Origin of the sequence: Catenulispora subtropica (assembly GCF_039531675.1) — a bacterium.
Classification (GTDB): Bacteria; Actinomycetota; Actinomycetes; order Streptomycetales; family Catenulisporaceae; genus Catenulispora; species Catenulispora subtropica.
In genome coordinates, this window is record NZ_BAAAQM010000064.1 from 1 (window position 1) to 57,671 (window position 57,671).

36 protein-coding genes and 4 pseudogenes (1 of these 40 running past the window's edge) are annotated in these 57,671 nt (G+C 71.5%); 19 read left to right on the forward strand and 21 right to left on the reverse strand.

Features of this window, described 5'->3' with window-relative positions; genetic code table 11:
• Window positions 1-356 precede the first annotated feature (356 nt).
• Window positions 357-902 (reverse strand): PadR family transcriptional regulator, encoded by a 546-nt coding sequence (locus ABD466_RS37345; RefSeq protein WP_344661998.1) that lies wholly within the window; start codon window positions 900-902, stop codon window positions 357-359.
• A 163-nt stretch (window positions 903-1,065) separates the two neighbouring features.
• Between ABD466_RS37345 and ABD466_RS37350 the strand changes: the two genes are divergently transcribed.
• Entirely contained in the window at window positions 1,066-2,478 is a 1,413-nt protein-coding gene (locus ABD466_RS37350; protein WP_344661999.1) for a carotenoid oxygenase family protein, read from the forward strand.
• Between the two features lie 51 nt (window positions 2,479-2,529).
• Here the strand turns inward: ABD466_RS37350 and ABD466_RS37355 are convergent, their stop codons facing one another.
• The gene (locus tag ABD466_RS37355) at window positions 2,530-4,551 is read right to left on the reverse strand and encodes a S9 family peptidase (protein ID WP_344662000.1); all 2,022 of its coding nucleotides are present in this window, start codon (window positions 4,549-4,551) and stop codon (window positions 2,530-2,532) included.
• A 171-nt stretch (window positions 4,552-4,722) separates the two neighbouring features.
• Window positions 4,723-5,616: a LysR family transcriptional regulator gene (locus tag ABD466_RS37360; protein WP_344662001.1), complete on the reverse strand. Its 894-nt coding sequence runs from the start codon at window positions 5,614-5,616 to the stop codon at window positions 4,723-4,725.
• Between the two features lie 170 nt (window positions 5,617-5,786).
• Between ABD466_RS37360 and ABD466_RS37365 the strand changes: the two genes are divergently transcribed.
• The 3 genes and pseudogenes from ABD466_RS37365 (at window position 5,787) to nadC (ending at window position 7,193) form a co-directional block, all read left to right on the forward strand.
• Window positions 5,787-6,092, forward strand: a complete 306-nt coding sequence (locus ABD466_RS37365) for a putative quinol monooxygenase (protein WP_344662002.1) — start codon at window positions 5,787-5,789, stop codon at window positions 6,090-6,092.
• Window positions 6,089-6,202, forward strand: a pseudogene (locus tag ABD466_RS37370) (FAD-dependent oxidoreductase); the annotation flags it as partial. The gene ABD466_RS37365 and the pseudogene ABD466_RS37370, both read left to right, overlap by 4 nt.
• A gap of 97 nt (window positions 6,203-6,299) precedes the next feature.
• Window positions 6,300-7,193 carry a carboxylating nicotinate-nucleotide diphosphorylase gene (gene nadC, locus ABD466_RS37375; RefSeq protein ID WP_344662003.1) on the forward strand — a complete coding sequence of 298 codons (894 nt, stop codon included), beginning with the start codon at window positions 6,300-6,302 and terminating at the stop codon, window positions 7,191-7,193.
• 77 nt (window positions 7,194-7,270) lie between these two features.
• On the opposite strand, the gene ABD466_RS37380 is transcribed toward nadC, so the two are convergent.
• A complete protein-coding gene (locus tag ABD466_RS37380; protein ID WP_344662004.1) occupies window positions 7,271-8,401 on the reverse strand; it encodes a cobalamin B12-binding domain-containing protein in 1,131 nt (376 codons plus the stop codon).
• Window positions 8,398-10,131, reverse strand: coding sequence for a PP2C family protein-serine/threonine phosphatase (locus tag ABD466_RS37385; protein WP_344662005.1), 1,734 nt, complete (start codon window positions 10,129-10,131; stop codon window positions 8,398-8,400). The genes ABD466_RS37380 and ABD466_RS37385 overlap by 4 nt, the downstream gene beginning before the upstream one ends.
• A gap of 246 nt (window positions 10,132-10,377) precedes the next feature.
• Here ABD466_RS37385 and ABD466_RS37390 point away from each other — a divergent pair, with 246 nt between their 5' ends.
• Entirely contained in the window at window positions 10,378-10,830 is a 453-nt protein-coding gene (locus ABD466_RS37390; RefSeq protein ID WP_344662006.1) for an avidin/streptavidin family protein, read from the forward strand.
• 108 nt (window positions 10,831-10,938) lie between these two features.
• Here the strand turns inward: ABD466_RS37390 and ABD466_RS37395 are convergent, their stop codons facing one another.
• Window positions 10,939-13,680, reverse strand: coding sequence for a cation-translocating P-type ATPase (locus ABD466_RS37395; RefSeq protein ID WP_344662007.1), 2,742 nt, complete (start codon window positions 13,678-13,680; stop codon window positions 10,939-10,941).
• A 314-nt stretch (window positions 13,681-13,994) separates the two neighbouring features.
• Entirely contained in the window at window positions 13,995-15,218 is a 1,224-nt protein-coding gene (locus ABD466_RS37400) for a PP2C family protein-serine/threonine phosphatase (RefSeq protein ID WP_344662008.1), read from the reverse strand.
• Window positions 15,219-15,440: 222 nt separating this feature from the next.
• On the opposite strand from ABD466_RS37400, the gene ABD466_RS37405 reads away from it, so the two are divergent.
• Window positions 15,441-15,710 carry a hypothetical protein gene (locus ABD466_RS37405; protein WP_344662009.1) on the forward strand — a complete coding sequence of 90 codons (270 nt, stop codon included), beginning with the start codon at window positions 15,441-15,443 and terminating at the stop codon, window positions 15,708-15,710.
• A gap of 38 nt (window positions 15,711-15,748) precedes the next feature.
• Here ABD466_RS37405 and ABD466_RS37410 read toward each other — a convergent pair.
• The 4 genes and pseudogenes from ABD466_RS37410 to ABD466_RS37425 form a co-directional block, all read right to left on the reverse strand.
• Window positions 15,749-15,940: pseudogene (locus ABD466_RS37410) on the reverse strand (ABC transporter permease subunit); the annotation flags it as partial.
• Window positions 15,937-16,680 carry an ABC transporter ATP-binding protein gene (locus tag ABD466_RS37415; protein ID WP_344662010.1) on the reverse strand — a complete coding sequence of 248 codons (744 nt, stop codon included), beginning with the start codon at window positions 16,678-16,680 and terminating at the stop codon, window positions 15,937-15,939. The gene ABD466_RS37415 and the pseudogene ABD466_RS37410, both read right to left, overlap by 4 nt.
• Window positions 16,677-17,466: pseudogene (locus ABD466_RS37420) on the reverse strand (ABC transporter ATP-binding protein). Before ABD466_RS37420 ends, ABD466_RS37415 begins: the two are co-directional and overlap by 4 nt.
• 11 nt (window positions 17,467-17,477) lie before the next feature.
• Window positions 17,478-17,804 (reverse strand): ABC transporter substrate-binding protein, encoded by a 327-nt coding sequence (locus ABD466_RS37425; protein WP_344662011.1) that lies wholly within the window; start codon window positions 17,802-17,804, stop codon window positions 17,478-17,480.
• Here ABD466_RS37425 and ABD466_RS37430 point away from each other — a divergent pair.
• The 8 genes from ABD466_RS37430 to ABD466_RS37465 all read left to right on the forward strand — a co-directional run bounded on the left by ABD466_RS37430 (window position 17,772) and on the right by ABD466_RS37465 (window position 27,652).
• A complete protein-coding gene (locus tag ABD466_RS37430) occupies window positions 17,772-18,002 on the forward strand; it encodes a TetR-type transcription factor C-terminal domain-containing protein (RefSeq protein WP_344662012.1) in 231 nt (76 codons plus the stop codon). The two genes, ABD466_RS37425 and ABD466_RS37430, sit on opposite strands and share 33 nt — an antisense overlap.
• Window positions 17,999-18,883: an alpha/beta fold hydrolase gene (locus ABD466_RS37435; RefSeq protein WP_344662013.1), complete on the forward strand. Its 885-nt coding sequence runs from the start codon at window positions 17,999-18,001 to the stop codon at window positions 18,881-18,883. Before ABD466_RS37430 ends, ABD466_RS37435 begins: the two co-directional genes overlap by 4 nt.
• 624 nt (window positions 18,884-19,507) lie before the next feature.
• The gene (locus ABD466_RS37440; RefSeq protein WP_344662014.1) at window positions 19,508-19,816 is read left to right on the forward strand and encodes a DUF6507 family protein; all 309 of its coding nucleotides are present in this window, start codon (window positions 19,508-19,510) and stop codon (window positions 19,814-19,816) included.
• The gene (locus tag ABD466_RS37445) at window positions 19,813-20,442 is read left to right on the forward strand and encodes a hypothetical protein (RefSeq protein ID WP_344662015.1); all 630 of its coding nucleotides are present in this window, start codon (window positions 19,813-19,815) and stop codon (window positions 20,440-20,442) included. Before ABD466_RS37440 ends, ABD466_RS37445 begins: the two co-directional genes overlap by 4 nt.
• 157 nt (window positions 20,443-20,599) lie before the next feature.
• A complete protein-coding gene (locus tag ABD466_RS37450; RefSeq protein ID WP_344662016.1) occupies window positions 20,600-23,596 on the forward strand; it encodes an ADP-ribosyltransferase domain-containing protein in 2,997 nt (998 codons plus the stop codon).
• Window positions 23,597-23,599: 3 nt separating this feature from the next.
• Window positions 23,600-24,787 carry an ADP-ribosylglycohydrolase family protein gene (locus tag ABD466_RS37455; RefSeq protein ID WP_344662017.1) on the forward strand — a complete coding sequence of 396 codons (1,188 nt, stop codon included), beginning with the start codon at window positions 23,600-23,602 and terminating at the stop codon, window positions 24,785-24,787.
• A gap of 148 nt (window positions 24,788-24,935) precedes the next feature.
• On the forward strand, window positions 24,936-26,492 hold the full coding sequence (locus tag ABD466_RS37460) for a M48 family metallopeptidase (RefSeq protein ID WP_344662018.1): 1,557 nt from the start codon (window positions 24,936-24,938) through the stop codon (window positions 26,490-26,492).
• Window positions 26,493-26,533: 41 nt separating this feature from the next.
• Window positions 26,534-27,652 (forward strand): hypothetical protein, encoded by a 1,119-nt coding sequence (locus ABD466_RS37465; RefSeq protein WP_344662019.1) that lies wholly within the window; start codon window positions 26,534-26,536, stop codon window positions 27,650-27,652.
• A 102-nt stretch (window positions 27,653-27,754) separates the two neighbouring features.
• Here the strand turns inward: ABD466_RS37465 and ABD466_RS37470 are convergent, their stop codons facing one another.
• Window positions 27,755-29,512, reverse strand: coding sequence for a cation:proton antiporter (locus ABD466_RS37470; RefSeq protein ID WP_344662020.1), 1,758 nt, complete (start codon window positions 29,510-29,512; stop codon window positions 27,755-27,757).
• An 801-nt stretch (window positions 29,513-30,313) separates the two neighbouring features.
• Between ABD466_RS37470 and ABD466_RS37475 the strand changes: the two genes are divergently transcribed.
• The gene (locus ABD466_RS37475) at window positions 30,314-30,823 is read left to right on the forward strand and encodes a DUF1269 domain-containing protein (protein ID WP_344662021.1); all 510 of its coding nucleotides are present in this window, start codon (window positions 30,314-30,316) and stop codon (window positions 30,821-30,823) included.
• A 78-nt stretch (window positions 30,824-30,901) separates the two neighbouring features.
• Here the strand turns inward: ABD466_RS37475 and ABD466_RS37480 are convergent, their stop codons facing one another.
• Window positions 30,902-31,027 (reverse strand): hypothetical protein, encoded by a 126-nt coding sequence (locus tag ABD466_RS37480; protein WP_344662022.1) that lies wholly within the window; start codon window positions 31,025-31,027, stop codon window positions 30,902-30,904.
• Between the two features lie 308 nt (window positions 31,028-31,335).
• On the opposite strand from ABD466_RS37480, the gene ABD466_RS37485 reads away from it, so the two are divergent.
• Window positions 31,336-32,064, forward strand: a complete 729-nt coding sequence (locus ABD466_RS37485; protein ID WP_425558840.1) for a DinB family protein — start codon at window positions 31,336-31,338, stop codon at window positions 32,062-32,064.
• On the opposite strand, the pseudogene ABD466_RS44575 reads toward ABD466_RS37485, so the two are convergent.
• Window positions 32,010-32,213: pseudogene (locus ABD466_RS44575) on the reverse strand (hypothetical protein); the annotation flags it as partial. The gene ABD466_RS37485 and the pseudogene ABD466_RS44575 overlap by 55 nt on opposite strands.
• A 461-nt stretch (window positions 32,214-32,674) precedes the next feature.
• Here ABD466_RS44575 and ABD466_RS37490 point away from each other — a divergent pair.
• The 3 genes from ABD466_RS37490 to ABD466_RS37500 all read left to right on the forward strand — a co-directional run bounded on the left by ABD466_RS37490 (window position 32,675) and on the right by ABD466_RS37500 (window position 34,508).
• Window positions 32,675-33,826, forward strand: coding sequence for an FUSC family protein (locus ABD466_RS37490; RefSeq protein ID WP_344662023.1), 1,152 nt, complete (start codon window positions 32,675-32,677; stop codon window positions 33,824-33,826).
• Between the two features lie 200 nt (window positions 33,827-34,026).
• Complete coding sequence (locus ABD466_RS37495) at window positions 34,027-34,227, forward strand: hypothetical protein (RefSeq protein ID WP_344662024.1); 201 nt, start codon at window positions 34,027-34,029, stop codon at window positions 34,225-34,227.
• 65 nt (window positions 34,228-34,292) lie between these two features.
• Complete coding sequence (locus tag ABD466_RS37500; RefSeq protein ID WP_344662025.1) at window positions 34,293-34,508, forward strand: hypothetical protein; 216 nt, start codon at window positions 34,293-34,295, stop codon at window positions 34,506-34,508.
• Here the strand turns inward: ABD466_RS37500 and ABD466_RS37505 are convergent.
• The 7 genes from ABD466_RS37505 to ABD466_RS37535 form a co-directional block, all read right to left on the reverse strand.
• Entirely contained in the window at window positions 34,505-35,716 is a 1,212-nt protein-coding gene (locus ABD466_RS37505; RefSeq protein WP_344662026.1) for a cytochrome P450, read from the reverse strand. The genes ABD466_RS37500 and ABD466_RS37505 overlap by 4 nt on opposite strands.
• Before the next feature lie 146 nt (window positions 35,717-35,862).
• The gene (locus tag ABD466_RS37510; RefSeq protein WP_344662027.1) at window positions 35,863-37,767 is read right to left on the reverse strand and encodes a RiPP maturation radical SAM C-methyltransferase; all 1,905 of its coding nucleotides are present in this window, start codon (window positions 37,765-37,767) and stop codon (window positions 35,863-35,865) included.
• Window positions 37,768-37,846: 79 nt separating this feature from the next.
• Complete coding sequence (locus tag ABD466_RS37515; protein WP_344662028.1) at window positions 37,847-39,157, reverse strand: MFS transporter; 1,311 nt, start codon at window positions 39,155-39,157, stop codon at window positions 37,847-37,849.
• A 43-nt stretch (window positions 39,158-39,200) separates the two neighbouring features.
• Complete coding sequence (locus ABD466_RS37520) at window positions 39,201-40,211, reverse strand: TauD/TfdA family dioxygenase (RefSeq protein WP_344662033.1); 1,011 nt, start codon at window positions 40,209-40,211, stop codon at window positions 39,201-39,203.
• A 2-nt stretch (window positions 40,212-40,213) separates the two neighbouring features.
• Window positions 40,214-48,520: a non-ribosomal peptide synthetase gene (locus ABD466_RS37525; RefSeq protein WP_344662029.1), complete on the reverse strand. Its 8,307-nt coding sequence runs from the start codon at window positions 48,518-48,520 to the stop codon at window positions 40,214-40,216.
• Window positions 48,517-57,033: an amino acid adenylation domain-containing protein gene (locus ABD466_RS37530; RefSeq protein WP_344662030.1), complete on the reverse strand. Its 8,517-nt coding sequence runs from the start codon at window positions 57,031-57,033 to the stop codon at window positions 48,517-48,519. The genes ABD466_RS37525 and ABD466_RS37530 overlap by 4 nt, the downstream gene beginning before the upstream one ends.
• Window positions 57,030-57,671: part of an amino acid adenylation domain-containing protein coding region (locus ABD466_RS37535; protein ID WP_344662031.1), annotated on the reverse strand (this coding region is incomplete at its 5' end). Its footprint extends 3,046 nt past the window's final position; the window shows 642 of its 3,688 annotated nt. The genes ABD466_RS37530 and ABD466_RS37535, both read right to left, overlap by 4 nt.

Sequence of the window (57,671 nt, forward strand, 5' to 3'; positions counted from 1 at the left end):
GCGGGCCAGTTGCGGGTTCACGCGGACACCACCTTCATCGCGGCGTTCACGGGGTCTGCGGCCTGCCGGCCGGCCGGGACGATAGCAGCAGCAAATCGTGGCTGCCCGCGGTTCGGATCGTTCACCGGGCGTTCTCCACGGCGTGATGTTCCAGCGATCGGCGCGGTGATCGCCCACCGGGCCAGGCGGCGTGATGGGGTCGACTTGTACGTTCCTGCGGCGACGCGGTTCGGCCGCTCAAGATCGTTGAGTGCGTGATCGTGACAGAACGCTGAGGAGCGCGGTGCCGCGCTTCGTGCCGGTTCCGGCGATGTCATTCACGTTCGACCTGCCCGATGCGACGCGAGATCGCCCGCCTATTCCCCTTCCGCGTCGAGCGCGTCCAGCGTCACGGCCACCTCGTCCATCCACGCCAGTACGCCCTGCTCGTAGTGGATTCCGAAGCGGACGGTGCTGCGGAGCAGCTTGTCGGCGATGTCGTCGGCGATGGCCAGATACTGCTTCAGGCGGCGCTCGTGCAGGACGCGGTGCTCGGCCACGTAGCCGCGTAATGTGTCGCGGTCGATGAAGGTGCCGAAGGCCAAGGTCAGGAGCAGGGGGAAGCGGATCTGCTCGGCGCCGGGGGGTTCGGCGAGCCAGGTGGCGAAGGCGGCGCGGCCGGCGTCGGTGAGCTCGTAGGGGCGGCGGGAGCGCGGTCCCACGGGGCCGGCGGTGACCAGGTCGCGGGAGGCCAGGGTGGCCAGCTCGCGGTAGACCTGGCTGCGGGTCAGGCTCCAGAAGTCGCCGATCAGGTCCTCGGCGATGCCGACCAGTTCGTAGCCGCTGGCGGGGCCGCGGTGCAGGAACCCCAGGAGGGAGGCCGCCGTGCTGTTCAGCTTGTCCGCGGGTGGGGTGCGGTCCATGGCGGGTCTCCTCGTCGGGTGCCTTGACAGTGCATTGCGGATCGTATTTGAATGACGAGCGTCATAGTCCACTGTGTCATGTCAATGTGACCTGTCAATGTGACCGGTGGTTGTGGTCGGTGACCGTGGACTGTCGTCGTGACCTCACGAACAGGGGAAGCTCATGACCGCCGATTACGCCCCGGGCTTCACCAGCCTGGCCGCCGAGGTCGAGGACGTCGCCCTACCGGTGGACGGCGAGCTGCCGGCCTGGCTGTCCGGGACGCTGTTCCGGAACGGGCCGGCGCGCTTCGAGGCCGGGAAGGTCCCGTTCCGGCACTGGTTCGACGGGCAGGCGATGCTGCACCGGTTCGCCGTCGGCGACGGTGCCGTCTCGTACACCAACCGCTTCATCGACTCGGCGACCAAGCGCGCCACCGACGCCGGCCGGATCGGGTACCGCGAGTTCGCCTCGGATCCCTGCCAGCGCTACTTCTCGCGGCTGTTCACCCGGTTCCGTCCCGCTCCCCGGTTCGTGCCGAACGCGAACGTCAACATCGTGCCGATGGCCGAGGGCCTGACCGCCCTCACCGAGGTGCCGCTGGCCGCGTCGTTCGACGCGAAGACGCTCGCCACCGTCGGGGTCGCCGCCTACACCGACAGCCTGGACGGCCGGGTCACCACCGCGCACCCGCATCAGAGCCCGCGTACCGGCGACCTGGTGAACTACCTGCTGTCCTTCGGTCAAAACAGCTTCTACCAGGTCTATCGGCAGCCCGTGACGAGTATGGCGCGGGACCTGGTCGCACGGATCCCGGTGGCGCGGCCCGGCTACATGCACAGCTTCGCCATCACGGAGAACTTCGTCGTGCTCGCGGAGTTCCCGCTGACCGTGAATCCTCTCAAGCTGCTGCTGTCCGGCAAGCCGTTCATCGACAACTATCGCTGGGACCCGCAGGGCGAAACGCGATTCCTCGTCGTCGACATGCGGAACGGCTCACTGCGCGGGGACTTCCGTACCGCGCCGTTCTTCGCCTTCCACCACATCAACGCTTTCGAGCAAGGGGACGTACTCGTCCTCGACATCTGCGCCTACGAGGACGCCTCCGTCATCGACGCGCTGCGTCTCGACGCCCTTCGCGATGAGGTGGCGGGGAAGTTCGCCTTCCCGACGCGATACGAGATCGATCTGGACGCCGGAACCGTGAGTTCGCGCCGCCTGGCCGGCGTTCCGCTGGAGCTTCCGCGCATCCACTACGGGCAGCACAACGGGCACCCCTACCGATACGCCTACGGGATCACCGGAGACAGCGAAGGCCCGGTGGTGGCGCGGGGCCTGGCCAAGGTGGACGTGGAGACCGGCGGGAGCCGGGAGTGGTCCCAGCCGCGGAACTACCCCGGGGAGCCGGTGTTCGTGCCCGAGCCCGGCGCGGACGCCGAGGACCAAGGCGTGGTGCTGTCCGTGGTCCTCGACGCCGACGCCGGTACCTCGAAACTCGTGGTTCTGGACGCGCAGTCGTTCCAGGAACTGGCTTCGGCGAAGGTTCCGCACACGATCCCTTTCGGGTTCCATGGGTTGTTCCACAGCGCACGCTGAGAGCGCGTGCTGGCTGGCGAGCCGGCGGCGGGCACGAACCCCCGGTCCCCGCTACTGCCGGGTCACGAACGGCCGCCCGGTCTCGGGATCCCGGCCGGTCTTCAGCGCGATGACGGGAACTTCGCCCGGCACGAACCCGAACACCTGCCCGTAGAACGACAGCTCCGCCTCCAGCGCTGTGATCTGGTTCTCCGCCTTTCTGAAACCGTGCTGTTCCCCGGCGAAGAGCAGGAAGGCATAAGGGATGTCCTTGTCCGCGAGCGCCGCCGCGAACTTCTCGGACTGCGACGGAGGGACGACCGGGTCGTCCTCGCCCTGGAGCAGCAGGACCGGGCAGCTCAGGTCGTCGACGCGGTTCACCGGTGCGCGATCGTCGTAGGTCTGGCGGGCTTCGGGCAGTGGGCCGATCAGAGAGTCGAGGTAGCGGGACTCGAAGTCGTGGGTGCTGGTGGCGAGCAGGCTCAGGTCCGAGACGCCGAACAGGGATGTGCCGCACGTGAACACGTCGGTGCCGACGAGGGCGGCCAGGGTCGTCCAGCCGCCTGCGCTGCCGCCGCTGATCGCGAGCCGGGATCGGTCGGCGCGGCCGGTGGCGGCCAGCCCGGTGACGGCGGCGACGGAGTCCTCGACGTCCACCACGCCCCACTGGCCGCGTAGGCGGTTGCGGTATTCGCGGCCGTAGCCGGTCGATCCTCCATAGTTGACGTCCAGAACGCCGATGCCGCGGCTGGTCAAGTACGCGATGTCGAGGCTGAACGTCATCGTGGCGTGCGCTGTCGGGCCGCCGTGGACGTGGACGACGTAAGGGGGCAGTTCGCCCTCGGGTGCGGCGAAGTCCCGGTTGTTCGGCGGGTAGACGAGCGCGTGGACCTCGCGGCCGTCGGGGCCGTTGAACACCGCGGGCTCCGGGTTCGGCAGGTAGCCGGCATCCGGGAGCGAGGCGGGGTCCACGGACTCGGCGACGACGTCCAGGGCGCCGGTGGCCGTGTCGAGCCGGAGGACCCGCGTCGGGGTGGTCGGGCCGGCCGCCGTGCTGGCGACGACGACGCCGTCGGTCGCCAGGGAGAACCAGGCGGTGTAGGGGAGATCGAGGTCTGTCAGCTCTCCGGTGGCCGAGTCGAGGACGCCGAGGCTTTGGCTCCCGACGCCGTGCGCCGTGACGACGCGGCCGTCGCGCAGCACGACGTAGTCGTTCCAGCCCAGGACCCACGGCGGCGTGCCGAACTCCTCGGCGCGCGGGCAAAGCGGCTGCGGTGCGCCCGCCGAGTCTTCGGTGCCGACGCGGTAGAGGTTCCACCAGCCGGACCGGTCCGAGACGGCATAGAGCGTCGTTTCGTCCACCCACTCCGGCTGCATCACCGACTCCTCAGCGCCGCCGAGCAGTGTCGTCGGCTTGCCGAGCACTCCGTCCTCGTCGATCTCCGCGACCCGCAGGAGCGTGCCGTCCCACGGCATGTTCGGGTGGTCCCATCCGATCCAGGCCAGACGGCTGCCGTCCGGAGAGATCCGGGGTGAGGCGAGGAAGCGGGTGTCGGTGCCGAGGACTCGGATCGCGCTTTCGTCAGAGTCGGCGCCCGTGCCGGAGAGCGGTACGGCGACGAACGCGCGACGGACCTCGTGGTCTTCGGTGTGGGACTCCCGCACGCACCAGATCTCTCGGCCGTCGTGCGACAAGGTCAGTTCGGCATAGCGCAGCGCCGCGGGCTGCGAAGGCTCGGGCGTCAACGCGAGGGGCTCGGAAGCGCCGGGGGAGAGCCGGTACAGCCTTTGGTCGGCGAAGTTCGCGAAGATCAGTGCGTGGCCGTCGCCCTCGGGGATCGCGATCCACGGCCGGCCGCCGTACTCGTGGACTCGGGTGCGCGCGTACCAGGGCGCGGGGAGCAGCTCCGTGGCCCCGCTCCCGTCGGCGGGCGAGCGCATCACGGTGATCCGGCCGCCCTCGTCGGGCCGGCTCTGGCTCCACCAGATCTCGTCGCCCACCACCGCGGCTCTGGCCACGAGCTTCGCGCCGCGGGCGATGTCGGCGGCGCTGATCGGAGAACACCAGGTGCCAAAGGGCGAGATCGTTGTCATGCCACAACAGTAGGCGGCGGCGATAGCCGCCGCCGGAGTTGCTACCTGAACGCGAAAGCCGCGCCATGGCGAACGAGTCGTTCTCGCCCATCACGACATCAGGACTCTGATATCTACCGCTTGAAAAGATTTACTCCGGGCTCGACGCCGGCGAGCAACCAGCCCCGCTTCTCAAGAAGCGAACACTGCGGACGACCGGCTTCCTAGGCGGGCGAGCAGCCCCGCCAACGGGCTGTCGCCGAGCGTGGCGAGGATGAAGCGTTCGCGCGGCGGGTCGGACGCGAGCGGCCGCCATGCCATCCCCGCATCCGCTGTGATGCCGTTCCGGGCTCGCAGGGTGACCAGGTTCTGGCTGGTGCGCAGGTGGTGGCGGTACAGGGCTTGACTGTGCGCGTCGACGACATGCAGTCGTGGCGACCAGCCGTGGCCGGTGAGATGGGCCAGGACATAGTCGGCGAAGCGCGGGTTGCGCCTGGCGGGGAACCACAGGAGTTCTTGGTCTGCGAGGTCGGCCCAGGTCAGGGCTCTGCGGTCGGCCAGCGGGTGGTCGGAGCGGAGCAGTACGCCCAGCGGCTCGTCGGCCAGGGTCAGCGTGGCCAGGCCTTCGACGGCGTGGAAGACCCGCATCACCCCGAAGGCCAGCGTGCCGGTCCGCAGCAGGTCGAGCTGCTCCTGGGAGTCGGCACCGGCGAACTCGACGTCCAGGGATCCGTCGTCGCCGAAGATCCGCTCGACCCGCGCCAGCAAGTGCTCCGGGGCGGAACCGCAGATCCCCACCTGGACCAGGCGGCGCGCGTCGCGCGCCTGGACCAGCGACGACTCGATCTCGGCCAGGGCACGGCTGGCGCTCGCGTACAGGATCCGGCCGCCCTCGGTCAGCTCCATCCCCTTGGGCCTGCGGTGGAACAGCGGGGCCCCGACCCGCCGTTCCAGGGTGCTGATCTGTTGACTCAGGCTGGGCTGCGTGATCCGCAGCACCCGTGCGGCCTCCGTCATCGTGCCCTCCTCGGCGACGGTGACGAAGTAGCGGAGATGGCGAAGTTCGACGTCCCGGTGGTCGTTCATGGCCGCTCCTTGCTGTGGCGATAGGTCCGAGCCTATGGCCTGGCCTCGCGGAGCTATTGGCGCGGCCGGGATCTCGTGGGCTTTCCTGGGTCTGAGCCGCCGATCAGGCGCTGCCGGACGGAGCACTTCGTCGCGCCGGCGACCTCTCATCCCTGGCTGAGGAGCCCACCATGTATCAGTTCGCCGTCAGCTTCGCCGTCCCCGCCGAGCGCCGCGAGGACTTCATCGCCGAGGCCCTGCGGAACGCCCGGGGCTCACTGGCCGACGAGCCGGGCTGCCTGCGGTTCGACGTCCTCGCCGACCCCGACGACGCGCTGCTGTTCCACCTCAACGAGGCGTACGAGGACAAGGCGGCCGTGGAGATCCACAAAGCCGGCGAGAACTTCCAGCGGTTCATCAAGGCCGTCTCGGAGTACGCCGACGGTCCGACGCGGCGCTTCACCGGGACGACCGTGGAAGAACCGGCCGCGTCATGAGCGCTCACCACGCCATCGTCGTCCTCGGCGCCGGGCCCGGTGGCCACACCGCGGCCATCCGTGCGGCGCAGCCGGGCCTGCCCACTGCGATCGTCGAAGCCGAGTACTGGGCGTCCCGTTTGATGGGGCCGAAGGGCACCGTCCACGGCCTCGTCGGGCAACGCGGTGCCAGCCGATGACCAACCTCTGAGAGCTGAGGAACCAGTCATGAAGATCGCCGAATTCCCCGCGTCGGCGGCGCGGGTCAGTGTGGCCGCCGCCTTGACGGAGGACATGGCCGCCGCCGACATCACCACCTTGTGGAGCGTCCCCGCCGACCTGATCGCCACCGCCGAGATCAGCACCCGCCAGCCCGGTGTCGCCGCCGGACTGCCCGTGATCCCCGAAGTGTTCGCCCAGACCGACCCGGAGGTCCAGGTCGAGGCCCTGGTCGCGGACGGCGCGCGGGTGCGGGCCGGGGACGTTCTGGTGCGGCTGACCGGATCGGCGCGCAGCCTGGTCACGGCCGAGCGCACAGTGTTGAACTTCCTCCAGCGCCTGTGCGGCATCGCCACCGTCACCGACCGCTTCGTCCAAGCCGTGGCCGGAACCCCGGCACGGATCCTGGACACCCGCAAGACCGCCCCGGGGCTGCGGGCGCTGGACAAGTACGCCGTCACCGCGGGCGGCGGCAGCAACCACCGGCTCGGCCTGGCCGCGATGGTCCTGCTGAAGGAGAACCACATCACGGCGGCGGGTGGGGTGACCGCGGCGATCGAGGCGGTCCGCAAGGGGATGGCCGAGGCCGGGACGAGCGTGCCGATCGACGTCGAAGTGCAGAACGTCGCGCAGGCCCGGGAAGCCCTCGAAGCGGGAGTCGGCTGGCTCCTGCTCGACAACATGGAACCGGCCGACATCGAAGAAGTGCTACGGATGAGAGCAGGCCGTCCCGGCGGCTCTGAGATCCTCCTGGAGGCCTCCGGCAACGTCACCTTGGACCGCGTCCGCGTCATCGCCGACACCGGCGTCGACCTCATCTCGATCGGCGCCCTGACGCACAGCGCGCCCGCGCTCGACCTGACGATGCTGATCACGATGGACGCGGCGCCGCGTCCGACGTGACGATCATCGACGCCTGCCGGCCCGACAGCCGGTGTACCGCCGACGGTGGGAACGACGCCCCGGCCGGAACCCGCACCTCAGGGGACGGCGCCTGACCCCCGGTCTTCATCGGCGATCTCGGGGACCGTGTCCGGCCGCTCGAGCCGTTCACGGCCCACCGTGACATGCCCCATGGTGCGGGGAAGGTCGTGGAGCGGCTGGGTCAGTGCTTGTACCGCCAGGAGCAGGGAGGCCGGCGGTATGCCGCGCGCGGTCATCATGTCCACGGTGAAGTCCAGGAACGCGGTGAACACCCTCGCGTCGTCGACGAAGACGGCGGCCGAGAGGTTGTCCATCAGAAAGCCGAGGTTCTCGACGACGAGATCGTGCGACTCCTCCGTGAGCTCGCCCAGGGGTGAGATGCGGCTCGTCACCTGCCGCACCATGGCGTCCAGCGCGGCACCCCGGCGGCCGGACAGTTCCGCGTACTCGCCGTCGGCCAGGTGGTCGAGGGTCGGATGACCGGTCAGCGGCGGCGGCCATCGGCGCAGCAGAATGTCGGCGGCTGCTCTGGCCGTGGGCGCGTACATGCTCGCGCCCAAGGAACGAGCCCAGACGCCTTCCGGGCCGAAGCCGCTGCCGCCGGCCAGCACCGGGACCCCGACCAGCCTGCACGCTTCGACGGCCCGGTACGCGCGAGGCAACCGGGCCGCGAGCATGCAGGACATCGCCATCAGGTCGGAGTCGTGCTGGTGCAGGTAGGAAACCAGATGCGCGGTGGGCACGGAGGAACCGAGGAAGTGCACTCTGAAGCCGCGCAGCCGCAGCACCTCCGACACCACCCGGGCTGGCAAACTGTGCCACTCACCGTCCGGGCAGGCCAACACCACGCTGCCGCGGCCGTCCCGCACAGCCCTGGTGGCGACGGCCAGCGCGGAGACCGCCCGGTCGCTGACGTAGGTCGCGGCGTGCTCCTGAGCCACGTTCCATTCGTTCGCCGCCCAGCGCGCGCCGACGGCCGCCTGGGCGGGAGCGATCAGGTCGAGCAGCAGGTCCTCGGCGCTGACGCCCCGGTCGAGCAGATCGAGGACCAGCGTGGTCGCCGCGGCCTCGTCGGCCTGGGCCAGACACTGGTCGAACGCGGTGCGGGCGTCGTCAGTGACGTCAGTGACGTCGGTGCCGCCGACAGGCTCGGCGGGCTCGGCTGACTCGGCGGGCTCGGCGGTCACCGCGGGCGTCCATCGACGGGCTCCGCGCGCTCGCTGCGCAGGGCCGGAGTGGCGGCCGGCTGGGCCGGCGGCGCCTGGATGACCAGCACGGCCAGGTCGTCGTGGGGGCGTCCGGCCAGCCACTGTCCGAGCAGCAGGTCGACGCGCTCGGCGACCGCTCCGGCCGGCATTCCGGCGCAGGTCGCCAGGTCCCGGATCAGCCGGTGCTCGCCGTACATCTCCTGCTCGGTCGGCCCGCCGCGGGCCTCGGTGATGCCGTCGCTGTACAGCAGCATCAGCTCGCCGGGCGCCAGGTGCACGGTGGCCTGCTCGAACTCGGCCTCGGGCAGCGCGCCGACCAGCGTCCCGCCGATGTCCACGTCCTCCACTCGTCCGTTCGTGCGAAGCACCAAGGGCGGGAGGTGCCCGCCGCCGGCCACCAGGACGTCGAGTCCGCCGTTCTCGGCGGGCCGGGCGGAACCGAAGACCATCGTGGCGAAGGTGGCCGTGCTGTCCTCGAGGAGTAGCTCGTTGAGCCGGTGCAGCACCGGGACCGGCTGGCTCTCCACCGCGGCGAGGGTCCGGAGGCTGCGCCGCACGCGCCCGCCGATCACCGCGGCCTCCACGCCACTGCCGCACACGTCTCCGAAGACGAAATCGGCGCCGCCGCCCACGGCGCTGGGCCTGACATGGTAGAAGTCCCCGCTAAGCTGCAGCCCCTCGTGAGCCGGCCGGTACGCCGCCGCCAGGTGGACGCCGGGGATCCGGGGCAGGGCGTCCGGCACCAACTCCTCGTGCATCGCCGACGCGGCGTCCGCCTGCTCGGTGTACAGAGCCGCCGCGGCCAGAGCCATGCCGGCCCGGGCGGCGAACTCCTCGGCAAGATCGGTGTCGGCTGCGTCGAACGCCGGCCGCCCCGATCCCCGGGCCAGTACCAGCACGCCGGACGGTGCGCCGACGCCGGGGAGTGTCACCACCAGCGCCTCGCCGTCGTCGTCCCGCCACGGCGCCAGGGCGTCGGCCAGCCCGGTCAGGTCCCGCCGCCCGCACCGCTCCGGCCGGGTGAGCAGGCCGCGCAGCGCCCTGGCCACCAGCGGCGCCTCCTCCGCCTCGGCCACCGTGAAGCGGCCGGACGCCTGATCGGGTCCGGCACGATGCCAGGCCGACCACGTGCCGTCGATCGGCAAGAACACCGCAGCGGTGTCGGCCAGGGCCGGCACGGCCGTCTTCACCACGGCCCGTACGGTCCGGCCCGGGTGGAGCGAGGCGCACAGGGTCCGGCCGGCCTCGGCCAGGAATTCCGAGCGGGTGCCCTGCGCCGCCTGCGACAGCAGGCGCTCGCGGTCACCGCTCTCGTCCCGGACCAGCCAGGCGTGGCCGCCGACCCCCCACAGGCTGTCGCGCTCGACCCTCCGCCCGGATAGCTCTCGCCCCTCGACCTCGGCCTCGAAAAGCTTGTCGCCCCGCGCCGCTGCCCGGCCCAAGGGCCCGGTCGGCGCCTCGCCGAGCCGCAACCCGGGCAGGAGCCTCCAGGCTGGGGCGTTGCACCAGCGCAGCTTCCCCGCCTGGTCGCAGACCACCACGGCCTGGTCCACGAGATCGAGCAGTCCGGCGAGCTCGGCGGCGTCCGGCCGCACTCCAGGGGCGTCGGAGGCGGCGGGCTCTCCGGCCTCACCGGGCCGTCGGACGGGCTGTGGCCCGTGCTTCGCCACCGACACCTGACTGCCCTCCTGATGAGCAGATCGGCTCACGACAAGATCTCCTTTCGCCCTCACCGTCCCACACGGCGTTCTCAACCAATAGAGCCTTTCGGCCCAAAGCCGGTGGGGTCGGCTGTTCCTCTCCGACCTGGTGCGCCGGCGTGGACGCGTCCGAGCAATGCTGCGGGGCCGATCGTCTGAATGGGCTCGTCCAGGCGGGCTGTCGCCGTGTGGCGTCGGGACGATGACAGCGCACGCAGCCGTATCAGACGCGCAGCCCGACCCTGGAGGTTCGAGATGTCCATCAATGGCGAGTGGTTCAACGAATTCGGATCGGTCATGTCCATCACGCTTCCGTCCGGCGAGCCCGGGGCGCTTCACGGCTTCTACAACTCGCAGGTCGGTGAGGCGATCGGTGCCTATCCGCTGGTGGGGTACATCGGTGAACCCGAAGAGGCGGGCTTCGGCATTCCGCTCGGCTGGGCGGTCTCGTGGCGGGGCGAGCGCCGGAACGCCTTCTCGGTGACCTGCTGGAGCGGGCAGTATCTGCAGGACGTGGAGCAGATCCTCGCGACTTGGCTGCTGACGCGTTCGATGGAGGTCGGCAACGCCTGGGAAGCCACGGTGATCGGACACGACGTGTTCCGACGGGAGAAGCCCACTGCTGAAGACGTTGCACGCTCATTGCGATCCAACCGGCCGCTGTCGCATCCGGCGAGCAGGTCCGTGGCCGGGCCGGAACTCCTCTGACCGGCTCACAGATTGCGGCACGGCCTGAGGCACGCAGCAGGGCCCCGCCCGCCGCTGAGCGCTCTCGGTATGGCCCAGGAAGGCTTCCAGGCCCGCAGGTAAGGGCCGCTAGTCAGCCCTTGCCGCTCGGCGGCGTATCAGCAGGCGGCGTAGTTCGTCGGCTCCCCACACGATGAAGGGGAACGGCGCGGCGAACGCGAGCATCGCCGGGGTGAGTGCGGCGGTGTCCAGCAGATCCTGGAACGGCGGGGCGTAGATCAAGAGCGCCGCCAGGGCCAGCTCGAAGACGATGCCCCACAGCAGCAGCGGGTTGCTCCAGAAACCCACCGAGCGCAGTGAGGCGCGCTCGGTGCGGGCCGCGAACGCCGTGCCGATCTGTCCGGCGATCATGCCGAAGAAGGTCATCGTCGTGGCCTGCCGGTAGGCGTGGTGCAGGGGCTGGCCGGGGCCGGTGGGGTCGCCGGGGTGCCAGCCGGCGCCGTACAGCACGTAGAAGAAGCCTGCCATCTCCAGCGCCGCACAGATGACGCCGAGAAACAGCCAGGCCCGTATCAGCATCCCCGGTTGGATGACGCCCTGGGAGCGTGGGCGGGGCGGGCGGCGCATCGTCCCGGGCTCGGCGGGTTCGCGCCCCAGCGCCAGCGCCGGCAGCGTCTCGGTGCCGACGTCGAAAGCCAGCAGCTGCAGCACCGTCAGCGGCAGGGGGATGGCGCCGCCGCCCAGGGCGAACACGAGGAACGGGACGATCTCGGGGGTGGTGTGGGCGAAGATGTACACCATGAACTTGCGGATGTTGTCGTAGACCTGGCGCCCGGCCTCGACCGCCGCGACGATGGTGGCGAAGTTGTCGTCGGTGAGCACCATCGTGGCGGCCTCGCGGGCCACGTCGGTCCCGGAGCGGCCCATGGCCACGCCGATGTCGGCGCGGCGCAGCGCCGGGGCGTCGTTGACCCCGTCGCCGGTCATGGCCACCACGTGGCCCTCGGCGCGCAGAGCGTCGGCGATCCGCAGTTTGGCCTCCGGCGAGCTGCGGGCGAAGATCAACTCCCGGTTCCCCCGCAGGAACGCGTCCAGGTTCTGCTCCGGCATCCGCTCCAGTTCCGCGCCGGTGATCACGATCGGATGCCCGCCGCCGATACCGACCTGCCCGGCGATGGCGGTGGCGGTCAGCGCGTGGTCGCCGGAGACGACGTTGATCCGGATACCCGCGCCGTGGCAGTCGGCGACCGCGCCGGCCACTTCGGGGCGAGGCGGGTCCAGCATGGCCACCAAACCGAGCAGCACGAGGTCGCGTTCGGCCGCCTCCCGGTGATCCGGCAGCGGCGCCCCGGCGTCCAGGGGCCGTTCGGCGACGGCGAGGACGCGCAGGCCCTGCCGGGCGAACGCGTCGACGTGCTGCTCGACGGCCCGGCGGCGCTCGGGCGTGAGCGGCACGGTCCGGCCGTCGGCCTCGGCGATCGCGGTGCAGTGCCGCAGCAGCGCCTCGGGGGCTCCCTTCGCGTCGACCCAGACGCCGCCGTCGCGGTCGTCCAGAGTGGACATCAGCTTCAGCACCGGGTCGAACCGGAAGCGGCGACGGTGGTGACGGTCACGCTCCGTCGGGTCCACGCTGCTTCCCAGACGGGCCGCGGCTTGAAGCAGTGCCACCTCGGTGGGGTCGCCGATGGTGTCGTCGGCGGTGCCGAGCTGCGCGCTGTTGCAGAACGCGATCACCGTGGCCAGTCTGCGCAGGGCGATGTCGGCGGGACCGGAGGCGCGTCCGGGGTCGTCCAGGCGGTGGATGCCGCCGGCGGTCCAGACGGTGGTCACCTGCATCCGGTTCTCGGTCAGGGTGCCGGTCTTGTCCGTGCAGATCACATCGGTCGACCCGAGCGTCTCCACCGCGCTCAGCCGCTTGACCACCGCGCCGCGGCGCACCAGGGAGCGCACCCCGAGAGCCAGGGCCAGGGTGATCACCGGCAGCAGGCCTTCGGGCACGTTGCCGACCAGCAGCCCGACGGCGAACACGACCGAGTTCTTGACCGAGAGCCCCGCGCCGAAGGTCGCTATCGGGATGAACGCGATGCCGCAGATCAACGCGATCAGGGCGATCAGCCACGCCACCCGGCGGACCTGGTCCTCCAGCGGGCTCTGCTCGCGCTCGACCCGCTCGGACAGTGCCGCGATCCGTCCCAGTTCGGTGTGCATCCCGGTGGCGAACACCACCGCCCGCGCTTCCCCCTCGGTGCATGTCGTGCCGCTGAACACCAGGTCGCGTGCCTGGATCCGCGGGATGTGGGCACCGTCGGTCAGTTCCGCGGAGCGGTAGACCGGCATCGACTCCCCGGTCAGTGTCGAGGTGTCGACGTCGATGCCGCCGGCCATCAGCCGGGCGTCCGCCGAGATCCGGTCGCCCTCCTCGATCACCAGGACGTCGCCGGGAACCAGCGAAGCCGCCGGGACCACCTGCATCCGGCCGTCACGCTGGGCCTTGGCCTCGGCCGGCAAGTACGCGGCCAGCGCCTCCACCGCGCGCTCGGCCTGCATCTCCTGGGCGAACGCGAAGACGGCGTTGAGGACGATCACCACCACGATCGCCAGAGCCACCGCGGCGATGCCGGCCACCCAGGCCAGTGCCGCGGCCGCCCACAACAGCAGGGCCAACGGGTGCGTGAACTGCCGGGCCAACTCCCCAGGCCAGCGCGTGCCACCCCGGCGCTTCAACTCGTTCGGACCGTAATGGACCAAGCGCCGCGCCGCTTCCCGCGAGCTGAGCCCGTCACGGCTGCCGCGCAGATCCCGCAACAGCAAGTCCACCCGCTCCGTGGGATCGGGTGTCAGCCGGTCCCTTTCCGTCTCAGGCTCGCTCAAGACAGCCCCTCAGGTGCCCTTCGGACGCGACAAGGCGCGGCCGAAGCAGTCGGCCGTGCGATCGACAGGCCTAAAGTCTCGCCGCGCCGTCTTCGCCCGGCAACCGGACGTCGCGGCGGTCGGGACCGGCATCACCCCGCCGATCAGGCTCGGGTCCGGGGCCTGCTCGAAGCAACCTGACGGTTGTGCGAGTTCACCAGTGCCAGGCCCATTCGTGGCCCCAGGCCGGACCGAACCGAGCTCTCTGGCGATCCGCGCGGCGTCCAGCACTCCGGCCGGCCAGACGGGCCCGCGGCCGGCTCCGGCCGAGGTACTCAATCAACGACCGCGAGGTGGTCGGCGGCGCCTCCGCGCCACTCGATCATGAACAGGGTGGCGTCGTCGCTGGTACGGCCGCCTCGTTCGTGCTTCAGCGTGTGGGAGAGCCGGCGCAGATCTGCTCGCATCCCCTCTGACGGCTCCTGTCCCAGGCGGTTGACGCACTGGATGAGGCGTTCCTCACCGAACGGTTCCTCGCCGGCGAGGTGTTCCTCGATGATGCCGTCGGTGTAGCACAGCACGCGGTCGCCCTGCTGGAGCAGGTGTTCTCGGATCCGGGGCGCTTCGCCGCCGAAGCCGACAGGCAGTGTCGTCGCGCTCTCCAATTGGCGCGCGACCAGGCCGTCGCGGATCAGCAGCGGCGCGGGGTGTCCGGCGTTGACCAGCTGCAACTCACCGGTGGCGACGTTCAGGTGCATGAGCTGCGCGGTGACGAAATGGTCCGGCCCGAACTGCCGGGCGACGGCCTCATCCATGAACGCGTACTTCTCGGCCAGGCTGACGAAGACCCGCCGGGCATGGCGGTAGGCGCCGATGGCGACGGTCGCCATGGTGGCGGCGTCCAGGCCGTGGCCCATCGCGTCGATGACGGCGACGTGCAGGATGCTGTCGTTGAGCGCGTAGTCGAAGCTGTCGCCGGCGACCCGGTAGGCGGGTTCCAGGATGCCGGCCACCTCGACCTGCGGCACGGTCATCGTCAGCGGCGGCAGCAGACTCCACTGGATCTCCGCGGACACGCTCATCGGCTCCCGGCGCCGGGCCTGGAAGAACCGGTCGGTGTAGGCGTTCTTGGTGACCAGCATGTCCGCGACCAGGCCCGCGAGCCTGCGCAGCAGACGCCGGTCATCGTCTCCGACGACGTCCAGGGTCAGGGCCATCACGCCCACCTGGTCGCTGCCGTCCAACAACGGCAGGTACATCCTCACGCCGTGGGTCTGCGGCACCTCGACGACGTCCCCGCGCAAGAAGGACCGGCCGGCAGCGGAATCGTCCACCGGCTCGGGCTGGCCGACGTGCAGATCGCGGCCCGGCAGCGGCACCAGCAACTCCTGCGAGTAGTCCTGGAGCAGAATGGAGACGTCACGGCCGCCGATCCTGGCGACCTCCTCCGCGATCAGCGGTGCGATGAGCTGCGGCGGCATCAGCCGTGCCCGGTCAAGCAGCAGGCACAGCAGCCGCTCACCGAAGCCTTCCGACCGGTCCACCGTCTCCTCACTCATGGCCCGTTCCCCATCCTTCTTGCCACGAATTGCGGTTGCCGCCTGTCCCCAACAGTGCGACCTGACAAGCACGCTGGAGCAGCTCATTACGCCATGCGCGGCACGTCCGTGCTTGCTCAAGCCCCAGGCCTCGCCGGGGGCGCATGATGCTGCTGAGTCGCCCTGCGCTCCACTCAAACGGATAATTTGAAGTGACGAGGAGCCTCTTGCCGGGAGGCGCAGATGGCGACCAACCGCTTCCACACCGACCGCCACGGGGACTCGATAACCGTGATGGTGTACACCGACAGGGCGAGTAGCGACATCGAACTGCTCGTCAACGGGAAGGAGGTCGCTTTAGGCCGAATCGGCGATTCCGGGACATGCGAACTGGACGCGCCACTGCCCACGACGCCGCCCACGCCGGTGCACGTGACGGTCCGGCACCCTGGGCGGGACGGTGCCCCTGAGTGCACATTGCTCATAGACGGCGTCGAGCAGCCGTTCGACTGATCAGGTCAGTCCGCCATGGCCGACGTCGCCGGCGTTGCGCCGTGCGCTCCGGCACCCGGCAGATGGCGTGCGGTCCACCAGGTGCCGTAGGCACCGGCGGACAGGAACAGGCCGTGGGCGAAGTTGAGGACGTCGGCCAGGCCGAACACCAGCGACAGGCCGGCGGCGACCAGGAAATACAGCGCGCCGAGCCCGAGCCCGGTCACCGTCAGCACCAGCAGGGTGCTCATGACGCCACCTCTCGCGTATGACCGGCGGAGCCGACGCCGAGCAGGGAGCGGACCAACTCGGGATCCTCCATCAGGGTGCGGGCGGCGCCGGTGAAGGCGACGTGCCCGTCGGTCAAGACGACGGCGGTGCGGGCGAGGCGGCGCACGGCGGCGAGCTTCTGCTCGACCAGCAGGATCGGCACGGCCTCGGCCAGGTGCGCCAGCACCTCCGCCACCTCGGTGACGATCTTCGGGGCCAGGCCCTTGGTGGGTTCGTCGACCAGCAGCAATCGGGCACGGCCGAGCAGCACGCGGCCCAGGGCCAGCATCTGCTGCTGTCCGCCGGACATGGTTCCGGCGCGCTGCCGGGCGCGGTCTTTCAGCTCCGGGAAGACGGCGAAGACGCGGTCGTAGTCGGGCTCGCCGTGCCGCGGTTCGGCCAGGCGCAGGTTCTCGGCCACCGTCAGGGCGCCGAACAGGCCGCGGTTCTCGGCCACGTAGCCTATGCCGGAGCGGACGATCTGGTGCGTGAGCCGGCCGGCCTGCTCGCCTCCGTCCAGGCACACCGACCCGGTGACGCGCCCCCCGCGCGGGGCCAGGCCCAGGATGCCGCGCAGCGTGGTGGTCTTGCCCGCGCCGTTGCGGCCCAGCAGGGCTACGACGCCCTTGGCCGGGACGTCCAGGGCGATGTCGCGGACCAGCGACACCGCGCCCGCGGTGACCGTCAGGTCTCGAACAGCGAGCAGCGGGCCGCCGGTCACAGCCCCTCCCCGAGGTAGGCCTGCTGCACGAAGGTGTCGGCCATCACGGCGGCCGGGGTGTCCAGCGCCAGCAGCGCGCCGTGGTGCAGCACGGCGATCCGGTCGGCCAGGGACAGCACGGCGTCGATGTGGTGCTCGACCATGAGGACCGTGCGGCCCGTGCCGTCACCGGACAAGGTGCTGATGACCTCCAGCAGCTGCGGGATCTCGCCCGGGGCGACCCCGGCCATCGGCTCGTCCAGCAGGATCACCGAGGGCTGCCCCCGCGAGGACCAGGGCGATCTCGACTTTGCGCTTGTCGCCGTGGGACAGCACAGCGGCGTCGGCCTGTGTGCGCTCGGTGAGCCGTACCCGTTCCAGATACTCTTCGGCGGCGCGGGTGACGGCCGCGGCCGGCGGCCGGGCCCTGTCGCGCCGCATCCGGGCGTGGACCGCGAGCCGGATGTTTTCGCGGACGCTCAACGAGGGGAACACCGCCGAGGACTGGAAGGAACGGCCCAGCCCGAGCCGGGCGCGGCGGTGCACCGGCAGCGCGGTGACGTCGCGGCCGAGCAGCTCGACCCGTCCGGCGTCCGGCCGGTGCGTCCCGGTGATCAGGTTGAACAGCGAGGTCTTGCCGGCGCCGTTGGGACCGATGACCGCGACGAACTCCCCGGGCGCGGCGGACAGGGTCACATCGTTCAGGATGCGGGCGCCGTCGATGTGCCAGGACAGGCCGGCCACCACGAGCGCGGGCGCGGCCGCGCCGGAGGAGACCTCCGGCACGACCGCCCCAGAGGGCGACAGGGGCACGGTGCTCAGCCCTTCATGGCCGCGACCGGCGGCGCGACCGCGTCGGCCGACAGGGTCTTGACGACCTGCGGGGTGAAGGTGGACCCGTTCACAGCCAGCTTCACCTGATACATCGGCTGCAGCAGCGCGTGGTCGGCGGCGCGGATCGTCACCGTGCCCTTGACGCCGTCGAAGCTCCATCCTTCGAGCCCTGCGATCATCTTGTCGACGTCCTGCGCCGTGCCGCCGGAGTGGACCGCGCGCACCAGCATCTGGGCCAGCACGCGCTGGCCCCCGACCTGGTCGTCGAGGCTCTCGCGTTGCGCGGCGAAGCCCGTCGGCTGCTGTTCCAAGCCCTGCACGACGGCGCCGAGGCCGGCGTGTTCGCCCTCGACGACGTCATCCTCACCGGCACCGCGATCGCCGCGATCGGCATGCGGGTGGCCGCCTGGTTCGGCCCCGATCAGCCGTACACCCGCGAACAGGTCGCCGACCACCACGCCCGACTCGCCCTGCGCATGCTGGGCGTCACTCCGAAGGACGAACCGTGAACGACCTCGCCCCCCGACCGCTGGACATACCGCTGCCTGACGGCGCCCTTCGTGCCCTGAGATGGGGCGACGGAGACCGTGTGCTGCTGACCGCGCACGGCATCACCGGAACCGGCGCTTCCTGGCAGGCCATCGCCCGCTTCCTGCCCGCGGACTGGACCCTGATCGCCGTCGACCTGCGCGGCCGCGGCGGCAGCGCGCACCTGCCCGGCCCCCACGGCCTCGCCCGCCACGCCGTCGACCTGCTCGCCGCCGCGGACCACCTCGCCGCCCAGGGCAACGCCCGGCCGACCCTGGCCGGGCACTCGCTCGGCGCCTACGTGGCACTGCTCGCCGCCGACGCGCGGCCCGAGGCGTTCGAACGCCTGGTCCTGCTCGACGGCGGCCTGCCACTGCCGCTCCCCGAGGGCCTGGACCCGAAACTGGCGGTCAGCGCGATCCTCGGCCCCGCCTTCGCCCGGCTTCAGCAGACCTACACCGACGCCGAGGAATACCTCGCCTTCTGGCGTGCCCATCCGGCACTGGCCGACTGCTGGAACCCCGACATCGAGGCGTACCTGCGCTACGACCTGGTCGGCGAGCCCGGAGCGCTGCGTTCCGGGGTCGGTGAGGCCGCGGTGCTCGCCGACGGCACCGACCTCATCGCCGCCTCGCCGCGCTTCGGCGACGCTCTGCGCGCTCTGCGCCTGCCCACCCTGCTGCTGACCGCGACCAGCGGGATGTACGGCAAACCGCCGGGCCTGCTTCCCGACGAGGTGGTCGCCCACTGGACCCGCGAGGCGCCCCTGCGCGCCGATCGTGTCCCCGACACCAACCACTACAGCATCTTGATGGACCACCGCTCGGCCGGGGATGTGGCCAAGCGGATCTGTGTCGGCTGACCGGCACTGCTGGTCCATGCCGCGGCCGACACCCTGGCGGTGTGCACCGTGGCAGTGCTGAACAAGGTCGCCGTCGCCTGGCCGGGCCTGGGGGGAATCGCCCGGTGCCTGGCGGCGGCTCCGCACCACACCAGCGCCTCCTTCGAGCTCGGCCATTTCGTCAACAGCTGCTGCCGATGGGTACCTTGCGGTAGTTGCGCACATGTGCGGCAGAATTGCCGTGGCTTCTATGCCTGAAGCGCTCGGAGCTTGATTTTTCCGTTCCGAAGCCAATAGCCATGCCCGAGCGGCGGAAATCAGGGCGAATAGTTACCGGAACAGCGAACCGTGCCGGTACTACGTCGTCCTCCTCCGGATGCCAACCGCCAGAGGCTTGACACAGGTCCGATACGCACCGTCTGCCCAATTCACGGATGATCAAGGGCTCTTATTCGCGTGTGACACCACTTAAGACAACCTCATCGAGGTGGTGGCGGCGGACTCACGATGTGCGATACAGAACCCTCCCGGCTTCCTATACGATCTCTGCCACAACGCCCTGGAGCGGGTCGCGCAGACCGTCAATCCTCGGCGTCGGGCATTGTGAGTAACCAGCACATCACTAAAACGGGGACAGAACGTCAAATGGCTGACCGCCTTTCCGTGGATCTGGACGCCCTCGACGCGTTCGGGTCACGACTCGACACCATCAAGCAGCAGCTGGATTCCAGCCGCCACACCATCGACTCCTATGACGGCGACTACGGTTCGGACAAGGTGCGCGACGCCATGCACCACTTCGAGTCGCACTGGCGGGACGGGCGCAAGCACGTGGAGGACACCGCCGAGGCGCTGGCGAACATGGCGCACGAAGCGGTGAAGGCCATCCGCAAGTCCGACAAGGACATGGCGGACAAGCTGAACAGCGACTCGAGCCAAGGCGCCCAGCGGTGACCGGCGGTCCGGCGCTCGACGCCGGGATCGGTTTCAGCCTGCGGGTGCCGCCGAACTGGTTCGAGCTGGACGTGCATCCGGCGACCCGGGAGGCGTCGGTCCGGGATCTGGTCCGGGACCGGATCGCGCAGGTACCCGAGCTGCAGGAGCGCCGCCGGGAGATCACCAAGCTGCTGAGCGATCAGGCGGCCAGGTCGTGGGACGCGGGGGCGGTCTACTGCGCCGGCATGGCCGAACCGGTGGAGGACGGGGTGCTGCCGGCCAGCGTGACCGTCTTCCTGCTGCCCGGTCCGCTGGGCGCCAGCAGCGACGAACCGGACCGCACCGCGGCCCTGCTGCCGATGCTGACACCCAAGGAGCCCAAGGACGACGACGACACATGGACCAAGGTGCGGGTGTTCGACCTCGAAGGGTGCGGCCAGGCCGTGCGCACCTACGGGATCGAGGATGTCGAGCCTGAACCGGGCAAGCCGATCCGAATCGCGTCGATGCAGACGTTCGTGCCGGTGCCGGACGTCAACAGGGTGCTGCTGGTCTCCTGCAGCAGCCCGGCGTTCGCCCTGGCCGAGGGCCTGTTCGACCTCTTCGACGCCCTGACCGGAACCCTGCGCCTGCACGACAGCTAGTTCCGCAGCTGGGTCCGCGGCAGCGCCGACGCCGCGGCTGGAAACCGACACACGGGGAGCACGACAAGTGGTACGTCCTACGGACTGGAACATATTGGATCTGAGCCACGATCCAACACCCGGGGAGCCGTTCCGGATAAGGGAACTCGGCGGCCGGATGCAGACACTGGGGGATGAAGCCGAGCTGGCCGCGCGGGACGTGCGGGGGCTGGCCGGGGATCCGGCGGCGATGAACTGGATCGGCGCGTCGGGGGACGCGTTCCGGGACCACATAGGCAAGTTCCCAGCGCAGCTGGACAAGGTCGCGACCTCGCACCACCTGTGCGCGGAGGCGCTGATCGAGTTCGGGAACGCGCTGGACAGCTGCCAGTCGCAGGCGGATCGGGCGCTGACACAGGCGCGGCCGCTGCACGACCAGGTGCAGCGCATCCAGCAGCAGCTGTCCTCGGCACACGCGGATCTGGCGTCGGCGAACAAGGGCGTGGACGCGGCGCACGCGGCCGCGACGGTCGACCCGACCAGCGTGAGCAACGCGGTGAGGCAGCAGACGAACGCGCAGTACGCCGTCAGCAACCTGAACAACCAGATGAGCGGGACGAGCGCCCAGCTCGAGGCGCTGAAGAAGCTGGCGTCCGCGGCCGAATCGCTGCGGCACACCGCCGAGGACACGGCCCGCAACAAGATCAACGCCGCCACCGACGCGGGCATCCCGCCGGACTCGTTCTGGCACGAGGTGGGCGAGATCGCCTCGGTGGTGTGGAAGGGCCTGGTGATCGTCGCCGGGATCGTGTCCTTCATCGGCGGGATCATCCTGCTCGTGGTGGGCGGGCCGCTCTGGCTGATCATCGCGGTCGTGGTGGCCGGCCTGATCTTGCTGGCCGACAAGATCAACGACTACGCCCACGGCCGCGCGAGCTTGTGGGATGTGGGACTGGCGCTGCTGGCGTGCATCCCCATCACCAAGGGCCTGACCACCTTGACGGCCCTCGGCGAGGCCTTCCGCGCCGGCGGCTTCCTCGGCGCCGGCGCCCACCTGCTCGGCGCCGGCGCGGGAGCCGTGAAGGGACTGTTCACCGGCATGACCGCGCTCCTGAAGGGGGGACTCGGCAATCTGGTCCGGGTCTTCTCCGACGGATCGCACGGCGTCGAAGAGGCGAGCCACATCCCGCACGACCCGGCAACGTGGCAGACCCTCGACGCGGCCTACGCCAACTCGGCACCGCAGATCCCGCACGACGCGGCGACATGGGACCTCCTCGACCGCGCATTCGCCAACTCGGCACCGGTCAGCGACGTGGCGCACGCGGAGGCGCCGGTTTCGGACGTGGCGCATGCGTTCGCCCCGGCGGGTGATGCGGCGCATGCGGCTGCTCCGGCCGCCGATGCAGCGCACACGGCTGCTCCGGCCGCCGATGCAGCGCACTCGGCTGCCCCGGCGGCGGACTCGGCGCACGCGGCTGCTCCGGCGGCGGATTCGGCGCACGCGGCTGCTCCGGCGGCGGATTCGGCCCATGCGGCTGCTCCGGCGGCGGATTCGGCTCATGCGGCTGCTCCGGCCGCCGATGCAGCGCACTCGGCTGCTCCGGCGGCGGACTCGGCGCACGCGGCTGCCCCGGCGGCGGATTCGGCCCATGCGGCTGCTCCGGCGGCGGATTCGGCGCACGCTCCCGGTTCTGACCCGTTCGGCACGGTCACGCACTCGGCACCCGCCGCCGATGCCGCTCATGTCGCCGCGCCGGCAGCCGACACGGCCCATGCGGCAGCGCCGGCAGTTGACGTGGCGCATACAGCAGCGCCGGCCGCCGACGCAGCTCATGCGGCTGCTCCGGTCGCCGACGCAGCCCATGCCGCTGCTCCGGTCGCCGATGCAGCGCACACGGCTGCTCCGGTCGCCGATTCGGCTCACGCCCCCGGTTCCGACCCGTTCGGCACCGTCACGCACTCGGCGCCCGCCGCCGATGCCGCTCATGTCGCCGCGCCGGCAGCCGACACGGCCCATGCGGCAGCGCCGGCAGTTGACGTGGCGCATACAGCAGCGCCGGTCGCCGACGCAGCCCATGCGGCTGCTCCGGTCGCCGACGCAGCCCATGCCGCTGCTCCGGTCGCCGATGCAGCGCACACGGCTGCTCCGGTCGCCGATTCGGCTCACGCTCCCGGTTCCGACCCGTTCGGCACCGTCACGCACTCGGCGCCCGCCGCCGATGCGGCCCATGCCGCGGCCCCGGCCGCCGACGCCGCTCACGCTCCCAGCACTGACCCGTTCGGCACCGTCACCCACGCGGCCCCCGCCGCCGACGCTGCCCACGCGGCCCCCGCCGCCGACGCTGCCCACGGCGCCCACGCAGCCCCGGCCGCCGACGCTGCCCACGCGGCCCCGGCCACCGACGCAGCCCACGGCGCCCACGCAGCCCCGGCCACCGACGCAGCTCACGCCGCCCACGGCGCCGACCCCACCCACCTAACCCCCGGCGCCGACCCCCTCCACGTGGCGCCCGTGGACGCCGCCCACGCGGCTCCGGACGCCGTCCACGTCGCTCCGCCCACGGACGCCGTCCACGCGGCGCCGGGCGCCGACGCGGCCGCCCACCAAGCCGCCATGGACAACTTCGCGCAGAAGTACTACGGCTACGCGGAGGATGTCGACTACTGCAAGAAGATCGTGGCGAACGACCCGGCCTTTCATGGGATGGACCCGAATGAGCTGGCCGCGACGCGTGGCTACACCAGCAGTGAGTTCTACAAGCAGCTCAATGCCGCCCTGCGCGGCGACAATCCGGCGCTGATGGCGCAGTACGCCGACCATGCGACAGCCGTCAATGCCGGGCTGAGCCAGATGGCGCCGTTCGAAGGTCAGGTCGTGCGGACCATCTCGGGTCTGAGTCCGGCGAAGGCCGCCGAGATCGCCGCGCAGTACGTTCCGGGTTCGTCGGTCGTCGAGCACGCCTTCACCAGTGCCTCCACCATCGAGGGCGGACTCGACGCCAACAGCCTGGTCCAGATGACGATCCAGTCCAAGACCGGGGTCGACATCACCGCCCTGTCGCGGCACGGCGAGGAGATGGAAGTCCTGTTCAAGTCGGGCACCGAGTTCGATGTGCTGTCCAACACCAAGGGCCCCGGGGGCATCCACCACATCGTCTTGCAGGAGAGGTAAGCCATGAGCGACTTCGTCCCCACCCCTGAACAGCAGCGCATCATCGACGAGGCGCACCGCCGCCGCGAGGAGGCCCTGCGCAACCCCTCGGGCCGGCCCGCCACCCAGCGGGACAGCGGGTTCGCGCTCGGCCTCACCGCCGACGGCCATCTCCAGCCCGGGGGCGGCCGGCCGATCGCGCCGCCGGATCCGCGCACGCCGCTCGTCCCGTCCCAGCAGATCCGGGCCGACCGTGCGGCCGGCGCACTGATCGGCGCGGCGTGCGGTGACGCGCTCGGCGTGCCGTATGAGTTCCAGCCGAGGCTCGGCGACGACCAGCTGCCGGTGATGCGCGGCGGCGGGCTCGGGCCCTACGCCCCCGGCGAGTACTCCGACGACACGCAGATGCAGGTGATCATCGCCCAGGTCGCCGCTACCGGCCTCGCCCTGGACGAGGACAACGCACAGCGCGCCATCGCAGAGGGCTTCATCGGCTGGGTGGCCAGCGGCGCGTCCGACATCGGCGCCCAGACCCGCCGCGTGCTCTACACGGCCCGGATGGAACGCGGCGACGCGCTGACCGCGATCCGGGCGGCCTCGAGGGAGCTCCATCAGCAGACCGGGCTCTCCGCGGGTAACGGCTCCCTGATGCGCACCGGCGTCGTCGGGCTGGGCTTCCTCAACGGCACCGACGCCGTCTACCGCTGCCGGGACGCGGCCCGCGCCATCAGCAGCCTGACCCACTACGACGCGCTGGCCGGCGACGCGTGCGTGCTGTGGAGCGAAGGCGTGCGCAAGGCCGTGCTCGCCTCGGGCCCGAGCCTGTGGCGGTTCGGCGGCGTCCGCGACGCCGTCCACCTGCTCCCCGCCGAGCGCCAGGCGCAGTGGAGGGCCTGGCTGGACGAGGCGCAGGAGAAGCCGCCGCACGCCTTCCAGCCCAACGGCTTCGTCGTGCCGGCGCTGCAAGCCGCCTGGTCCGCGATCTACCACACCCGCATCCCCGACCGTCCGGAGGACCACTTCCGGCTCGCTCTGGAGGCCGCGGTCCGCGCCGGCGACGACACCGACACCGTCGCCGCCATCGCGGGGGTCCTGCTGGGCGCCGCCTGGGGCCGGGCCGCGATCCCGGCCGAATGGCAGCGAACCGTCCACGGCTGGCCGGGACTGAACGCCGACGGCCTGGCGTCGCTGGCGACGCGGATCATCGGGTGAGCGACGGGTCCGCGCCGGCGTCCCGAGCCCCGGGCGCTGGCGCCGACCCGGCATTCTCATCCCGCCTCATCAATTGTCCCCACGGGCCCGTCCAGCGCGCTATCTTCTACGCATTCTCTCGTTGATCAAACCCCTGTTCAGGTGACTTGTGAAGACGCTCTTTCGCGCGTTGACCGCTGTTGGGCTCCTTGTCGGTTTTTATGTCATAGCTGCGGGTCTCGGCGCCGGGTTGGTGACCCTTGATGTGCTGATGGTGGCCAGTGGCCACTTAGGGATCGGCACGGTCAAACTCTTGGCCATTTCGGTGCCGGTGATCGTCACGCTGGCTCGCGGCGTGTTCATGATCGGGGCACGGTCCCACCGTGACAACGACGGGGAGGCCGATGGCGCTTATCTGGTCGTCGAGGCCGACCAACCGGAGTTGTGGGCGGCGGTGCGGCGGATCGCGGCGGCTGTGGGGACCCGGGCGCCGGATGAGATCCGGCTCATTCCCGAGGGGAACGCGGGGGTGGCGGAGAAGACGCGGATGCTCGGCCTGATCCCGGGACGGCGGCTGATGATGATCGGTACGCCGCTGGTGGCAGGGTTGTCCGAGGCGGAGCTGGACGCGGTTCTGGCACACGAGCTCGGCCACTACGCCAACCGGGACACCCGGCTGGCCGGCATCACCTACCGTGGTCGCACCGCCATCGGCCACACCCTCGGGCAGATAGCCGGCTCGCACGGCATCGATTCGTTCCTGGCGCGGATCTTCCGCTCCTACGCCAAGCTCTACCTACGCGTCTCGCAGGAAGTGTGCCGACGCCAGGAGTACGCGGCCGACGCCGCCTCCGTCCGGGTCGCCGGTGCCGCCGCGACGGTATCCGCCCTGCGGCGCATTGCTCCCTTGAGCACGGCATGGCAGTTCTTCCAGTCAAGGTATGTGTACTCAGGCGTCGGGCAGGGCTTTCTGCCTGCCGACGTCATGGGCGGCTTCGTTTCCTTCCTGGCGGAGCCGTCCCGTCAGGCGGAGATGCGGGAGGTCGCGGAGGAGACGAGACCGGCGAAGGCGTCACCGTACGACTCGCACCCGCCCCTGGCCGAACGTGTCGCAGCCATCATGAACAAGACTTCGGACATGCCGGCAGAGGGCGCGATTCCGGGTCGCCCCGCCCGCGCGTTGCTCGCGGACCCGGAGCGCGTTTTGCAGGATTCGTTCGATTCCGCGCTGAACGATCGGGGCCGGGCCCTGAACCGCCTCCCCTGGGAGGAATTCGTCCACCGCACCGTCCGCGACTCCACGGCGCTCAGTGTCGGCCCGCTCTTCGCCGCGGCGGCGGCAGTGTCCCCCGACGGCCCCGGCCGCGAGGGCCGAGGTCGGCTCGGAACCGTGCTGGCCGTGCTGGAGACCGGAGGAGCCGCGCTCATCGGGGCCCGCCTTCCCGGCGACCCGGTGAAGGGCGACAGCCAGCGCGTCCGCGACGAGCTCTACCGCAGCCGCACGCGCACGGCGCTGGGCCTCGCGGTGGATCTGGCTCTCGCCGACACCGGCAAGGCCCGCTGGGTCCTGTCGTGGTCCTCTCCCACGCATCTGGTCTACGCACCGGGGATCACGGCGGAGCAGCTGACAGCGGCCCTTGACGCGATCGTCTCCCGGCAGCCCGACGCCGAGCCACTGCGCAAGATCCTCGCTGAAGCCGGGGTCCCCGACACATACGAGCTTTGAGCTTTTCGCAGCCCTTGCTGCCGATCGCACGATCTTCACGGATGACGAAACGGAGTTCCACCCGCATGGCACTGTTCCGCAAAGGCAAGAAGACTCAGGCCCCCGCTGTCGGCAGCGGGTCGGCGGACCCGGCGGCGACGGCCTTCGACGCCGCCGGGTACGGACTAGTCCCCGACAGCGCGATCGCCCTCGACGTGTATCTCGGCGACAGCCGACTCGCCGCGGCGAGCAAGGCATGTCTCCAGAACGACTGGACCGTCGCGGACCGGTTGCTCGACGACGTCGGCGGCGACTGGGACACCCGGTTCCTCTACGTCGGGGTGATCGCTGATTCGGCCAAGAACGACGACTCGTGGCTCCAGGCGTGGCTCGCCGCGCAGCCGGAGTCTGCGAACGCTGCCGTCGTGCATGCCAGCGCGCTCCACGCCCTCGCCAGCAGTGTGCGCGGCGGCCAGGCGGCCAGCCTGACGACGCGAGAGCAGTTCGAGGGCTTCCACCGCATCTCGCGCGAAGCCGACGACGCCGCCGCCCGGGCCGCGGAACTCGCCCCCGACGACCCCAGCCCCTGGGTCATCCGGATCATCTCCGCGCTCGGCCGGCAGATCCCGCACGACGAGTTCCGTCCCCTGTTCGCCGAGGCCGCCCGCCGTGCGCCGCTGCACCGCCGAGCACACACCTACGCGCACCAGTACTGGCTCGCCAAGTGGTTCGGCTCGGACGAGCTGGCCGAGCGGTTCGTCCTGGAGGAGACGGCCCGCGCCCCGAAATCGGCGATGGCTTTCGAGCTCCGCATCCACTACGCGCAGGAGCTGTGGCTCAGAAACAACCTCGACAAGCGCCCCGAGGGAGACATCAGCACCTTCTACCGCACCGGGCCGGGCCGCCCGCTCCTCGACGAGGCGCTGGACGCCTTCTGGACCGGGGAGGTTCCCGCCGGCGGGGGCCTGGGCACCATCGACCAGAACCTTCTCGCCTGGGCGCTGTACCAGACGGAGCGTTACGACGAGGCCTGCGACGTCTGGACCGCCGTCGGCGGGTCGATGTCCGGCGGCTACCCCTGGCAGTACTACAAGGACAAGGCGGGGGTCTTCCGGCTGTTCCGCCAGCGGTCGTTCCTCGAGTCCTCCCGCAAGCCCGTCGCCACAGCGACCCACGGCTGAACCCCGGCCCGCAGGGTCGCCGATGACCGCGTCGCCGAAGCTCATCGGAATGAAGGTTCCCGTGGGCAAGGTTAGGGACCTACCGGGGATGAGAACTGCGGATCACTGCGGAACAGGGCCCAGCAGTACGACCGTGTCTCCCGGGTCGGCCGTCACGGCGGCCTTCCGGGTCACGGGGTCGATGCGGCCGTCGGGACGTACGACGAACAGCAGGTCGTGTCGGTCGGGGACGGCGCCGTCGGCGGTGCGCAGCTGGATGCGGGCGCCGGCCTGGTATCGGCGGTCGATGGCGACACCGGTCAGCTCTTGGTCGAACAGCACCTCGCCGCCGGTGTGGGGCGCGACCGCGCCGTGCTCCGGGCCGGCCGGGCCCAGGCGGTAGATCGGGCCGTCGATCGCCCTGTCCAGCACGACCGAGCACAGCGTGTTGAAGTCGTCGTCGGCGGTGAGCAGAAGCATCATCGTGATGCCGCTGAGCTCGGCTCGCCTGGCGGTGGCCGCGGCGAGCAGCTTGCCGCGGGCCAGCTCGAGGCCGGCCTGGGTGATCTGCTCTCGCTGCTGATCCTGGCCGGCCCACATCAGGACCTCCATGCCCAGGGAGCTCAGTGCCCGGCCCAGGTCGATCACCCAGGGCTCGCCGCCGACGAGCAGCGGCCGGGAATGGGCCGGCCGCACCACGTGCAGCATCCGGGCCACGGGCACGGCGGTCAGGCCGTAGAGCACCACCGTGGCGACGATGACCATGAAGGTGGCGGGAAGGATCTTCTGCGCGCCGCCGATGCCGCGTGCCACCAGCGTGGTGGAGAACGTGGCGGCGGTGGCGGCCGCGACGATGCCGCGCGGCGCCATCCACCCGATCATGCCGCGTTCCCCCCTGGCCAGATCCGTGCGCCACGTGGTCACGGCCGCGACCAGAGGACGGGTCACGAGAACCAGGACCGCGACCAGCCCGAGCGTCGGCAGCGCCACATGCCGCAGGGACTCCGGCGTGATGGTGGCCGAGATGGAGATGAACAGCAGGCCCAAGGTCAACGAGACCAGGGTCTCGAAGAAGGGGCGGCGTGGCGGGAGCGCGAATCCCGGGATGTTGGCGACCGCCAGCCCCATGGCGATCGCCGCGATCAGGCCCGAGTCATCACGCAGCGCGTCGCACCCCGCGGCCACCGCGACGACCACGGCGAGCTGCACGGTGGTACCGAGGACCTCGCCCAGCCGGAGGGTGCGGGAGGCCAGCCACAACACCCCCGCCCCGACGACCCCTCCGGCCAGGCCGAGCCCGGCGCTGGCCAGGAACTGCACCAGCTGGACCGGCAAGTCCCGCTGGGAGTCGGTGTCGACGGCGTGGAACACCAGCGCGCCCAGGATCCCGCCGATCGGGTCGATCAGCGACCCCTCCCAGATCAGCACACTTTGTACCCGGTCGACCGGCCGCACGAAGTCCAGCAGCGGTCCGACGACTGTCGGGCCCGACACCACCAGGATCACGCCGAGCATGACCGCGACTCGTGTCGACAGCTCGAGGAACAACCCTCCGAACAGTCCGGCGAACGCCCAGGTGATCAGCACCCCGAGCCAGATCAGCCGGATCACGATGCGGCGGGTGTGGCCGCGCAGCTCGCGCAGCTCGAGCCCGAGGCCGGCGTCGTAGAGGATGAGGGCCACGGCGAGGGAGACCAGCGGGGAGAACGCCGAGCCGAGCAGTTTGTTCGGGTCGACGTCCCCGGTCAGCGCGCCGGCGGTGAAGCCGACGGGCAGCAGGACGATGAGCGCGGGAATCCGCAGCGCGGCCGCCAGCAGCTGCGAGCAGACCGCGAGCAGCACGATCAGGCCCAAACCCAGGAAGATCTGTTCAGTCGTCACAGTGGCCTCCCTGAGAACGACGGCGGCTGACACGGCGTCGCTTTGGACGTGAAAACACCGCGCACTGACCGGGTCGGCACGCCGCTCGCAACCTAACGCAGGCCATCGACCAGGCTCGGAAGCCTCGCGGCCACCAGGAGCCGGCCTCACCCAGACGGCCCACATGACCATCTGCCGTGTGGGCCGCCCGGGTGTGGCCGTGACCCCCCGAAGGTCCGGATTCCGGTCCTCGCAGTCTGTTCGGCGGAGTCGGGCGGGCATTCGGCCAGCTTGGTTCTCCGCACATGACCGGTTCGGATGAAGTCCGGGCCGGTCGTGTGACTGTTCGCGTGATCGGTCACTGGATGTCGGCCGGGGTTTCGCACCGGGCGCATCGGCCTGTCAGGGGCCTGAGCGGTCGCGTTTCGCGGTCGTTGTCGAGCCGCTGCTTGCGAAGCGGCTGAAATCGTCGGTGGCCAGTGCCGGGATACTGGATGATCTGTGCCCGAGGCGATGGTGGCGCGCCTTCTCAGTGCGTATGAGGGGATTGATGAATCACTTGAATGACGCGCAAGAAGTCGACAGCCATCTGCCCCGATGCACTGGAGAGCGCCCATGCAAAACGACGGTAGCGGCTGGTCACTCTGTGAATGTGGGCGGCTGCTTGCTGTTGCCCCGTTCGTACTAGCGTGCATAGCCTGATCTTGACGGGTAGCCGCATTCCAGTGCTGGTGTCGAGCTTCTGCTGTCACTTCAGTTGCGCGGCTTGAGAGATCGCCGTGCCTTGCTGGTCACGGCGGGAGGCGGGGAAGGATCGAGGTCATGACGAAGGCTGACGCGGTTTTCACGTATGTCGGTACCTACCCGAGCGAGGACGCGGCGCAGGCCGACTACGACGTCGTGAAGGATCTGCACGCGCTCGGCGCGGTCGGCTCCTACGATGCCGCCGTGGTCACCAAGGACGACACGGGGAAGGTGTACGTCAACAAAGACGAGACGGCCACTCGGCACGGGGCGTGGGGCGGTGCTGCGGTGGGTGCGTTCGTCGGGCTGCTGTTCCCGCCCGCGATCATCGGTGCGGCCGCCGTCGGTGCTGCCGTGGGCGGCGTCAGCGGCCATCTGTGGCGCGGTATGTCCCGCGCGGACGTCAAGGAGTTCGGGGAGATCATCGATGACGGACAGGCTGCTCTCGTGATCGTCGGGGAGAGCACCCTGGCCCAGGCCGTCGACAAGGCAGGGCTCAAGGCCGAAAAGCACGTCGAGAAGGAACTCGACGTGAGCTCGAAGGACGTGGACGAGGCCGTCCAGGAGACTGCCGCCGAGATCGGCTGACCTGTCCCTCCGGCGGACATCGAGATCTGGCCTGCCTGCCATAGATAGTCCTGCCGAACCTCGACATCCGCCCGGGTGTCACGGTGGGCACCAGTTCACAGCCGCTGCCACGAGGATCCCCAGGCTCAACAGCAGCGCTCCGTCGAAGAAACCGCGCAGCAGGCGGAACGCCGCGCCGCCGTCCGAGGCGCGTAGCCAGTGCACGTCGGCGAGCACAAGGGCGCTACGAGGCCTACGGCCAGTACGGCGGCTCCGACGACGTTCCCAAACTACTGAGCTTTAAGGTGTGGTGTCGTCGAGGGCTGACAGTTGTTCGGTTCGGCGGTACGTCTGTTGTGTGAGATATGCGCAAGGTGGCGGGTTGACCGCCGAGCGTAGAGCGGTCAACGCAACAGCGGGCCAGCCGTGCGCGACCGACCCGCGCTCCAGTTCCGCCTCCAGCACCGCGAACTGCTCGGCCGACAACTGCGGATGACTCGGGGCGGCTGGCTTTGTCGGTGGCCGGACCTAGTATGCGGAGCATGACGCGATATATCGACGAGGATCTGCACGGTGCGGAGTTCCGCGAGTGCGATCTGACCGGGGCACGCCTGATCGGCGTCGTCATGCAGGATGCCGTGATCGACGGGCTCGTCACCAACCTCGTAGTGAACGGTGTCGAGGTCACCGAGTACGTCGAGGCAGAGCTCGACCGGCGTCATCCGGTGCGGGTGCTGATCCGCTCCGAGGACCCTGACGATCTGCGCGAGGCATCGCGTCAGCTCCATGCCGGCTGGGCCGCCACGATCGAGCGAATCCGCCGTACGCCCGGCATCGAGCGCCGCAGCGTGAACGACGAGTGGTCGGCGGTGCAGACGATGCGCCACCTGGTCTTCGTCCACGACTCGTGGTTCCGTCGCTGCTGCCTGGGCTCGACGGAGCTGTTCACACCGATGGGCATCGGGCCGACCGTCGAGCCCTACCGTGGAGCGCACGGGCTTGATCTCTCGCTCGATCCGACCCTCGACGAGATCGTGAGCGTGCGTGACGCACAGGCCGCCGAGCTCGAGGCCTGGCTCGACGAGGTCACCGCCGTGCAGCTCGCAGCGCGAGCGCCGGTGCCCGACGACGATGTCTGGCCGCCGTACGCCCGGGGCCGCTTGGTGCGGCAGTGCCTCGGCACCGTGCTCAACGAGACCTTCGAGCACCACCGCTTCTGCGTTCGCGACCTCGACCTGATCGAGGCACAGGACGCCGAGTAGGGCCGACTACAGACAACGTGCACCCGCAGCTCCTTGGCGATCACCGCGTTGTCGTCGCCGACGGCGAACCGCTCACCGGCCTCCATCCTCAGCTGCTCTCGCACCGCTCTACGCTCGGCGGTCAACCCGCCACCTTGCGCATATCTCACACAACAGACGTACCGCCGGACCGAACAACTGTCAGCCCTCGACGACACCACACCTTAAAGCTCAGTAATAATCATCGGCAGATAAGAATGCGTAACTGCACCGGTCGCCATGTTATAGCGCTTACGCATCGGCAGGCGTCCCGGCCCGAAGAGCGCGCGACCACCGAGGCAGCTGGTGGGAAAGCCGATGTGTCCCCTCCATGTTCGCTTCTTCGGGCTGAGGTCACCCGGGACTGGTGTTCGCGCGGGATGGTCGCCCCTCGGCAGGAGTCGAGTTGCTCGTCGGAGCGATGGCCGGTGAGACTGGAAGCAGGGCAAAGATCGCGGCGGTGGCGTTTGCCGCGATGCGCCTCCGGCCGCCTGGACTGGGTCGCCGCGACCACTGCCGTTGTGCCGCCGTTCTTGGGAGGCGATTCTCCGGGCGATATGGGGTGGCTTGCCTGGCACAAGGGAAAGCGGGGATGACCATGGCCAGCGTAGAAAACCTGGAAGGACGGCCTCCTCATGCCGGACGGGTCAAGCGTCGGCTGCATGCGGTGTTCGCGCTCAATCCAGCGGGGCTCAACTGGCCGCGGGGCGTGTTGTTCCTGGATGTCGCGCTGGTGCCCCTGGTCGTATTGTTGGCGACCGGATACGAGCAGTACCTGCTCAGCGCGTTGTTCGGCCTGTTTTTCGCGGCGTTGGCCGATCCGGGGGGCAGCTACGGGCACCGCGCGTCGCGCGTCGCCGGCTTCGCGCTGGTCGGTGCGGCGCTGACGGCGTGGGGGTTCGGCATGGGCGGGGCCGGATGGGGCTGGATGATGCTCGCGGCCTTCGTGGTCACGCTGGCGGCAGGTCTCGCGGCCGCGTTCGGCGTTCACAGATTCGTCGCGGCGCTGCTGCTCAACATCTGGTTCATCGTCGTTCTCGGTGTGGCGTTCAGCCTCCACCATCACACGCACACCACCAGCTATACGTGGGCGCAGACGCTCGCCTGGGCCGGAGGTTCGGCGCTGTGGATCGCGGTGACGTTCCTGGTGTGGCTGGTCCGCCGGGTGGACCGGCCGCAGCCGGTCACGGAGATTCCCGGTGACACCTCGCGCCGGGACCTGACCCGGCCGCTGGTCATGTTCGCGGCGATCCGTGCTGGGGCCGTCGCGGCCGCCGTCGCGCTGGCGTTCGGCCTGGACCTTTCGCACGGGTACTGGATGCCGATCGCGGCCATAGTGGCGATGAAACCGAGTCTGGAACAGACCACACTCATCGCGGAGCAACGCCTGACCGGGGCGCTGCTCGGTGCGGTCGCGGCCGCGCTGCTGCTGCTGATACCCGCCAGTGAACATGGGCTCAAACTCATCGCGGCCGTGAATGCGCTCGAAGTGGTTGCCCTCATCGTCTTGATGCACGGCGCGGCGATCCGGTTCTGGAACTACGCGCTCTACTGTGCGGCCATCGCCGCCGGCGTGCTGATCTTCGTGGATCTTCCGCAGCCCTCTGGCTACGCCGCCGAGGGTTACCGGGTGCTGTGGACATTGTGCGGTGTGGGGATCGGTGCGGCCGTGATGCTGCTGGCGGATCTATTCGCTGAACGCAGCACCACAGGGCGTCCGAAAACAGCAAGACAAGCAGCTTGAACACGCGGGGCGGAGCGGCCTGTCGAGCCTGGGGGCCGGGCCTCGCGAGGTAAGGCCGCAAGAGAATCGCGATAGGCGGAGTGCCGAACTCCACTGGCGGACCTTCACCGGTGGGAGGGAGCATGAAGGCGGGAACGCCACCGGTCTCGCGGCCGCGCCGACGGCGGCGAAGGCCAGTCCGGTCGTGGATGCTCCCGGCGTTGCCGCCGGACGCCGTGGCCAGCACCAGCTCGCCGAAGACGGTGCTCTGCCGGAACTTCACGTCGGTCAGCAGGTTCCAGCCGCTGACGTTCGGCGCGGCCCAGCGCCACACCTGGGTGTCCGGTGTCCAGGCCGCCGCGCGCGGGTGGATCAGGATGCTGTTGAACCCGGGCGTCTGGTCGCACACTGCGGTGCGGTAGGTCTCAGTCGGGTCTCGAGGTTCTGCGCGCTGATCGGTATCCCGTGCCGCACCTACCACCGGCGCTTGGCCGCGCACCGATCCGGCCAGAACCTGGTCGCCCTGCGAACCCGCAACACCACCGCCCCGGACGCGGGCCTGGTCTGGCGCCCGTTCGCGTGCGACCCGCCGCGCAGGCGCTTCGTCCTCGTCACCCCCGCCGACAGCCTTTGGGCTGGGATGCTGACCGGCGGTGCCGGTGTGGGGCGCGCGGAGACGGAGATGACGGCGCGCAGACTCTAATCGCGCAGTTCCACCGGAAGCTCGTTCAGGCCCCAGGCGAAGTTGGAGCCGTTGTAGCGGGGTTCGCCGGTCGCTGTGATGGTGCGTACCAGGCGGCGGAGGGTGCGGAGGTAGGCGGTGATCTGTAGGCGGGCGAGGCGGCTGCCCAGGCACATGTGGCGGCCTGCGCCGAAGGTGAGGTGGCGGTTGGCGGTGCGTCCGACGTCGAAGGTGTCGGGGGCGGCGAAGACGTCTTCGTCGCGGTTGGCTGAGCCGGTCCAGGTGACGACGCGGTGGCCGGGTGCTATGTCGGTGTCGCCGATGCGGAGCGGCTCGGTCGCGGTGCGCATCACGTGCATGCCGGGTGCTGACCAGCGTAGGGCTTCCTCGGTCGCGGTTGTCGGGTCCACCTCGCCGGTGGTGATGCGGCGCCATTGGTCGGGGTGGTGGGCCAGTTGCAGGGTGAGCGAGGCCAGGGTGAAACGTGTCGTCTCGTTCCCGCCGGAGAGGATTCCGCTGAGGTTGAAGATGACTTCCTCGTCGGTGAGTCGCGCGCTCTCGGGATCGGTGTTGGTGGTCGCGGCGTGTCCGAGCAGGCTGCGGATGAAGGCGTTCGCGCCGGTCCTGGTGCTCTCGCCGACCATGTTGTAGAAGTACTGGAAGATCTCGCTGTTGGCTGTGGCCCGCTGGACGTCCGACGGCGACTCGAACGCCTCGGTGGTCTTCTTCCCGATCCATTCCCAGTCTTCGCGCGGTAGGCCCATGATCGCGCAGATCACGTCGGTCGGGATGCGCCGGATATACGTGAGCAGGTCCGGTTCCGGCTCGCGCATTGCCGCGGCGACGACGTCCGCGACGACTGCCTCCACATACGTCTCGGCGCGGGTGAGCACTTCGTGGGAGAACGGCTGGGCCAGGACGCGCTTCATGCGCGTGTGGTGGGGCGGGTCGGAGACGATGAGCATCTTGTCGGCGACCGCGGCGGCGGCGGAGGCCCCGGTACCGAGCCGGATGCCCTTCGTGGAGCTCATCCGGGTGCTGTCGCGGTGGACGGCGACCACGTCGCGGTACTTGGTGACGCTCCAGAAGCCGTCGGCCGAGCCCTCGGGCTGTTGCCACGAGACGGGGTCGTGCGCGCGGTACCACGCGAAGGCGTCGTAGAACCCGGTGCCGTCGAACAGGCCCGGCGCGAAGAGGTCGGGGGCATCGGAGACGATCTGGCGCGTCATCGATGCGCTGCCGCCCGTGCGGCGATTTCGATCAGCATTCTGAAAAAACCTATCGTAGAACACGTACATGTCGCGCTGCCCAGCCTGGTTGTATTCGGTGTATGGGCCCGCACCGTCGGAAACGGGCGGGCCCCGTGAGGCGGCGCTCACACCGGATGGATCTCCCACACGTCGCGCGGGGCGGCGTCCTCACTCTCGGTCTCCTCGGTCATGACGAGGGACAGGGCCCGGCCTCCCTCCTCGAAGAGCAAGCAGCGCTCGCGCAAGGCGATCAGGCGCGCGGTGACGTCGGCGGTGTCGCGGCCCAGGAAGGCGGCGAGACGTTCGGGCCGCAGCGGCGAGGACAGGCGATGCAGGATCGCGACGTCCTCGGCGTCGATCACGTACTCGCGCGGGCTGCCGCCGCGCGAGTCGTGAATGCGGCCGTGCCCGTCCGGTGCGACGGTGAGCGTCAGGCGCGGCGGCTCGGCACCCGCTTCCTGCCAGCGCGCAGTCCACTGCCGGGTCAACTCGTTGAGCGGTTCCAGCCACTTGATGGCCGCGAGCTGGTACGGCGCCAGCCGCTCGTCGGCGAAGAAGTACGCGAAGTTCTCCAGACCGGCTTCCCCGAAGGGGTAGATGAGCCGGTAGTACGCCATCGGGCGCAGTTTCAGGCCGTACTCGGCGGCCTTGGTGAAATACGGGCTGTAGCGGTCGAAACGGACCATGAACGCGCCCGACGGCGGCGGCAGATGGAACAGCAGCGGAAGGTTCTCCGCGTAACCGCGGTAGACCGACTCCTCCTCGCCGGGGAAGCCGACCAGCAGGTTCCAGACCGGCTCGACGTCGTGCCGCGAACAGCTCTTGAGGAACTGAATGTTCTGAAAAGCCGTGGTGCCCTTGCCCATCAGGGCGAGCGTGTCGGTCGACAGCGCCTCGATGCCGGGCTGGACACGGTTGACGCCGCCGCGCGCCATGAGCTTCATGTCGCGGTCGGCCACGGGGACCTTGACCTCGTAGAAGATCGACGCGCCCGCGGGCGGGCGCAGGTGGTCGAAGACGTCCCGCGGGTAGTTCTTCGGCATGATGTTGTCGGTGCACGCATACGTGGTGCACCAAGGAGCGTAGGCGAAGAGGCGGTCGAGCTGCCGGCGCGCGAGAGCCGCGTCCATGGCGCGGTACTTCATGGTGAGCCCGTTGAGGCCGCAGAAGGTGCAGTGCGAGCGCTCGCCCCACCAGCAGCCGCGCGAGGTCTCGAAATAGAGGATCGGCTGGGTGCCGGCGTCGATCGCGGCGGTGAGATCGGCTTTGCCGCGCAAGGACGCGACGAAGCTGTCGTAGTCGAGCTCGATGTAGTCGTCGATGTCACGTTCCCGCCCGACGGCGGCGGCGTAGCGGGGGTCGGCGCAGTTGCGATCCGACAGGATGCCGGGGATCGCGTGCAGGCCCTCCGGGTCTCCGTCGAGCAGGTGCCGGACGAACGCCGGAAAAGTGTGCAGCGCGGGTCCCTGGAAGACGAAGTCCAGCACCGGCACGCCCGCGGCGAGTTCGCGCCCCATCGGTGGTTCGCAGTTCGCGCCGCCGATGACGGTGACCACGGACGGGGCGCGCTGCTTGATCATCCGGGCCAGCGCGATGCTCGCGGCGGTCTGCGCGAACATCGACGTGAAGCCGACGACGTCGTAGGACGCGAGGTCGTACCGCTCCACCAGCTCGGCACAGAACCGGGGCAGCCCGTCGCGGAGCTCTGCGATGTGCGCCCTGAACTCGTCCCAGCGCCGGCCGACGTAGTAACGCCGGAAGTACTCGGCGGAGTTCTCCGGGAGGTCGGGGAAGGCCACGTCGCGGAACAACCAGTCGCCGAGGCCCGTCGTGAGGTGCTCGATGGTGCCGGCCAGTGCGGTGTAGAGGGGGACGCCGAAGTATTCGGCCATGTCCTGGTTGAGGTGGACGACGTCGGTCTCGACCTCGTCTCCGAACTCGCGCCGGGTGAGCGAGGCGAGTTGGCTCAGGGCGAAGGACGGGCGGTGCCAGTCCGCGAACGGCATGTTCACAAGGGCGATTCGCAGCATCGCCATCCTCTCGTCGTGGTGGTCCCAGTGGTGGTCGTCGTGGTTGTCGTCGTAGTGGTCGTCGTGGTGGTGCCGGAGGTCACGAAGGGCCGGCGACCGTCTGGAGCCGGGGCTCCTGACCGGGCGCCGCGGGTACGGTGCGCAATGCGGCGCTCGCCTGGCCGGCCAGCGCGACGGCGGCGATCAGCACGCCGAGGGCGACGAACAGCGTCCACAGCGCGAAGGACTGGAACGCGATCCCGGCCAGCAGCGGGCCGAACGGCGCCCCCGCCATCGCCATCAGCCCGGCGGCGCTTTGCGCCCGGCCCTGGAGGTGGTCCGGCGTGAGCCGGGCCAGCGTCCCGGCCGCGACCGCGTTGTGGCTCGGCGCCAGCAGCCCGCAGCCGGCCACGACCGCGATCACCGCGACGACGGCGCCGTGCGCGACCGCGAGCAGCGGGACCAGCGCCGCGCAGGCCCAGGTGACGCCGAGCAGCGTCTGCCGGGCGTCGTACCGCTTGGTGAGGCGGCGCGCCAGCAAGGAGCCGGCGAGCGCGCCGATCCCCCACGCGGAGATCACCAGGCCGGTGGCCGTCGCGCCGCGGCCGTCGCGCGCGAACGCCAGGATCACCAGGAAGATCGCACTCTGGAAGGCGGTGTTGAGCGCGGCGGTACCCAGCGCGCAGTACCGCAGGAATGCGTTCCGCCAGATGAAGACCATGCCCGCGGCGGCGCCTTTCGCGAGCGACCGCACCGTGCCGGTACGCCCGTCCTGCGTCCGGTCCGGCGAGACGTCCGCCCCGACCGCGGGGGCGGGGGCCCGCGGCCGATTCAGCGGCGTGCGCACGGCGAGCACGCCGAGCGCGCACACGACGTACGACGCGGCGTCCGTCCACAGCGGCACCTGCGCCGAGATGCCGAACAGAAAGCCGCCGAGCGGCGGTCCGATCAGGAAGAGGACGGCGCTCCTGGCCTCCAGCGTGGAGTACGCGTCAAGCAGGTCGCCCTCCGCGACGATCGTTCGGATCGACGCGCCGGACGCGGGCGCGAAGACCCCGCCCAGCACCCCGATCACCACGACGGCCGCGGCGATCAGCGCGAACGACGCGTGATGCAGAGTCACCGCGGTCGCGAGCCCGCCCATCGCCGCCGCGCAGCCCAGCGCGCAGCCGACCATGGTCGCTCGCCGCGAGAAGTGGTCGGCGAGGGCGCCGCCGGGAAGGCTCATGGCCAAGAAGACCACGCCCTCCAGCAGCGCGAGTGAACCGGTCCGCGCCGAGGAGCCGGTCAGTCGCAGCGTCAGCAGCGGAAGCGCCAGAAAGGAGACCTGCGTGCCGAGCCGCGACAGCCCGACGACGACGAGGAACAGCCGGAAGTCGCGGTTGCGCCGCAGGGTGCCGGGACTGGGCATGGTGGTCCTCTTCTTCCTTCTCCTGCGTTTGTGGGGCGCGCGGTCAGCGTTCGGCGAGGCGGTGGGTGCGGGCCGCGGTTCCCTCAGTGCCCTGACCGCTGTACAGCTCCAGCAGGGTCGCGATGACCTTGCGCTCGCCGGTGTACGGGCGGCGGCCGTGCGCCATCCGCATGTTGTCGATCAGCAGGACGTCCCCGGGCTGCCACGGGAACTGCACCGACGCGGACCGGAACGCGGCGCGCACGGCTTCCAGATACGCGAGCGGGATGTCGGTGCCGTCGCCGAAGACGGCGTCGCGCGGCAGCCGATCGACGCCGAACAGTTCCGCCAGCGACGCCGCGATCTGCGGCGGGAGGCTCGAACGGTGGAAGAGGTGCGCCTGGTTGAACAGGACGCGCTCACCCGTGACCGGATGCCGCGCGGTGCCCTGCGCGGTCTGCGCGGTGCGCAGCGTCGTCGCGTCCAGCCATGAATGCTCGATGCCGTGCGCGGCGCAGAACTCGGCGAGCTCGCCGCGGTCGGACGTCTGGAAGACGACCTCCCAGGGAAGGTCGACGTGCGGACGGTAGTGCCGGATGTACCGCACCTGCCTCTGTTCGAACGCGTCGAGGATCTCCTGGCCGACCGCCCCCGTCACCCGGCGCAGGTCGGCGAGCGGCGTTTCGCCGCGGGTCGCCGGCGCGACCAGGCAGCACAGGGCGAGCTTCAGCGGCCATTCGCGCTGGTAGGCGTTCTCGCAATGCAGGGCGATCTCCTGATCGGCGGGATACTCGGTCGCGGTGAACACGCCTTCGCCGACCGAGCTCCGCGGGGTCGAGCGGTAGACGTAGTCGAGGGCCTGCGGCGAGAGCGCGGAGCCGAAGCGCGCGAACTCCTCGACGGAGGCGACCGGGAAGCCGCGGAAGAGCACAGCACCGTGGTCGAGCAGCCGTTCGTCGATCCGCGCGCGGTGGGCGGCGACGACCTCGGCCAGGTCGGGCGCACCCGAGGCGGGGCTCACGACCAGGGGCGAGCCGCCGCCGGGGAACATCGTGTGCTCGGTCAGTCCTCGCATGGTCACCTGCGTTCCTGTTGTGCGGCGCCCGCCAAGAGCGCCGCCAGCTCGGCCGGGTCGTACGCGGCGAGCTGGATGTCGACGATCCGGGCGGCGAGATCGGCCAGGACCGGGTGCTGGAAGACGTCGAGGATGGAGATCTCGACGTCGAACGTGCCGCGGACCCGGCTGATCAGCTGGATCCCCGTCAGCGAGTGGCCGCCGAGGTCGAAGAAGTGATCGGTGCGGCCGATCCGGGGCCGGCCGAGGACCTCGGCCCAGATCGCCGCCAGCGCCTCCTCGGTCGGGCCGGCCGGCGGCTCGTGGACCGCCCCGGCGGCCACGGCGGTCGACGGGTCCGGCAGCGCGCGGCGGTCGAGTTTCCCGGTCGGGGTCATGGGCAGCGCGGCGAGCCGTATCCAGGCGTCCGGGACCATGGGAGCGGGCACCCGCGCGGCGAGCCACGACCGCAGCCCGGCGACGGCCGGTTCCTCGCCCGCCACCGTGTAGTACGCGGCGAGCCGGGCCTCGCCGGCCTCGTCCCGCCGTGCCACCACGGCGGCTTCGCGCACCGCCGGATGGCGGGCGAGCCAGGTCTCGACCTCACCGGGCTCGACGCGGAAGCCGCGGATCTTCACCTGCGTGTCGACGCGCCCGACGAACTCCACGGTCCCGTCCGGGAGCCGGCGTGCCAGGTCCCCGGTCTGGTACATCCGGGCCCCGCCGCCGGGCCCGCTCCCGCCCGGGGACGTCGCGTCGCCGGGGGCGAACGGATCGGGCGGGAAGCGTTCCTCGGTCAAGTCGGGGCGGCCCAGGTAGCCGAGCGCGACGCCGTCGCCGCCGATGTACAGCTCGCCGACGACGCCGATCGGTTGCGGCTGTCGGTGGCGGTCCAGCACGTACGCGCGGGTGTTGGCGATGGGCCGGCCGATCGGGACGCGCACGGCGTCGGCGGGCAGGTCGGTGACCTCGTGGGTGAGGGCGAACGTCGTGGTCTCGGTGGGGCCGTAGGCGTTCAGCACATGGCCGGGCCGGTGACCGGCGGCCAGGAACCGGCGCAGGACGTGCGGGTCGACCACGTCGCCGCCGATCAGCAGGTGACGCAGCCCGGCCAGTGCCTCGCCGACCGGCTCGGCATAGCGGTGGAACAGGCCGGCGGTCAGGAACATCGTGGCGATCCGCCGGTCCCGCAGGACCCGGGCGAACCGCACGGGGTCCAGCAGGTCCTCGCGGTCCACCACGACGATCGTGCCGCCGGTGACCAGCGGCCCCCACACCTCCATGGTGCTCGCGTCGAACGCCGGGTTCGCGATGCAGGCCGTGCGGTCGCCGGGCCGGAAGTCCGCGTAGCCGTTGCGCTCGACGAGCCGCCTGATGCCGCGGTGGCCGACCACGACGCCCTTGGGTTCGCCGGTCGACCCCGAGGTGTACATCACGTACGCGGCCGACCCCGGCACGGTTCCGGCGACGTCCGCTGCCACGACCTCCGCCGGCGTGCCGGGCTCGACCCTGGGCACCCCGGCAGGGGTCGGCACGTCGGTGCCGGCGGTCACGACGACAGCACGTGCCTGGCTGTCCCGCAGGAGCATCTCCTGCCGGGCCGGCGGGAAGTCCGGGTCCAGCGGTACGTAGCTCGCTCCGCAGTACAGCGCGGCGAGCTCGGCGGCCACCAGTTCGGCCGAGCGCTCCAGCACGACGGCGACCCGATCGCCCGGACGCACCCCGGCATCGCGCAAACGCACCGCCAGCCCGCCTGCCAGCGCGTCCAGTTCGGCGTAGGTGACGCCGCGGTCGCCGTGCACCACGGCGAGCGCGTGCGGGGCCGTCGCGACCCGGTCGCGGAAGAGTTCGTGCACGCCACGGTCGTCGGGATAGACGACAACCGTTCCGCCGCCGGCGCGCAGCACCTCGGCGCGTTCCTCGGGACCGAGCAACGGCAGCCGCTCCAGCGGCCGGTCGGGATCGGCGGCCATCGCCGCCACCAGCGTCCGCCAGTGGTCCAGGTACCGCTCGGCCGTCTCGCGCTCGAACAGCGCCGAGGCGTACTCGAGGTCGGCCTCGATGCGCCCGCCGACGTCGGCGACCATCAGGGCGAGATCGAACTTGGCGGTGCGGTGCTCCGGACGGGGCAGCGGCCCGACGGCCACGCCGGGCAGACCGAGCCGGGCGGTGCCGGACTCCTGCCAGGCGAAGAACACCTGGCACAGCGGAAGCCGGGCCGGCGATCGGCGTACCCCCGCGGCCTCCACGATCTGCTCGAACGGCAGCTCGGCATGGTCCTGCGCGTGGCGGGCCCGCGTCGCGACCCGGTGCAGCCACTGGGCGACGGTCGGCGCGCCGGAGGAGTCCAGCCTGATCGGCAGGGTGTTGACGAACAGGCCGACCAGGTCGGCGAGTTCCTCGCGGTCGCGACCCGCCGCCGGGATCCCGATCACCACGTCGTCCTGGCCGCTGAGCCGGCCGACGACGGCCGCCCAGCTCGCCAGCAGCGTCTCGAAGACGGTCGCCCCGTACCGGCCCGCCAGCTCCCTGATCGCGGCGCTGGTCTCGGCGTCCAGCGCGCGGTGGACCAGGCCGCCTTCCCCGTCCGGAACCGCCGGCCGGGGCCGGTCGGCGGGCAGGTCGCACACCGCGGGCGCTCCGGCCAGTTCGGTACGCCAGTAGTCCGTCGCCCGGGTGAGCCCCGGCGTCGCCCGGCTCTCCTGAGCGGCGTAGTCGGCGTACCGGATCGGCAGCGGCTCCAGCGGGTCCGGTGCGCCGTCACGGAACGCCGCGTACAGCCGGCCGAGGTCGCGGCACAGCACGTCGAGGGACCAGCCGTCGGCGATGATGTGGTGGAGCACCAGGAGCAGGTCGTACGTGGGCCGGCCGCCGGCTTCCTCCTCGTCCTCCGCCATGATCAGGCAGCCCCGGACCAGCGGGCCGCCGGCGAGGTCAAAGGGCTGCGACGCCGCTTCCTCCAGCAGCCGATCCCGTTCGGCGGGCGCGCCCTCGCGACCGCGCAGGTCGTACTCCGCCAGAGGAAAGCCGCTGCCGCCGCCCTCGATGCGCAGCGCCGGGCCGTCGCCGTGGTCGGCGATGCGCGCGCGCAACACGTCGTGGCGGTCGGCGAGGCGGTCCAGAGCGGCGCGCAACGCCGCGCGATCCAGCGCACCGGTCAGGCGGAAGCCGAGCGGCAGGTGGTAGGCGGCGCTCATGCCCGGCATCTGCGCGAGCGCCCACATGCGCCGCTGAGCAGGGGACAGCGGCGCCGAGTCAAGGGCCGGCGGGGCCGCCGGCTCCTCGGGTTCCGGCGTGCCGCCGGTCCGGGCCGCTATGAGCGAGCACAGTGCCGCGAGAGTGCGGGCGTCGCGCACCTCCAGGAGGGTCAGCGATACGCCGAACTCCCGTCCGGCCAGCGCCGTGAGCCGCATCAGCGCGAGCGAGTGCAGACCCGTCTCGGCGTAGGTGGCGTACGGCAGGCAAGCGCACTCCGGCTCGATGCGCCGCACTATCGCGATCAGCCGGTCTCGGAGGCGTGCGTCGCCGGGCCACCAGAGCTCGGCCGCGCGGTCGTCCGCCGTCACGGCGGATTCGGCGCTCAGCAGGGCCCGCCGATCGACCTTGCCGTTCGGCGTCAGCGGGAACGCCGGGACGAAGCGCAGGGCCGCGGGCATCAGGTACGCCGGGAGCAGGGCGGCGAGGTGCCCGCGCAGTTCGCTCTCGTGCGCGGCGCCGCCCTCACCGGCGTCGAGGACGAAGGCGATCAGCCGAACCTGGCCGGAGGGGGAGGTGCGGGCCAGCACGACCGCGTCGCGCGCGCCCGCCTTCCGCAGGGCCGCCTCGATCTCGCCGGGTTCGACGCGGAAGCCGTTCACCTTGGTCTGGTCGTCCAGACGGCCGAGGAACTCCAGCGCGCCGCCGGGGAGCCGCCGCACGAGATCACCCGTCCGGTACACCGGCCGGCCCTCCCCGCCCGGGACGTCGGTGACGAACCGTTCGGCGGTGAGGTCGGGGCGGCCGAGATAGCCCAGCGCGACTCCCGCGCCGCCGATGAAGAGTTCACCGGCCTGTCCGGGCACGACCGGATCCCCCCGCTCGTCGAGCACGTATCCGGTGGTGGCGCCGATCGGCCGGCCGATCGGCTCGTACGGGCCGTACGGGCCGTACGGGCCCTCGGCCCGATCTCCGTCGCAGCGGTGCCAGGTGGACCAGATGGTCGTCTCGGTCGGGCCGTACACGTTCCACACGACGTCCAGGCGCGTGCGGAGTTCGGCGGACAGCTCCACCGGGAGCGCCTCGCCGCCGCTGATCGCGAGCAGCGAGCGGTCGGACCAGGCCGGCCACGACTCGGCCGCGGTGATCAGACGCCATGTCGACGGCGTCGCCTGGATCACCGTGACGGCTTCCCGCCGGGCCACGTCGAGCAACGCGACACCGTCGCGGCGCGCGTCGTCGTCGGCGAGGACCACCCGGCCGCCGTGGCACAGCGGCAGCAGCAGTTCGAGGTTGGCGATGTCGAAGGTCGTGGTCGTCACCGCGAGAAACCGCTCGAAGCGGTCGGGTGCCTGGGCCTGGAAGAAGTCCAGGACGTTCTCGAGCGCGCCGTGCGGCACGAGGACTCCCTTGGGCTCGCCGGTGGAGCCGGAGGTGAAGCAGCAGTACGCCGGAGATGCCGGGGTGAGCGCCGCCGGCCTCGTTTCGGCCGGGTCCGCCGGGTCCGCCGGGTCCGCCGCGTCTGCGGGCTCTGCGAAGCCGTGGGTGAGCTCGGTGACGGCCAGTCCGTGCGCGCGCCACCCGTCGGCGGACCCCGGATCGACGAGGACGGCCCGCGGGTCGGCGAGCGCGACCAGCAGCGCGATCCGCGCCGCCGGCTGGGCCGGGTCCAGCGGAACGTACACCGCGCCCGCGGACATCGTCGCCAGCATCGCCGCGAGCGCGTCCGGGCCCCGCTGGAGCAGCAGGGCGACGCGGTCACCCGGGGCCACGCCGAGCCGGGCCAGGTGCCGGGCGAGCGTGACGCGGCGACGGTCGAGGTCGCCGTACGTCCAGCGGTGCGGGCCCGCGACGACCGCTATCCGGCCGGGCTGCTCGGCGGCCAGGCGCGCGAAGCGGGCGGCCACACCACCGCGCCACGTCGCCGTTTCGTAGCCCGGCGGCGGCAGGAGCGGCGAGGGCGAGGGCGGATTCGGCGGGGCGGGCGGGATCAGAGGACGCGGCTCCCGTTCCGTCGGCTGTCGTAGCGCAGGGTGTTCGGCCGGCGCTCGCCTGCCGAGAGCTTCCGCAGGGCCGTCCGGCGGGCCCGCGGCGACGGCCGCCAGCAGGTCGAGGTACTCGCCGACCAGGCGCTCGACGCCGTCCGCCGCGAAGCGCGCGGTGTCGTGCTCGACCAGCAGGTCGGTTCCGCCCGCCTGGATCACCGTGACGTTGAGCGGGAACTTCGCGGCCTCGTTGGGCAGCGACTCCTCGATCTCGGCGCGCAGCCCGAAGAAGTCGACGTCGGCGCTGAGCGCGGAGTGGATGCTGAAGACCACTTGCACGAGGGGGTGCGGCTCGTCCGGCGGACTGGGCGGCGCGACCGCGGCGACCCGCGCGAACGGCAGCTCGCTGCCGCGCAGCGCGGCCAGCAGGCTGTCGCGGACCGCCGTGAGGACCGTGCCGGCGGTGGCCTGCGACGGAACCGTGACGCGGACGGGCACCAGGTTGACGACCATGCCGAGGACGCCTTCCCACTCCGAGCGCGTCCGGTTGGCGACGGTCGTGCCGAGGACGAAGTCGTGGCTCCCGGTGTGGCGGGTCATCAGCAGTGCGAAGGTGCCGAACATCACCTGGAACGAGGTCAGGCCGAGCCGGGCCGCGGCCGTTTCGACGGCGTCGACCAGCCGCGGGTCGAGGTGGTGGCGCCGCACAGCGCACCGCGGGCCGCCCGGATGTCCGGGTTCGAGCGCGGGCAGGCGCAGGGTGGTGGGGGCCTCGTGCAGCACCTTCCGCCAGTACGCGGCCAGTTCGGCGGCTTCGGGGCCGCGCAGCCAGTCGTGCTGGTGCCGGGCGAAAGTGCGGAACTGGACCGGTTCCGGCAGGTCGGCCGGGCGGCCGCGGACCGATGCGGAGTAGAGCTCTGCGAGCTCGCCGAGGAACAGGCGGAACGACCAGCCGTCGTGGATGTAGTGGTGCTCGACGTGGAGCAGCACGTGCCGGTCGGGCGCAAAGCGCAGGAGGGCCCAGGCGACGAGCGGCAGCCGGGACGGGTCCAGCACCTCGGCGGCCATCGCCGCGAGCAGTTCCTCCTGCTGCCCGGTGCCCGGCCGCGCGTCGACCACCTGGAACGCCGTGTCCGCCCGCGGTGCGACGACCTGCCACAACTCCCCGTCGCGCAGCTCGAATCGCGTCCGCAGCGCTTCGTGCCGCCGCACCGTCTCCTCCAGCGCCGCCCGCAGCGCCTCGACATCCAGCGCTCCCAGCAGTTCCACGCGCGCCCGCGACACATACGCGGCCGTGGTCCCCGCCACCGCGTTCGCGAACGCGACCTGCACCTGCCCCAGCGCCGCGGGTTCCGCCACTTCCGCCGTCTGCGGAGCGTCCGCAGGACGGCCGTCGTCGGCCTCCGCGGGGTGTGGGCCTTCAGTGCCGGGTGACCACTGCAGCCGTTCCGCCAGGGCGGCGATGGTCATGCCCTGGAGGAGGTCTACCGGGGTGACGGCCAGAAGCAGATCCTCGGTGAGGCGGTTGGCGACCTGGACGGCGGCCAGGGAATGGCCGCCGCAGGCGAGGAAGGCGGCGTCGACCGGGCAGAAGGAGACCTTGAGGATCTCGCACCAGATGCGGGCGACCGCCGCCTGTGCGGGATTCGCGGGCGCCTCGCCCGCGTCCGCCTGCGCCGCGTCGTGAGCGGCCAGCGCGGCGCGGTCAGGCTTGCCGCTCGGGGTGACCGGGAGGGCGTCGAGGATGTGCAGCCGGGCCGGGAGCATGTGGCCGGGGAGCCGCGCGGCGAGCATGTCGTGCAAGTCGCCCTCGTCTACGGGGCCCCGCGCGGTCGCGAACCCCACCAGCGCGCGCTCGTCGCCCTCTCCGAGCGCCAGCACCACCGCGTCCGTCACCCGCGCGTCGGCGCGCAACGCCGCCTCGATCTCGCCGAGCTCGATCCGGAAGCCGCGCACCTTGACCTGATGATCACCGCGTCCGAGGAACTCCAGGGCGCCGTCCTCGCGGACGCGAGCCAAGTCCCCTGTGCGGTAGACCCGTTCGCCGCACGCGCCGTGCGGATCGGCCGGGAAACGTTCGGCCGTCAGCTCGGGCCGGTTGAGGTAGCCGGCGGCGACCACCGGTCCGCCGATCCGTATCTCCCCGACAGCCCCGTGCGGCACGTCCGCGCCGGCCTCGTCGCAGACCCGTACCGTGACCCCTGGAATCGGCACCCCGATCGGGACGGCGTCCCCGGCGTCGCCCGGCGAACAGCGGTGCACGGTGGACCAGATGGTCGCCTCGGTCGGGCCGTACGCGTTGAACAGCTGTGCCGCGTGCGGCCAGTCCCGGACCGCGGCCGGCGGCAGGACGTCGCCGGCGGACACCACGGTGCGCAACGCCGGCGCCCCGGCGGGCAGGCGGCTCAGCGCCCCGGTCAGGATCGAGGGCAGGACGGCGACGGTGACGCGCGCGCGTTCGAGGAACGCCAGCAGCTCCGCGGGATCCTCACGGGCCGCGTCGGGGACGACGACCAGCGTGGCGCCGTTGGCCAGGGCCAGCACCGTCTCGAAGACGAACGCGTCGAAGCCCGGCGACGCGAACTGCGCGACACGATCGCCCTCGGTGGGACCGATGATCTCGCGCTGCGCGTCGATGACGGTGCGCAGCCCGGCGTGCGTGAGCAGCGCTCCCTTCGGACCGCCGGTCGAACCGGACGTGAAGATGCAGTATGCGAGAGCACTCGCCTCATCCGGCCGTTCGTCGGCGCTCACGACCGCGTCCGCGGTGACCGCCGCGGCCGGGACCGGACAGGTGCCGGACGGTACGTCCGCCGTGAACCCCGCCTCGTGGACACACGCCGCAGGCGTCGCGTCGGCGAGGATCGCGGACAGCCGCGCCGTCGGTTGCGAGGGTTCGAGCGGGAGGAACACACAACCGGCCTGAAGCGTCCCCAGCACCGCGGCGACCAGTTCCGCCGAGCGCGGCAGCACGATCGCGACGAGATCGCCCGGGCGGGCGCCCGCGCGCCGCAACGCACCGGCGTACGCCACCGCCCGCGCCTCCAGCGCGCCGTACGTGGTGACCGTTCCCGCCTCCTCCACGGCCGGGAGCCCGGGGGCCCGTGCGGCGATCCGCGTGACGAGCCGGTGCAGGTCGAGTGCGGTCACGAGCGGTCCCCTCGGGCGAAGTGGTCTCGGTTCGGGTCCTTCTGCAGGCAGCGCTGCCGGAGCTGTTCGGCCAACGCCCTGACATGTGGACTTTCCAGGATCGTCAGATGCGTGCCCGGGCCGTGCCAGGTTTGGAGGGCGGGGCTGAAGTGCCGCCAGCCGCGGACGGTTTCGTGGCGGCGGACGGCGTTCGCGGTCGCGTCCAGGCGCGGGTCGTCGACCGTGACCAGGAGCGTCGGCTCGGCGGGCGTGGCGGGCCGCGGCGCGTACGCGGTGCGCAGGTTGCGGGTGAAGGTGCGGATCGGGCCGGCGAGGACGTCCGGGCCGGCCTGTGCGGGCAGGACGCCGGCGTCGCGCAGAGCCGCGTGCAGCAGTGCCCGGCGGTCGCGCTCGCCGAGCGGTTCCAACACGGCCGGGGTGATGCCCAGCGGCCGGCCGGCGCGCTCCTCGAACAGTGCGGCGAGTTCGACCAACGCCTCGCACTCGCCGACCTCGGCGACATGGGGCGCGGCCGCCGGGACGTCGGAGTCCACAAGGGTCAGCGAAGCGACCGGACAGCCGCGGTCCTTCAACCGACAGGCGAGTTCGTACGCCGTCCAGCCGCCGAAGGAGTGTCCGAGCAGGTGCACCGGGCCCTGCCCGATCAGGCGCTCCACCTCGGGGAGGTACGCGGCCACGGCAGCCTCGACTGTGGCGTGCGGCAGTCCCGCGCCGTCCACGCCGCGCGGCTGCAGGCCGTACACCGGAACCGCCGGGCCGAGCGCGCCGGCCAGCTCACGCAGGCTGACGACCGTGTCGCCGGCGCCGGGCAGGCATATCAGGGGCGGTACGCCGCGGCGCCCGGACTGGAGCGGGTGGACGAGCGGCGGCAGGGCCCGGGCCCGCGGCGCCGCGCCGCCTTCGGCGATGGCCGCGCTGAGCCGGGCGCCCGTCTCGCGGACGCCGGGAAGCCGCATCATCGACTCGTGGGTGCCCGGAACCGGGACGCGCCGCCATCCGACCGCGGGCAGCGCCTCGTCCCACCTCCCGTACGGATGGCCGGGATCGTGCTCGACGGCGCTGAAGTAGTGCACGGGGACCGGCAGCGGCGCGGGGAAGTACCGCAGGGCCGCCTCGGCCACCAGGTGGCGGCGGCGGACGGCCTGCCCGATCTCCTCGGGGCCGAGCCCGACGAGCGGCGCCGGCATCAGGCCCGCCCGCTCGACGGCCTCGACCACGTCCGCGAGCGGCCGCCCGGCGACGGTCGCGGCGAGTTCCGTCACCTGCTCGGGCGTCGCGGGCAGCCAGCCGAGCAGCGCCTCGCGGACATCCGGCACCTCGCTGGGCGGCGACACCTCCGGCCGGTGATACGTGGTGTTGAGCAGCCCGACGAACTCCACGTCCTGATCCTCGCCGATCAATTGGACGGCGATCTCGTACGCGATGGCGCCGCCGGTGCAGTATCCGGCGATGCGGTAAGGGCCGTCTGGCTGCACGGCGCGGATCATGGGGACCATCCGCGCGGCCATGCCCTCGACGGTGGTGAGGTCGGGGTCGCCCAGCGGGACCGGCGGCAGGCCGTGGACCGGGATCCGCGGGTCGACGTACTCGGCGAGGGTGTGCGCGTACAGCAGACTCGCGACGCCGTCGTGCACCAGGAACAGCGGCCGTTCGTCGCCGCCGGGCCGGATCGGCACGGCGTCGCGTTCGGCGACGTGCGGGTTGCGATCGGCGGCGAGTTCGGCGAGGCGGCGCACGCTGACATTGCCGAACAAGTCGGCCACAGCCGCCTCGACTCCCGTCCTCCGCAACCCGGTCACGACCTCCACCGCGAGCAGGGAGTGCCCCCCGAGGTCGAGGAACCGGTCCTCGCGGCCGACGCGTTCGAGCCGGAGCGTCCGCGCCCAGACGTCGGCGATGGCCCGCTCGACCGCGCCGGCCGGCTCGGCGTAGGCGGGTGCCGAGGCATGGGACCGGCCGTCCGGTTCGGCGAGCGCCGAGCGGTCGAGCTTGCCGCTCGGCGTCAACGGCAGCCGGTCCATGAGCACATATGCGGCCGGGACCATGTGCGCGGGCAACTGCGCGGCGAGCCGGTCGCGCAGCTCCTCGACGGACACCGGCTCCGGCCCCGCCTTCGAGCCGTCCCCCGGCGAGGAGCGCGACCCGGCTGTCGGCTCCGCGGGCACCCAGTACGCGACGAGGCGCCGGTCACCCGGAACGTCCTCGCGGGCGAGCACGACGGCATCGCGCACGCCGGGAAGCGCGCGCAACCGTGCCTCGATCTCGCCGAGTTCGACGCGGAACCCGCGGATCTTCACTTGGAAGTCCTCGCGGCCGAGGTATTCCAGGGTGCCGTCCTCGCGCCAGCACCCGATGTCCCCTGTCCGGTACATCCGGCCGCCTGTCCACGGGTCGGGCAGGAAGCGTTCACCGGTCAGCTCGGGCCGGCCCAGGTAGCCGCGGGCGGGGGCCTCGCCGCCCACGTGGATCTCGCCGGGGGCGCCGATCGGTGTGAGCCGGCCGTACGGATCGAGCAGCCGGACCCGGGTGTTGGCGATCGGCCGCCCGATCGGCACCCGCTCGCCGGTCTCGCCGGCGGTGATCCGGTGGGCGGTGACGTCGCCCGCCACCTCCGACGAGCCGTACAGATTGAGCAGGACCGTGCCCGGGCTGCTCGCGAGGGCCTGGGCGGCCAGCGGCGCGGGCAGCTCCTCGCCGCTGCACACGACGACGCCCGGCAGCGGCCCGTCCTCCACCGCCAGCAGGGCCTTGAGAAGCGACGGCACCACGGTGACGCGCGCGACGGCGTGCTCGCGCAGGAACGCGGCGAGCCGTACGGCGTCCCCGGCGTCCTCCGGTGGCACGGTGTGCAGGACGGCGCCGGACACCAGCGGCGTGAGAGTCTCGGTGATCGCGTCCACGAACCCGATAGAAGTCTTCTGCGCGTGCGCCTCACCCGCCGCGACGGGCACCTCGGTCGCGGCCCAGTGCAGCCGGTTGACCAGCGCACGGTGCTCACCCGCGACGCCCTTGGGCTCGCCGGTCGAACCGGACGTGTAGATCACGTACGCCAGATGCTCGGGTCGCACCTCCGTCCGCAGGTCGTCCGCCGGCTCCGAGGACCATCCCCGCCCGTCCGACAGGTCGATCAGCCGTGAGCCGATCCCGCGTTCGGCCGTCACCGCGCGCAGGCCGGGCAACTGGTCCGGCCCCGCGAGCACGACGACGGGTGCGCTGTCGGCCAGCAGGTCCGCCAGCCGCGCGGCGGGGTGGCCCGGATCCAGTGGTACGTACGCCGCACCGGCCTTCAACACCGCCAGCAGCGCCGTGACCTGCCGCGTGCCACGGTCACAGCACACTGCGACGCGGTCGTCCGCTCGCACGCCGAGGCCGCGCAGATGGTGTGCCAGCCGGTTGGCGAGCACGTTGAGTTCGCCGTAGGACAGCTGCCCGTCCGGCGTCACGACGGCCGGGCGCGCCGGCGTGCGCCGAACCTGTTCCTCGAACAGCTCGTGGACGCACGCCCGGTCCGGGAACGGCGCCTCGGGGCCCGCCCACCGGGCAAGCGTCGCGGCCTCGCCGGCGGGCAGCACGTCGAGGTCGCGCAGCGGGCGGTCGGAATCCTGCTCGAGGGACTCGACGAGCACGAGCAGCGCCTGGTGCGTCAGAGCGCAGATCCGCTCGGGGTCGAGCGGAAGCTCGACGTGCGCGGTCAGCTCGAAGTCCTCGCCGACGTCGTCGACGGCCAGCATCAGCGGGTAGTTGCTGCGTTCCTGCGCGTGCAGCATCTCGATGCCCGCGTCGGCGCCGATGGTCGCCGAGTCCCGCGCCGACGGGAGCCGCACGCTGTAGCGGTAGTTGAGCAACGCCGAGAACAGCGGCGAAGCGGCCGGCACGGCACTGCACCGCTGGGCGAGCGCGAGCGGCGCGTGCTCGTGCCGCAGCAGCTCGGTCAGCAGCTCGTAGGTCCGGCGCGCGCCGGCCGCCACGCCGTCGCCGCCCACCGACAGCCGGATCGGCAGGGTGTTGATGAAGACGCCCATCGCCCGGTCCGCGCCCTCGCCGCCGGCCATCCGGCCGAACAGCACGGTGCCGAAAACCACGTCCTCGCGTCCGGTGATCCGGCCGAGCACGGCGGCGTACGCCAGATGGAACAGGCTGGCCGGCGTGGTGCCCAGGGCCCGGGCGCGCTCGCGCACCCTGCGGCTCAGCCCGGGATCCACCAGGGTGTTGACGGCCCGCGTGCTCGCACCGTCGCCCCGCACCTCGGTCAGGCCGTACGGGTGCGTGGGCTCGGTGACGTCGCCGAGCATGCCGCGGAAGAACTCCTCGTGCTCGGCGGCGCTCACTCCGTCACGGGAGCCGGCGATGAAGGTGCGGAACGGCACCGGCGGCGGCAACTCGTCCTGGCGCCCCAGGAGATGGGCGCCGATCTCGGCGAGCATCAGCCGGTAGCTGGTGTAGTCGTCGGCGAGGTGGTGAGCCGTCATCAGGACCAGCCAGCGGTCCCGGGCGGCGTCGTGGGCGACGCGCAGCCGCATCAGCGGCGCGACCCGGACGTCGAGCCGGCTGTTCGCGGGGCTGAAGCGCGCCCGCAACTGCTCGGCGGCGTCGCCGGCGGCCGGGTCGAGCCGGACCTCCTCGACGTGGATCGGCGCCTCGCGGAAGACGACCTGCACGGGAGCGGGCAGGCCCTCCCACAGGAAGCCGGTGCGCAGCAGGTCGTGCCGGTCGACCACGGCCTGAAGGGCGGCCGCGTACCGGTCGACGTGCGCGCGGCTCTCCATCGCCAGCAGGGAGTACAGCAGGAAGGGATCCTCCTGCTGGGCCATGAGGTGGTGGAAGAGGATGCCCTCCTGGAGGGTGGCGAGCGGGTAGATGTCCTGGATGTTGGCCGCGCCGCCGGGGACGTGGGACGCGATCAGGTCGATCTCGGCCTGGCCGAGATCGACCAGCGGCAGCATGTCGGGGGTGATCCGGGTGCAGCCGGGCGGGATGAGGTTGGGCGGCACCTCGGCCGGCGCCCGCCCGCCGTCGACCCGGCGGGCGAGAGCGGCGAGCGTCGGATCGGTGAACACCGCGCGCACGTCGGCGTGCAGGCCGCGGCGCCGCATCCGTTCCAGCAACGCGACCACCAGCAGCGAGTGGCCGCCGAGGTCGAAGAAGTCGTCGTGGCGTCCGACGCGCTCCACGCCGAGGAGCTCCGACCAGATCTCGGCGAGTGCCGACTCGGCCTCGCCGAGCGGAGGTTCGTAGCCGCGGCGTACGTACGCGCGGCCGTCGGGGGCGGGCAGGGCCGCACGGTCCAGCTTGCCGTTGCCGGTCAACGGCAGCCGGTCCAGACGGACATAGGCGGCGGGCAGCATGTGCGCGGGCAGGTCGGCGGCCAGAGCCGGGCGCAGCTGCTCGGCGGAGGGAGGTTCGGCGGGGTCGTCCGCCACGAAGTAGGCGACCAGGCGGCGCTCGCCCAGGGCGTCCTCGCGCGCCAGCACGACGGCTTCGCGCACCCGCGGCAGCGCCCGCAACCGCGCCTCGATCTCGCCGAGTTCGATTCGGAAGCCGCGGATCTTCACCTGGAAGTCGTTGCGCCCGAGATAGTCGAGCTCGCCGTCCGCGGTCCAGCACGCCAGGTCGCCTGTGCGGTACATCCGGCCGCCCGCGTACGGGTCGTCGACGAAGCGTTCAGCGGTCAGGTCGGGGCGGCCCAGATAGCCGCGGGCGACGCCCGCACCGCCCACGTACAGCTCGCCGGTGACGCCGACCGGAGCAGGCCGGCGCTGGTCGTCCAGGACGTACGCCCGTAGATCGGCGAGCGGGCGGCCGATCGGGCTCACGCCGGTGCGTTCGGCGTCGGCGGCGGAAAGCGGCCGATGAGTGACGTGCACGGTGGTCTCGGTGATCCCGTACATGTTGGCCAGACGCACCCCGGCGTTCGCGGGATCGGCGAACCACGGCAGCAGAATGCTCGGATCCAGGGCCTCACCGCCGAAGACGACATGCCGCAGCCGGTGCGGCCGCGGATCGGCGGCGCGGGCGGCCACGAACTGCCGGAACGCTCCCGGCGTCTGGTTGAGGACGGTCACGCCCTCGCGGCAGACCAGCTCGTGGAACTCCTGCGACGCGCGGGCCGTTTCGTGCGGAACGACGACGAGCCGCCCGCCGTGCAGCAGCGCTCCCCACAGCTCCCACACCGAGAAGTCGAACGCGATGCTGTGGAACAGCGTCCACACGTCGTCCCCGTCGAACCCGAAGTGCTCAGCTGTGGCGGTGAACAACCGGACCACCTGGGCGTGTTCGACCATGACGCCCTTGGGCGCGCCGGTCGATCCCGATGTGTGGATGACGTAGGCCAGGTGATCGGGGCGCAGCCCGGTCTCGGCGCGCGTCAGCGGCCCGGCCGGAAGGGAGCCGGTCGCGGGGTCGTCCAGCAGGACGGTCGGCAGCGGTGAGGCGACGGGGACGGTGTCGTCGTCGGTCAGCAGGGCGACCGGACCGCTGTCCGCGAGGATCGCGTCGAGGCGCGCGGCGGGGTGGGCCGGGTCCAGCGGCAGGTACGCGGCGCCGGCCTTCAGGACGGCGAGCAGGCCGGTGACCATGCCGATGCCGCGAGCGGCGCGGACGGCCACCAACCGGTCGGGCCCGGCACCGAGAGCCCGCAGCCGCCGCGCCAGCCGGTTGGCGTGCGCGTCGAGTCCGGCGTAGGTGAGGCTCTGGTCACCGTGCACGACGGCGACGGCGTCGGGCGTGCGGGCGACCTGGGCCTGGAACAGGTCGGTCAGGCACGGACCGGTTTCCGTGCGGTCGCCGGAACCGGTGCGGTCGCGCGCGTCCGGACGCTCGCCGGAATCCGCGCCTGCGAGGCTCTCACCGGAGCCGGCGGCGAGCAGAAGCCGGCGTTCGGCCGCCGGCAGCACGTCGATGGTGTCCGTCCCGCACCGCGGCCGGTGCTCCAGCGCGTCGGCCAGGTGCTCCAGAGCCGTCGCGAGGTAGCCGATGACGCGCCCGGGCCCGATCGGCTCGACGGCTTGCACGCTCAGCACGATGTCGTCGCCGATGTCGTCGACGGACACCGTCAGCGGGTAGTTGGTGCGCTCCTCGCCGCGCAGCGGCGTGATGCCGCCGGGGGACCGGTCGTCGGCGGGGGAGACGCCGTCCCCTGAGTGCCGGTAGTTGAACAGCGAGGTGAACAGCGGTGCGGGCGCGGACACCTGGCTACAGCGCTGCGCGAGCACGAGCGAGGCGTGCTCGTGGCCGAGCAGTGCGGCCAGCGCGCCGTGCGCCGCGACCACGGCCTCCTCGACCGGCCGGCCGTCGACCGTCAGCCGCAGCGGCAGGGTGTTGATGAACGGGCCCACGGCCCGCGTCACGCCCGTGGCGCCGTGCATCCGGCCGAACAGCACGGTGCCGAACACGACGTCGCGCCGTCCCGTCAGCCGCGCGAGGACCTGTGCCCAGGCCAGGTGGACCAGGCTCGCCGTGCTGACACCGAGCTGCCGGGCCCGCTCGCGCAGCCGGGCCGAGAGCGCCGGGTCGAGCAGCGTGCGTGCTTCCGCCACGCCGTGTCCCTCGCCCCGGGTGTCAAGCAGCCCGTACGGCGCGGTGGGCTCGTCGATGTCGCCGAGCATGTCGGTGAAGAACTTCTCGTGCTCCTCGCGCCCCGGTCCGCGCCGCACCTCGGCGATGAAGTCGCGGAAGGGCCGTACCGGCCGGAGCTGTTCGGGATGACCGGCGGCCAGGGCGGCGATCTCCTCCTGGATCACCTGCAACGTGGTGTGGTCGCCGACGAGGTGGTGCAGCAGCGTCAGCATCAGCCAGCGCGCGTTCGCCGTGTCATGCGCGATCAGGATCCGCAGCAGCGGCGCCCTGCGGATGTCGATCCGGGCCCGGCGGGGGTCGCCGCGCTCCCACAGCCGGGCCAGGGCGTCACCGCCGGCCGGGTCCAGCACGATCTCCTCGACCGGCAGCTCCGCACGGCGCCAAACGACCTGCAGTGGTTCCGGCACGCCCTCCCACAGCACGCCGGTGCGCAGTATGTCGTGCCGGTCGACGACCTCCTGGTGGGCCCGCAGGTAGGTGTCGAGCATCTCCCGCGAGTCGAAAGCGCAAGCGGTCGACAGCAGATACGGGTCACCGTCGCGGGCGGAGAGGTGGTGGAACAGCACGCCCTCCTGGAGCGGCGCGAGCGGGTAGACGTCCTGCACGTTCGCGGCGCCGCCGGGCACGGTCGCGACGACGGCCGCGATCTCCTCGTCCGTGAGGTCCACCAGCCGCGACCGCTCGTCCTCGAAGAAGCCGGCCGGCGCGGTGCCGTTCGTCTCCGCCGCCCGCCGCAGATGAGCGATCAGGCCGTCCTTGTGCGCGCGCAGCCGGGTGACCAGATCGTCGTCGAGGGCCTGCCGGCGCCCGCGCACCACCAGCTGGTCCTGTTCGACGGCCAGCTCGACGCCGCGTTCCTCCAGCAGCATCAGGAGTTCGGCGCGGGCGCCGCCGTCTTCGCCGGCCCGGGACCGCGGATTTCCCCGTCGCTCGTTCACAGGCGGATCTCCTGGATCTCCTCGGTGCTCTCCGCGAGTTCGGAGAGCGTCGGTGTGCTGAACAGGGTCCGGACGTCGGCGTGCAGGCCCCGCTGCCGCATGCGTTCCAGCAGGGTCACGGCGAGCAGCGAGTGGCCGCCGAGGGCGAAGAAGTTGTCGTGCCGGCCGACCACGTCCAGGCCGAGCAGGTCGCGCCAGATCTCGGCGAGCGCCTCCTCGACGGGGCCCCGGGGCGGTTCGTGGCCCCCCGTGCCCCCCGCGCCGTGCGCTCGCGCGTCCGGGACGGGCAGCGCCGGCCGGTCGACCTTGCCGTTGGCGGTCAGCGGCAGGGCCGCGAGCACCACGTACGCGGCCGGGACCAGGTACTCGGGCAGCACGGTCCTCAGGTGCGCGCGCAAAGCGTCGGCGGTGAGGGTCCGGTCGTCGGCCGGCGTCACGTACGCCACCAGCCGCTGGTCGCCCGGGGTGTCCTCGCGGGCGAGCACCAGTGCCTCGCGCACGTCCGGGAGTTCCGCCAGCCGCGCCTCGATCTCGCCGGGCTCGATCCGGAAACCGCGCACCTTCACCTGGAAGTCGTCGCGGCCCAGGAACTCCAACTCGCCGTCGGCACGCCACCGCACGTTGTCGCCCGTCCGGTA

What these genes read in the sequence shown, in the direction of transcription:
- ABD466_RS37475 (WP_344662021.1), top strand. Translation starts at nt 30,314, where the DNA reads ATGACGAAGGCTGACGCGGTTTTCACGTATGTCGGTACCTACCCGAGC.
- ABD466_RS37350 (WP_344661999.1), top strand. Translation starts at nt 1,066, where the DNA reads ATGACCGCCGATTACGCCCCGGGCTTCACCAGCCTGGCCGCCGAGGTC.
- ABD466_RS37485 (WP_425558840.1), top strand. Translation starts at nt 31,336, where the DNA reads ATGCGGAGCATGACGCGATATATCGACGAGGATCTGCACGGTGCGGAG.
- ABD466_RS37405 (WP_344662009.1), top strand. Translation starts at nt 15,441, where the DNA reads ATGGCGACCAACCGCTTCCACACCGACCGCCACGGGGACTCGATAACC.
- nadC (WP_344662003.1), top strand. Translation starts at nt 6,300, where the DNA reads ATGAAGATCGCCGAATTCCCCGCGTCGGCGGCGCGGGTCAGTGTGGCC.
- ABD466_RS37490 (WP_344662023.1), top strand. Translation starts at nt 32,675, where the DNA reads ATGACCATGGCCAGCGTAGAAAACCTGGAAGGACGGCCTCCTCATGCC.
- ABD466_RS37345 (WP_344661998.1), bottom strand. Translation starts at nt 902, where the DNA reads ATGGACCGCACCCCACCCGCGGACAAGCTGAACAGCACGGCGGCCTCC.
- ABD466_RS37510 (WP_344662027.1), bottom strand. Translation starts at nt 37,767, where the DNA reads ATGCTGCGAATCGCCCTTGTGAACATGCCGTTCGCGGACTGGCACCGC.
- ABD466_RS37505 (WP_344662026.1), bottom strand. Translation starts at nt 35,716, where the DNA reads ATGACGCGCCAGATCGTCTCCGATGCCCCCGACCTCTTCGCGCCGGGC.
- ABD466_RS37440 (WP_344662014.1), top strand. Translation starts at nt 19,508, where the DNA reads ATGGCTGACCGCCTTTCCGTGGATCTGGACGCCCTCGACGCGTTCGGG.
- ABD466_RS37355 (WP_344662000.1), bottom strand. Translation starts at nt 4,551, where the DNA reads ATGACAACGATCTCGCCCTTTGGCACCTGGTGTTCTCCGATCAGCGCC.
- ABD466_RS37390 (WP_344662006.1), top strand. Translation starts at nt 10,378, where the DNA reads ATGTCCATCAATGGCGAGTGGTTCAACGAATTCGGATCGGTCATGTCC.
- ABD466_RS37515 (WP_344662028.1), bottom strand. Translation starts at nt 39,157, where the DNA reads ATGCCCAGTCCCGGCACCCTGCGGCGCAACCGCGACTTCCGGCTGTTC.
- ABD466_RS37360 (WP_344662001.1), bottom strand. Translation starts at nt 5,616, where the DNA reads ATGAACGACCACCGGGACGTCGAACTTCGCCATCTCCGCTACTTCGTC.
- ABD466_RS37465 (WP_344662019.1), top strand. Translation starts at nt 26,534, where the DNA reads ATGACGAAACGGAGTTCCACCCGCATGGCACTGTTCCGCAAAGGCAAG.
- ABD466_RS37520 (WP_344662033.1), bottom strand. Translation starts at nt 40,211, where the DNA reads ATGCGAGGACTGACCGAGCACACGATGTTCCCCGGCGGCGGCTCGCCC.
- ABD466_RS37450 (WP_344662016.1), top strand. Translation starts at nt 20,600, where the DNA reads ATGCAGACACTGGGGGATGAAGCCGAGCTGGCCGCGCGGGACGTGCGG.
- ABD466_RS37400 (WP_344662008.1), bottom strand. Translation starts at nt 15,218, where the DNA reads ATGAGTGAGGAGACGGTGGACCGGTCGGAAGGCTTCGGTGAGCGGCTG.
- ABD466_RS37365 (WP_344662002.1), top strand. Translation starts at nt 5,787, where the DNA reads ATGTATCAGTTCGCCGTCAGCTTCGCCGTCCCCGCCGAGCGCCGCGAG.
- ABD466_RS37455 (WP_344662017.1), top strand. Translation starts at nt 23,600, where the DNA reads ATGAGCGACTTCGTCCCCACCCCTGAACAGCAGCGCATCATCGACGAG.